52 protein-coding genes (1 of these 52 only partly in view) are annotated in these 55734 nt (G+C 69.5%); 23 read left to right on the forward strand and 29 right to left on the reverse strand.

The annotated features are described in order from the left end of the window. Positions 1-204: 204 nt before the first annotated feature. The 7 genes from E3D03_RS10870 to E3D03_RS10900 form a co-directional block, all read right to left on the reverse strand. Positions 205-597 carry a DUF4186 domain-containing protein gene (locus tag E3D03_RS10870; RefSeq protein WP_263566979.1) on the reverse strand — a complete coding sequence of 131 codons (393 nt, stop codon included), beginning with the start codon at positions 595-597 and terminating at the stop codon, positions 205-207. Positions 598-638: 41 nt separating this feature from the next. Continuing rightward, on the reverse strand, positions 639-2288 hold the full coding sequence (locus E3D03_RS10875; RefSeq protein ID WP_263566980.1) for a glycerol-3-phosphate dehydrogenase/oxidase: 1650 nt from the start codon (positions 2286-2288) through the stop codon (positions 639-641). Then, a complete protein-coding gene (locus tag E3D03_RS10880; RefSeq protein ID WP_263566981.1) occupies positions 2285-3808 on the reverse strand; it encodes an FGGY-family carbohydrate kinase in 1524 nt (507 codons plus the stop codon). Before E3D03_RS10880 ends, E3D03_RS10875 begins: the two co-directional genes overlap by 4 nt. 97 nt (positions 3809-3905) lie before the next feature. Further along, positions 3906-4853: a D-ribose ABC transporter substrate-binding protein gene (locus tag E3D03_RS10885; RefSeq protein ID WP_062562477.1), complete on the reverse strand. Its 948-nt coding sequence runs from the start codon at positions 4851-4853 to the stop codon at positions 3906-3908. An 87-nt stretch (positions 4854-4940) separates the two neighbouring features. After that, positions 4941-5981: an ABC transporter permease gene (locus E3D03_RS10890; protein WP_263566982.1), complete on the reverse strand. Its 1041-nt coding sequence runs from the start codon at positions 5979-5981 to the stop codon at positions 4941-4943. Positions 5982-6006: 25 nt separating this feature from the next. Continuing rightward, positions 6007-7530, reverse strand: coding sequence for a sugar ABC transporter ATP-binding protein (locus E3D03_RS10895; protein ID WP_263566983.1), 1524 nt, complete (start codon positions 7528-7530; stop codon positions 6007-6009). Continuing rightward, on the reverse strand, positions 7527-8192 hold the full coding sequence (locus E3D03_RS10900; RefSeq protein WP_263566984.1) for a DUF2291 domain-containing protein: 666 nt from the start codon (positions 8190-8192) through the stop codon (positions 7527-7529). The genes E3D03_RS10895 and E3D03_RS10900 overlap by 4 nt, the downstream gene beginning before the upstream one ends. Before the next feature lie 386 nt (positions 8193-8578). Here E3D03_RS10900 and E3D03_RS10905 point away from each other — a divergent pair, with 386 nt between their 5' ends. From E3D03_RS10905 to E3D03_RS10920, 4 genes are read left to right on the forward strand one after another with little or no spacing between them, the layout of a single operon-like run. After that, the gene (locus E3D03_RS10905; protein WP_263566985.1) at positions 8579-10141 is read left to right on the forward strand and encodes an FGGY-family carbohydrate kinase; all 1563 of its coding nucleotides are present in this window, start codon (positions 8579-8581) and stop codon (positions 10139-10141) included. 1 nt (position 10142) lies between these two features. Beyond that, positions 10143-11660: a glycerol-3-phosphate dehydrogenase gene (locus tag E3D03_RS10910; protein WP_263566986.1), complete on the forward strand. Its 1518-nt coding sequence runs from the start codon at positions 10143-10145 to the stop codon at positions 11658-11660. Positions 11661-11667: 7 nt separating this feature from the next. Next, positions 11668-12600 (forward strand): sugar phosphate isomerase/epimerase family protein, encoded by a 933-nt coding sequence (locus E3D03_RS10915; RefSeq protein ID WP_263566987.1) that lies wholly within the window; start codon positions 11668-11670, stop codon positions 12598-12600. Between the two features lie 60 nt (positions 12601-12660). Next, on the forward strand, positions 12661-13611 hold the full coding sequence (locus E3D03_RS10920) for a sugar-binding transcriptional regulator (RefSeq protein WP_263566988.1): 951 nt from the start codon (positions 12661-12663) through the stop codon (positions 13609-13611). Positions 13612-13705: 94 nt separating this feature from the next. On the opposite strand, the gene fba is transcribed toward E3D03_RS10920, so the two are convergent. The 5 genes from fba to E3D03_RS10945 are packed head-to-tail and all read right to left on the reverse strand — an operon-like array spanning position 13706 to position 17775. Beyond that, on the reverse strand, positions 13706-14746 hold the full coding sequence (gene fba, locus E3D03_RS10925) for a class II fructose-bisphosphate aldolase (protein WP_263566989.1): 1041 nt from the start codon (positions 14744-14746) through the stop codon (positions 13706-13708). A gap of 6 nt (positions 14747-14752) precedes the next feature. Beyond that, on the reverse strand, positions 14753-15730 hold the full coding sequence (locus E3D03_RS10930) for a class 1 fructose-bisphosphatase (protein ID WP_263566990.1): 978 nt from the start codon (positions 15728-15730) through the stop codon (positions 14753-14755). Positions 15731-15757: 27 nt separating this feature from the next. Continuing rightward, positions 15758-16222 carry an RpiB/LacA/LacB family sugar-phosphate isomerase gene (locus E3D03_RS10935; RefSeq protein WP_263566991.1) on the reverse strand — a complete coding sequence of 155 codons (465 nt, stop codon included), beginning with the start codon at positions 16220-16222 and terminating at the stop codon, positions 15758-15760. Beyond that, positions 16219-16992: a triose-phosphate isomerase gene (locus E3D03_RS10940; protein ID WP_263566992.1), complete on the reverse strand. Its 774-nt coding sequence runs from the start codon at positions 16990-16992 to the stop codon at positions 16219-16221. Before E3D03_RS10940 ends, E3D03_RS10935 begins: the two co-directional genes overlap by 4 nt. A 9-nt stretch (positions 16993-17001) precedes the next feature. Beyond that, the gene (locus E3D03_RS10945; protein WP_263566993.1) at positions 17002-17775 is read right to left on the reverse strand and encodes a DeoR/GlpR family DNA-binding transcription regulator; all 774 of its coding nucleotides are present in this window, start codon (positions 17773-17775) and stop codon (positions 17002-17004) included. A 149-nt stretch (positions 17776-17924) separates the two neighbouring features. On the opposite strand from E3D03_RS10945, the gene tkt reads away from it, so the two are divergent. Then, the gene (tkt, locus tag E3D03_RS10950) at positions 17925-19955 is read left to right on the forward strand and encodes a transketolase (protein WP_263566994.1); all 2031 of its coding nucleotides are present in this window, start codon (positions 17925-17927) and stop codon (positions 19953-19955) included. A 34-nt stretch (positions 19956-19989) separates the two neighbouring features. Here tkt and E3D03_RS10955 read toward each other — a convergent pair whose 3' ends face one another. After that, positions 19990-20895, reverse strand: a complete 906-nt coding sequence (locus E3D03_RS10955) for a LysR family transcriptional regulator (RefSeq protein ID WP_263566995.1) — start codon at positions 20893-20895, stop codon at positions 19990-19992. Between the two features lie 89 nt (positions 20896-20984). Here E3D03_RS10955 and E3D03_RS10960 point away from each other — a divergent pair, with 89 nt between their 5' ends. Continuing rightward, entirely contained in the window at positions 20985-21428 is a 444-nt protein-coding gene (locus tag E3D03_RS10960; protein WP_263566996.1) for a PACE efflux transporter, read from the forward strand. On the opposite strand, the gene E3D03_RS10965 is transcribed toward E3D03_RS10960, so the two are convergent. Both E3D03_RS10965 and E3D03_RS10970 read right to left on the reverse strand, forming a co-directional pair. Further along, on the reverse strand, positions 21425-21718 hold the full coding sequence (locus E3D03_RS10965; protein WP_263566997.1) for a LysR substrate-binding domain-containing protein: 294 nt from the start codon (positions 21716-21718) through the stop codon (positions 21425-21427). The genes E3D03_RS10960 and E3D03_RS10965 overlap by 4 nt on opposite strands. Then, positions 21664-22308 carry a LysR family transcriptional regulator gene (locus tag E3D03_RS10970; protein ID WP_263566998.1) on the reverse strand — a complete coding sequence of 215 codons (645 nt, stop codon included), beginning with the start codon at positions 22306-22308 and terminating at the stop codon, positions 21664-21666. Before E3D03_RS10970 ends, E3D03_RS10965 begins: the two co-directional genes overlap by 55 nt. A 103-nt stretch (positions 22309-22411) precedes the next feature. Between E3D03_RS10970 and E3D03_RS10975 the strand changes: the two genes are divergently transcribed. Then, a complete protein-coding gene (locus E3D03_RS10975; protein WP_263566999.1) occupies positions 22412-22666 on the forward strand; it encodes a hypothetical protein in 255 nt (84 codons plus the stop codon). A 3-nt stretch (positions 22667-22669) separates the two neighbouring features. Here E3D03_RS10975 and E3D03_RS10980 read toward each other — a convergent pair whose 3' ends face one another. After that, positions 22670-23677: a glycosyltransferase gene (locus tag E3D03_RS10980; protein ID WP_062562462.1), complete on the reverse strand. Its 1008-nt coding sequence runs from the start codon at positions 23675-23677 to the stop codon at positions 22670-22672. A 219-nt stretch (positions 23678-23896) separates the two neighbouring features. Here E3D03_RS10980 and E3D03_RS10985 point away from each other — a divergent pair, with 219 nt between their 5' ends. The 3 genes from E3D03_RS10985 to E3D03_RS10995 all read left to right on the forward strand — a co-directional run bounded on the left by E3D03_RS10985 (position 23897) and on the right by E3D03_RS10995 (position 26635). After that, positions 23897-24988, forward strand: a complete 1092-nt coding sequence (locus E3D03_RS10985) for a DUF475 domain-containing protein (protein ID WP_411969817.1) — start codon at positions 23897-23899, stop codon at positions 24986-24988. 98 nt (positions 24989-25086) lie between these two features. Continuing rightward, positions 25087-26025 (forward strand): hypothetical protein, encoded by a 939-nt coding sequence (locus E3D03_RS10990; RefSeq protein ID WP_263567000.1) that lies wholly within the window; start codon positions 25087-25089, stop codon positions 26023-26025. 97 nt (positions 26026-26122) lie between these two features. After that, positions 26123-26635: an AmiS/UreI family transporter gene (locus E3D03_RS10995; RefSeq protein ID WP_263567001.1), complete on the forward strand. Its 513-nt coding sequence runs from the start codon at positions 26123-26125 to the stop codon at positions 26633-26635. Here the strand turns inward: E3D03_RS10995 and E3D03_RS11000 are convergent, their stop codons facing one another. The 3 genes from E3D03_RS11000 to E3D03_RS11010 form a co-directional block, all read right to left on the reverse strand. Next, on the reverse strand, positions 26636-28720 hold the full coding sequence (locus tag E3D03_RS11000; RefSeq protein WP_263567002.1) for a Gfo/Idh/MocA family oxidoreductase: 2085 nt from the start codon (positions 28718-28720) through the stop codon (positions 26636-26638). A 9-nt stretch (positions 28721-28729) separates the two neighbouring features. After that, positions 28730-29692, reverse strand: coding sequence for a glycosyltransferase (locus E3D03_RS11005; protein WP_263567003.1), 963 nt, complete (start codon positions 29690-29692; stop codon positions 28730-28732). A gap of 90 nt (positions 29693-29782) precedes the next feature. Further along, on the reverse strand, positions 29783-30964 hold the full coding sequence (locus E3D03_RS11010) for an HPP family protein (protein ID WP_263567004.1): 1182 nt from the start codon (positions 30962-30964) through the stop codon (positions 29783-29785). 170 nt (positions 30965-31134) lie between these two features. Here E3D03_RS11010 and E3D03_RS11015 point away from each other — a divergent pair, with 170 nt between their 5' ends. The 4 genes from E3D03_RS11015 to E3D03_RS11030 are packed head-to-tail and all read left to right on the forward strand — an operon-like array spanning position 31135 to position 36015. Further along, positions 31135-31908, forward strand: coding sequence for a LamB/YcsF family protein (locus E3D03_RS11015; protein WP_411969818.1), 774 nt, complete (start codon positions 31135-31137; stop codon positions 31906-31908). Then, positions 31905-32690 (forward strand): putative hydro-lyase, encoded by a 786-nt coding sequence (locus tag E3D03_RS11020; RefSeq protein WP_263567006.1) that lies wholly within the window; start codon positions 31905-31907, stop codon positions 32688-32690. Before E3D03_RS11015 ends, E3D03_RS11020 begins: the two co-directional genes overlap by 4 nt. A gap of 2 nt (positions 32691-32692) precedes the next feature. Next, a complete protein-coding gene (locus E3D03_RS11025; protein ID WP_263567007.1) occupies positions 32693-34246 on the forward strand; it encodes an urea amidolyase family protein in 1554 nt (517 codons plus the stop codon). Then, positions 34243-36015 (forward strand): acetyl/propionyl/methylcrotonyl-CoA carboxylase subunit alpha, encoded by a 1773-nt coding sequence (locus E3D03_RS11030; protein ID WP_263567008.1) that lies wholly within the window; start codon positions 34243-34245, stop codon positions 36013-36015. Before E3D03_RS11025 ends, E3D03_RS11030 begins: the two co-directional genes overlap by 4 nt. On the opposite strand, the gene E3D03_RS11035 is transcribed toward E3D03_RS11030, so the two are convergent. Next, positions 36012-37913 (reverse strand): potassium transporter Kup, encoded by a 1902-nt coding sequence (locus E3D03_RS11035; RefSeq protein WP_263567009.1) that lies wholly within the window; start codon positions 37911-37913, stop codon positions 36012-36014. The genes E3D03_RS11030 and E3D03_RS11035 overlap by 4 nt on opposite strands. Before the next feature lie 150 nt (positions 37914-38063). Between E3D03_RS11035 and E3D03_RS11040 the strand changes: the two genes are divergently transcribed. The 7 genes from E3D03_RS11040 to E3D03_RS11070 all read left to right on the forward strand — a co-directional run bounded on the left by E3D03_RS11040 (position 38064) and on the right by E3D03_RS11070 (position 45199). After that, the gene (locus E3D03_RS11040) at positions 38064-39578 is read left to right on the forward strand and encodes a DUF4118 domain-containing protein (RefSeq protein WP_263567010.1); all 1515 of its coding nucleotides are present in this window, start codon (positions 38064-38066) and stop codon (positions 39576-39578) included. Positions 39579-39586: 8 nt separating this feature from the next. Next, positions 39587-40303 carry a response regulator gene (locus E3D03_RS11045; protein WP_263567011.1) on the forward strand — a complete coding sequence of 239 codons (717 nt, stop codon included), beginning with the start codon at positions 39587-39589 and terminating at the stop codon, positions 40301-40303. Continuing rightward, on the forward strand, positions 40300-40869 hold the full coding sequence (locus E3D03_RS11050; protein ID WP_263567012.1) for a HutD family protein: 570 nt from the start codon (positions 40300-40302) through the stop codon (positions 40867-40869). The genes E3D03_RS11045 and E3D03_RS11050 overlap by 4 nt, the downstream gene beginning before the upstream one ends. A 108-nt stretch (positions 40870-40977) precedes the next feature. After that, positions 40978-42762: an alkaline phosphatase gene (locus E3D03_RS11055; protein ID WP_263567013.1), complete on the forward strand. Its 1785-nt coding sequence runs from the start codon at positions 40978-40980 to the stop codon at positions 42760-42762. Positions 42763-42819: 57 nt separating this feature from the next. After that, positions 42820-43266 carry a hypothetical protein gene (locus tag E3D03_RS11060; protein WP_263567014.1) on the forward strand — a complete coding sequence of 149 codons (447 nt, stop codon included), beginning with the start codon at positions 42820-42822 and terminating at the stop codon, positions 43264-43266. Then, the gene (locus tag E3D03_RS11065; protein ID WP_263567015.1) at positions 43263-43952 is read left to right on the forward strand and encodes an ABC transporter ATP-binding protein; all 690 of its coding nucleotides are present in this window, start codon (positions 43263-43265) and stop codon (positions 43950-43952) included. Before E3D03_RS11060 ends, E3D03_RS11065 begins: the two co-directional genes overlap by 4 nt. Beyond that, positions 43952-45199, forward strand: coding sequence for an ABC transporter permease (locus E3D03_RS11070; RefSeq protein WP_263567016.1), 1248 nt, complete (start codon positions 43952-43954; stop codon positions 45197-45199). The genes E3D03_RS11065 and E3D03_RS11070 overlap by 1 nt, the downstream gene beginning before the upstream one ends. Here the strand turns inward: E3D03_RS11070 and E3D03_RS11075 are convergent. From E3D03_RS11075 to E3D03_RS11090, 4 genes are all read right to left on the reverse strand, one after another. Continuing rightward, positions 45196-45882, reverse strand: a complete 687-nt coding sequence (locus E3D03_RS11075) for an NAD-binding protein (protein WP_263567017.1) — start codon at positions 45880-45882, stop codon at positions 45196-45198. The two genes, E3D03_RS11070 and E3D03_RS11075, sit on opposite strands and share 4 nt — an antisense overlap. Then, a complete protein-coding gene (locus E3D03_RS11080; protein ID WP_263567018.1) occupies positions 45840-46961 on the reverse strand; it encodes a monovalent cation:proton antiporter-2 (CPA2) family protein in 1122 nt (373 codons plus the stop codon). The genes E3D03_RS11075 and E3D03_RS11080 overlap by 43 nt, the downstream gene beginning before the upstream one ends. A 72-nt stretch (positions 46962-47033) precedes the next feature. Further along, positions 47034-48053: an LLM class flavin-dependent oxidoreductase gene (locus E3D03_RS11085; RefSeq protein WP_263567019.1), complete on the reverse strand. Its 1020-nt coding sequence runs from the start codon at positions 48051-48053 to the stop codon at positions 47034-47036. Further along, on the reverse strand, positions 48050-48979 hold the full coding sequence (locus E3D03_RS11090) for a LysR family transcriptional regulator (protein WP_263567034.1): 930 nt from the start codon (positions 48977-48979) through the stop codon (positions 48050-48052). The genes E3D03_RS11085 and E3D03_RS11090 overlap by 4 nt, the downstream gene beginning before the upstream one ends. A gap of 136 nt (positions 48980-49115) precedes the next feature. On the opposite strand from E3D03_RS11090, the gene E3D03_RS11095 reads away from it, so the two are divergent. Continuing rightward, positions 49116-50060, forward strand: a complete 945-nt coding sequence (locus E3D03_RS11095; protein WP_263567020.1) for a ring-cleaving dioxygenase — start codon at positions 49116-49118, stop codon at positions 50058-50060. Positions 50061-50117: 57 nt separating this feature from the next. On the opposite strand, the gene E3D03_RS11100 is transcribed toward E3D03_RS11095, so the two are convergent. The 5 genes from E3D03_RS11100 to trpA all read right to left on the reverse strand — a co-directional run bounded on the left by E3D03_RS11100 (position 50118) and on the right by trpA (position 55319). Continuing rightward, positions 50118-51242, reverse strand: a complete 1125-nt coding sequence (locus E3D03_RS11100) for a Hint domain-containing protein (RefSeq protein ID WP_263567021.1) — start codon at positions 51240-51242, stop codon at positions 50118-50120. A gap of 276 nt (positions 51243-51518) precedes the next feature. Further along, positions 51519-52109: an NADPH-dependent FMN reductase gene (locus E3D03_RS11105; RefSeq protein ID WP_263567022.1), complete on the reverse strand. Its 591-nt coding sequence runs from the start codon at positions 52107-52109 to the stop codon at positions 51519-51521. Positions 52110-52261: 152 nt separating this feature from the next. Then, complete coding sequence (locus tag E3D03_RS11110) at positions 52262-53791, reverse strand: VOC family protein (RefSeq protein WP_263567023.1); 1530 nt, start codon at positions 53789-53791, stop codon at positions 52262-52264. 10 nt (positions 53792-53801) lie between these two features. After that, complete coding sequence (locus tag E3D03_RS11115) at positions 53802-54419, reverse strand: glutathione S-transferase family protein (RefSeq protein ID WP_263567024.1); 618 nt, start codon at positions 54417-54419, stop codon at positions 53802-53804. A 102-nt stretch (positions 54420-54521) separates the two neighbouring features. Next, entirely contained in the window at positions 54522-55319 is a 798-nt protein-coding gene (trpA, locus tag E3D03_RS11120; RefSeq protein WP_263567025.1) for a tryptophan synthase subunit alpha, read from the reverse strand. Positions 55320-55443: 124 nt separating this feature from the next. On the opposite strand from trpA, the gene ychF reads away from it, so the two are divergent. Beyond that, positions 55444-55734 carry the beginning of a redox-regulated ATPase YchF gene (ychF, locus tag E3D03_RS11125; RefSeq protein ID WP_263567026.1) on the forward strand. Its footprint extends 807 nt past the window's final position, so only the first 291 of its 1098 coding nucleotides appear in the window; the start codon lies at positions 55444-55446; its stop codon lies off the right edge, out of view.

Consider the following 55734-nt stretch of genomic DNA (forward strand, 5'->3'; position numbering starts at 1 on the left):
CACGTCAGGCCGCATTCCTCGCTCGGCAACCAGGGTTGTGTTTCCTGTATCTGCGGGACGTCAAGGGGCATGTCTGGAACCGCAAGCGGGTCCAGATCATCGCCGGCTGTGGGCGCCGAGAATTTCGGGCGGCCAGGAAAAGTTGGCCGTGGTCTATCATTGCTGCCCAAGCGGCGGCTTTTCTCCAACAGGAAAGGATTACGGTCAGGCCGGATCGCCACCATGCCTGGCTTGGTGCGGCGCATAGCCCATCTCGCGGTCGATCCAGCGCATCAGCAGCGTGACCAGCCGCACCTGTTCGGTGGGGGTCAGCGCGCGTCCGGGCGGCAGGCTGTGCCATTTCGCCAGGCACGACCGACAGCAGCAAGCGGTGGCGTGCTGGGCCAGGAAGACCGGATGACCGCGCATCGGCGTCTGCCGGCCGTCATTGCGCGGTTCGGCCGGTGCCAGCCGCGTGGCGATGAAATCGCCGGCATGGCGGGCGATGGTGTCGCGGCCCTTGCTGTCGGCATAGGCGCGCTCGGCCGTGCCCAAGTGAAAGCGGGCGCGAAACCGCGACCGGGCAAGCCGCTGCAGGAGGGCGTCGAATTCGTCCATCCCTGGCAGATAGGGTCGCGGAGGCCGCGGGAAAACCCCGCTCAGTCCAGGCGCAGCCGATGACGCGCGGTCAGCACCTGCCGGGTCGCGGCCAGCTCCGCTGCCCGGCGTGCCTCGTCCCAGCCAAGCGCCTGGGCGCAAAGCGTGGCGATGCTGTCTAGATCGCGGCCCGAGAGCCGGCCGGCGACGGCGATGGCACTGCGGCGCATCACCACATCGGCTAGGCTGCGGACCTGCTCGTGCCGGATCATCCAGTCGAATTCCGCCAGGCTGTAGCCCGGCGCATCGGCCAGCCGCCTAGGCCGCGCGCCCTCGGCCGCGAGGATCGGCAGGGCGGTGCTGCCGTAGCGGTCCAGGAGTTCTGCCGCCCGTGCCCGCTCGGCGCCGGTCTCGGCGCAGGCGCGGGCGATCCAGTCCTGGCGCGCCGTCGCATCGCCCGGCAGGTCGCGGCCGCCGCCGATGGGCAAGCCCTGGGTCGAGACCCGGCGTGCCCGGCCCAGCCGCGCGAGAAGGCTATCCGCGACCTCCTCGGCAAAGCCGCGGAAGGTGGTCCACTTGCCGCCCACCAGCGAGACCACGGGCCAGCGCCGGCCTCCGTCGGGCTCGGCCACCGGGGCCGAATGGTCGCGGCTGATCAGCCCCGGCGCCACGCCCTCGGAATTCGGCAGCGGCCGGATGCCGGCATAGGCATAGACGATCTGGCTGCGGTCGAACCGCAACCCCGGCAGCAGGCCGCCGAGCGCGGCAAGGAAATAGTCGATCTCGGGCTCCGTGCAGGTCACGCTGTCGGGATCCTCGGCGCGGATGTCGGTCGAGCCGACCAGCGCCCGGCCGAGATAGTCGAAGACCAGGCAGATGCGGCCGTCGTCGGCTTCGAAATAGATCATGCGGCCGTTCAGTGCCGCCAGAAGCTCCGGATGATCCAGCAGGATATGCGAGCCCTTGGTGCCGCCGATCAGTGACGAGGGCACGCCGAGCTGGGCATTGATCCGGTCGATCCAGGGGCCGCCGGCATTGACGACGATGCGCGGGCGCAGGGCCAGCGGGCCTTGGGGCGTGTCCAGCGTCACGCTGTCGCCGTCCGTGCCGGCGATGGCCGTGTGGTTCAGCGCGCGGGCCTGCCGGTTGGCGCGCAGCCCGTCGGCGACCAGTTCCCAGACCAGCCGCTCGGGCTGCGTCACGGTGGCATCGTAATATTGCCCGGCGGCGACGATGCGCGGGGTCAGGGGCGGGATCTCGCGCAACGCCCGCGCCCGCGACCACAGCTGGTGGCGCGGCATCATCCGGTGGCGGCGGCCGTAGAAATCATACATGGCCAGGCCCAGCTTCATCAGCACCGCACCCCGGCTGCGCGGCGCCGTGGTCGAGCCCATCAGCGTGCGCAGCGCCGCCGGGATGCCCTTGAGCCAGGAAAAGATCGGAATCACCGTGGGCAGCGGCCGCACCAGATGCGGGGCGTTCTTCAGCAGCAGGTTGCGCTCCAGCGTCGATTGCGCGACCAGGCCCAGCTCGCCGGTTTCCAGGTATTTGATGCCGCCATGGATCAGCCGCGAGGGCGCCGCCGAGGTGCCGCCGCCGAAATCGCCCTTGTCCGAGATCACGCAGATCACGCCCTGTTCGCAAAGGTCGCGAAACAGGCCCGCGCCGTTGATGCCGGCGCCGAGGATCAGCACGTCGATGTCTTCCGTCATGGGTCTTCCTTTGCCAGCGCCTCGATCCTGGGCCAGATCGGCGCCAGCGCCTGGGTCAGTTCGGTAAAGAGCGCAAAGCGTTCGGCCAGCGCCGCGCTGCGGGCGGGGTCGAGGGCGTAATGGCGGGTCAGCGCCGCCATGTCGCGCGGATCGTGGCGCGGGCTTGGGTAAAGCCCGACCGCCGCACCCGCGCAAAGCGCCGCACCCCAAGCCGCGGCCTCATCGGTGTCGCTGACCGAGACCGGCATTCCCAGCGCGTCGGCAAAAAGCTGAGCAAACAAGGGGCTGCGCGATATTCCTCCGGTCAGTCGAGCCTTGGTGGGCCGGAAACCCTCGCGCAGGGCATCGACATGGATGCGGTGGTTGAAGGCGATGCCCTCGACCACCGCGCGCAGCATGTCGCCGCGGTCCTGCCAGCCGCGCAGCCCGAAGAAGCCGGCGCTGGCCGTGGGCCCCAGCGGCGAGCCGAACAGGAACGGGTGGAAGATCGCGGTCGAGGGGCGGGCCATGGCGGCCTCGATCTCGGGGATGATCTCGGCGTGGAAGGCGCGGCCCTGCGCCTCGGCCTCGCGGCGCTCGGCCCCGCAGAGCGTGTCGAGGAACCAGTCGTAATTCGCTGCCGATGCGGGGGAAATCGACATGGCATTCCACGCGCCAGGCTCCAGCCCGTTGCGGCAGAACCAGCGCGGATCGACCTTTGGGGCGTCCGAGACGGTCTCGTTGATGGAATAGGTGCCGGCGACGATGGCGACCGTGCCGGGCGCATGGCCGCCCGCGCCAAGCGCCGAGGCGGTCACGTCATGCAAACCGGCCGCGACCGGCGTGCCTGCGACAAGGCCGGTCAGGGCGGCGGCCTCGGGCGTGACATGGCCGGCGCCGGCGCCGGGCAGCAGGATCGACGGCAGTGTCCCGGCCAGCGCCTGAAGCCCGAACAGCGGCAGGATGTCGGGCGCATAGCGCTGGGTCGCGACATCGGTGAAGGAGGTGCTGGCCTCGGTCAGGTCGGTGGCGATGCGGCCGGTCAGGCAGAGGCGCAGCCAGTCCTTGCAGGCCAGCACATGGGCGATGCGGGCAAAGCGTTCGGGGTCGTGGTCGCGCATCCAGGCCAGCAAGGCCGAGGGCGCCGAGGCATGCGGCATCTGCCCGGTGCGGGCCAGCGCGCGTCCGGCGGTGCCGTCCGCCTGCCAGCCGGCGACAACCGCGCCGGCGCGGCTGTCCAGCGACAGGATGCCATGGCCCAGCGGGCGGGCGTCGCGGTCCAGCACATAGACGCCGTCGCCATGCGCGGTGGCGGCCACGGCGGCGATCTCGCCGGCCGGGCGGCCGCAGGCGGCGACGGCCTCGGCGATGGCGGCGGCGGTCTGGGCCCAGAGCACGTCCATGTCACGCTCGACATGGCGCGGGCGCGGCATGATCTGCGGCACGCGGCGGCGCGCGGTGGCCAGCACCCGGCCGGTCTGATCGAAGATCACCGCCTTGGTCACGGTCAGGCCGTTGTCGATGCCAAGCAGCAGGGGCATGGGAACCTCGTCGGGCACAACTGCGCCCCGCACCGCGAAAAGGGGCGCGGGGCGTGCAGGGCCGGGGGCGGAGCGGCGCCGCACCCGGCAGCGGCGGTTATTGTTCCAGCACGAAGGGTGCCGTGTATTTGTCGGCGTTCGACTGGTCGATCAGCAGGCAGTCGAACAGCTGCTTTTCGGTGTCCACGCCGGTCTTGCCGGTCTTGATCACCGAATCCGCCTGCTTGACCGCCTCGGCCGAGAAGATGGCGACGGGTTGCAGCACGGTATATTGCAGCTCGCCGGCCTTGACCGCCGCCACCGCGTCGGGCGAGCCGTCGAAGCCGCCGACCTTGACCGCGTCCAGCTTGCCGGCCTCTTTCAGCGCGGCAATCGCCCCCAGCGCCATCTCGTCATTGCCCGAGATCACGCCGTTGATGTCCGGGTTCGCCTGCAGCAGCGACTGCATCTTCTGGTAGCCCTGGGTGCGGTCCCAGTTCGCGACCTCCTGGCCGGCCTTTTCCAGGTCCGGATACTGGCTCAGCACGGTTTCATAGCCGTTCGAGCGGGTCTGGGCGTTGTTGTCCGAGGGCGCGCCGAACAGCTCGACATATTTGCCCTTGTCGCCCACGGCCTCGACCCATGCCTGGGCCCCCAGCGCCGCGCCTTGCGCGTTGTTCGACACCAGCTGCGCCTTGGCCAGGCCTTCCTGATTGATCTCGGCATTGACCAGGATCACCGGGATGCCGGCATCGACCGCCTTCTGCACCGCGCCGACCGAGCCGTCCGCGTTGGCGGGGTCGAGGATGATCGCCACCGACTTGTTGGTGATCGCGGTGTCGATCAGCGTGCTTTCGGTGTTGGTGTCGCCGCGATGGGCGCCGACATTGGCGGTATAGCCCATTTCCTCGGCGGTCTTCTTGGCGACCTCGCCCTCGGTGAACCAATAGGGGTTCGCCGGGTCGTTGACGATGATCGAGATCAGGCCCTCGGCCGAGGCGGCCGCTGCCATCAGGGGCAGCGAAGCAGCGGCGGCCAGCAGCGCGCGACGGGTCAGTTTGAACATTCTTCTCACTCCCTTGGGGTTGGTTTCCTGCCTTGCGGCAGGCTTTCGCCGGGCGGGTGTTCCGCCCGGCGGGAAGGTCCGGCGGGGTCAGCCCTTGCGGGTGCCGCGCCCGTATTGGATCGAGTTCATCAGCACGGCCAGAACGATCACCGCTCCGGTGAAGACGGTCTGCCAGTAGGAGCTGACGCCGATGATGACGAGGCCCGCCGACAGGAAGCCGATGACGAAGGCGCCCAGCATGGTGCCGCGCACCGTGCCGCGCCCGCCGGTCAGTGCAGCACCCCCGATCACCACCGCCGCGATGGCGGTCAGCTCGTAGGTGGTCCCGGCGGTCGGCCCGGCCGAGGTCAGCTGCGACGACAGCACCAGCCCGGCGATGGCGGCCAGCGCGCCCGAGATGGTATAGACGGTGATCTTGACCCGGCGCGTCGGCACGCCCGAAAGCTCGGCCGCGCGTTCGTTGCCGCCCGAGGCGTAAAGCCAGCGCCCGAAGGCCGAGCGCGACAGCATCAGCCCGGCCAGCACCGCCACCGTCGCCAGCACGATGACCGAGATCGGGATGCCGGCGATGCGGTTGAAGCCCAGCCAGTTGAAGCCGGTGTTGCCCAACTCGGCCGAGCCGCGCAGGTTGTTGTAGGTCAGCCCGTTGGTCATCAAGAGCGCGACGCCGCGGGCGACATACATCACCCCCAGCGTGGCGACGAAGGGCGGCACCTTGAAGATCGAGATCAGCACCCCGTTCAGCGCCCCGACGCCTGCGCCGACGGCGATGGTCAGGATGACGACGGCCCAGACCGGCGGGTAAAGGATCACCCCGGCCCAGTCGAGTTCGACCCCCTGCATCATCGCGCCGGCGACCACGCCGCACAGCGCCAGGATCGAGCCCACGGACAGGTCGATGCCGCCGTTCAGGATCACCAGCAGCATGCCGATGGACAGGATGCCGTAGATCGCCACCTGCGAGGACATGATCAGAAAGTTCGACAGGGTGAAATAGTTCGGCGACAGGAACGAAAAGACGGCGATGATCGCGATCAGCGCGAAGAACGCCCGTCCTTCCAGCAGGAAGCGGCCGATGCTGAACTCGGGTTTCCTGGATGCGGCGGCGGGTGCGGTCGTGGCAGACATTGGGTTTCCTCCCTCCCGAGATCCGTCAGGCAGCCACGGACTCGCCCGAGGCGGCCATGATCTTTTCCTTGGTGACGGTGGAATCGAATTCGGCCGAGATGCGGCCCTTGTGCATGACGATGATGCGATGCGCGATGGACAGGCATTCGCTGACCTCGGAGGTGGTATAGACCACCGCAAGCCCCTGTTCGGCGCCCTGGGCCAGCAGCTTGAACACCTCGGCCTTGGCGCCGATGTCGATGCCGCGCGAGGGCTCGTCCAGCAGGATGACGCGGGGCCTGGTGGCCAGCATCTTGCCGATCACCACCTTCTGCTGGTTGCCGCCCGAGAGCGAGCCGATGGCGGCGCCGCCGCCCGAAGTCTTGACGGTGACATTGCGAATGCTGTCGCCGATCAGCTTCTTCTCGGCGCTGCGGCTGGTGAACAGCCCGCGGGTAAAGCTGGCGATCGAGGCCAGGGACAGGTTCTCGCCCACGGTCATGGTCTGCACCAGCCCGTCGCGCTGCCGGTCCTCGGGCACCAGCGCGAGGCCGCGCGCGATGCGCTCGGCGATGGACAGGTGCGAGATCTCGCGCCCCTCCAGCACGATCTCGCCGCCCGAGGCGGTCAGCCGGCCGGCGCAGGTCTCCAGCAGCTCGGTGCGGCCGGCGCCCATGAGGCCATAGATGCAGACGATCTCGCCCGCGCGTACGTCCAGGGACAGCTTGTCCACCAGGTTGAAGCCGGCCGGGTCAGGCACCGAAAGATTGCGGATCGACAGCGCCACCTCGCCGAAGCGGGTCGCGGGCGGTGTGCCCAGGTCGTAATTGTCGCCGACCATGTTGCGCACGATCCATTCCAGGTCGATCTCGGCGCGCGGCGCATAGGCCGTCATGGTGCCGTCGCGCAGCACGACCGCATGGTCGGTGATGGTCAGCGCCTCTTCCAGGTGATGCGAGATATAGACGATGCTGACGCCCTTGGCGGTCAGGTCGCGGATGACCTTGAACAGCACCTCGACCTCGCTGGCGGAAAGCGCGCTGGTCGGCTCGTCCATGATCAGGATGCGGCTGTCCACCGACAGCGCGCGGGCGATCTCGACGATCTGCTGCTGGCCCAGGCGCAATTCCTCGACCGGGGTCAGCGGGTCGATGTTTTCCTCCAACTCCTCCATCAGGCGGCGGACCTGGCGTTCCTCTTCGGCGAAATCGACGCCGGTCGGGCCCATGATCTCGCGGCCCATGAAGATATTGTCGCGCACCGACAGGTTCGGGGCCAGGCTCAGCTCCTGGTGGATGATCGAGATGCCGCGGTCGCGCGCCTCGTTGGCGCTGGCAAAGGTCACGGGCTGGCCGTCCAGGATGATCTCGCCGGTGGTGGGCTGGATGACGCCCGACAGGATCTTCATCAGCGTGGACTTGCCGGCGCCGTTCTCGCCGAACAAGGTCGTCACCTGGCCGCGATGGATGTCGAAATTCACGCCTTTCAGCGCATGGACGCTGCCATAGGACTTGGCGACGTTGCGGGCGGCCAGCACGACCTCGCCGGTATGGCTTGCGGCGCGGGTCATTTCACCACCACCTCGACCGGGGTGATCAGCCAGTTCTTGGGGTTGATCAGGCGAAAGGCGCCCACGACCTCGACGGTCTTGCCGGTCAGGGCCGCGGCGTCGATCTTGTCCAGGACCTCGGCCTTCATGGCGCGGTTGATGCCGGCGCCGGCGTTCTGATACTCGATCTGGTTCTTGAACTTGCCGAAGGCGATGTCGCCGGGGGCGTCGCGCAGGTCGGTGCCGTTGATCGCCGGGCCGGTCTGCACCCGGACGGCGACGCCTTCGGGCAGGCCCTCGACCGCCAGCGGATAGATCCCGGCCTTGGGCTCGCCCGCCGTGCCGGTCACGCGCACCGCCATGATGGCGCCGGTCGAGGCCGGGGTGCCGTATTGCGCGATGGCGGCGTCCTTGTCGGCGGCGATGGCGGCGGCGACTTCGGCAGCATTGCCGGCCTTGCCCTTGACGAATTCGGCGATGCGCGGGAATTCCGTCTGGCCATAGCCGTCGGGCGAGAAGGCCTGCTGGCGCACGTCGGCCTCCGAGCCGATATGCACGACCTTGGTGTCAAGCGCGATGCCGGCCAGCACGACGGCCGCCGCGGCGATGCTGAGGAAAAGCCCGCGCCGCGATGCCGCGGGGGCCTTGGGGGCTTGGCCGGTCGGGGCAGTGCTCTGGACCATGTTCGTGCCTCGGATCTGGTGAATGTTGCGCGGGCGGGGCGGATGCGGATCAGGCGGCCGGAGGGCGCGCGCGGCGGGCATCCCGCGAGGAATGTCTGGGATTTCCTTGCATTGTCCGGCCCCTCCTCTGGCTGGTCATGCCTGGCAGTCTCCTCCTGCCGGCAGGTGCGGGGCATCGCCCGAATCCCGCCGTCTTCGAAACAGTAACTGAAATTTTTTGCTGTGTCCGTAAAAAAATGCATTCCCGCGGCGGGAAATCTGCGGTATGAAAATGACCGAGGAGTTCGCCACGCCCGTCCGGGCTGGCTTGCCGCCGCGGCCCACGGTCCGGGCGGAGGAGGGCACCATGCATCACCACCCCACCGACCCCCGCAGGACGGCGCGCCATGGCCGGGGCTGACATCCTGATCGGCATCGACGCCGGCACCTCGGTCATCAAGGCGGTGGCCTTCGATCTACGCGGGGCGCAGCTGGCCGCGGCCTCGGTGCCGAATTGCTATCAGGCCGGCGGCGACGGCTCGGCCACGCAACCCCTGGCCCAGACCTGGGACGACTGCGCCGCCGCGCTGCGGGGCCTGGGCGACAAGGTGCCGGACCTGGCCCGCCGCACCGCCGCGCTCTCGGTCACGGCGCAGGGCGACGGCACTTGGCTGGTTGGGCGCGACGGGCCGGTCGGCGACGCCTGGCTGTGGCTCGACGCCCGCGCGGCGCCGACGGTGGCGCGGCTGGCCGCCGGCCCGGCGAACCGCGCCCGGTTCGAGGCGACCGGCACCGGGCTCAACACCTGCCAGCAGGGCAGCCAGATGGCGCATATGGATGCGCATTGCCCGGAACTTCTGGACCGGGCCGAGGTCGCGCTGCATTGCAAGGACTGGCTCTATCTGAACCTGACCGCGGTGCGGGCGACCGATCCGTCCGAGGCCAGCTTCACCTTCGGCAATTTCCGCGACCGGCGCTATGACGACACGGTGATCGCCGCGCTGGGGCTGGAGCATCGCCGCACCCTGCTGCCCGAGATCGTCGATGGCGCGCAGATCACTCATCCGCTGACGCCCGAGGCCGCCGCCGCCACCGGGCTGCGCGCCGGCACGCCGGTCAGCCTTGGCTATGTCGACATGGTGATGACGGCGCTGGGTGCCGGGGTCTATGGCGGGGCGGGCGACGTCGCCTGCTCGACCGTGGGCTCGACCGGGGTGCATCTGCGGGCGGTGCGGGCGCAGGACGTGCATCTGAACGCGCAAGGCACCGGCTATGTCATCTGCCTGCCGATCCCCGGCATCGTGACCCAGGTGCAGACCAATATGGCAGCGACCCTGAACCTGGACTGGATCCTGGGCGTCGCGGCGGGCATCCTTTCGGACGTCGGCCAGCCGGTCACGCATCGCGACCTGGTGGCGCATATCGAGGGCTGGCTGGCGCAGTCGAAGCCCGGCCAGATCGTCTATCACCCCTATATTTCCGAGGCGGGCGAGCGTGGCCCCTTCGTCAATGCCGATGCCCGCGCCGGCTTCGTCGGCCTGTCGGCCGGGCATCGCTATCCCGACCTGATCCGCGCCGTGGCCGAGGGGCTGGGCATGGCGATGCGCGACTGCTACGCCGCCATGGGCCCGCTGCCGGCCGAGCTGCGGCTGACCGGCGGCGCCGCGCGCTCGCGCGGCTTGCGCGGCATCCTGTCGGCGGCGCTGGACGCGCCGGTGCGGGTGTCCGAGCGCGACGAGGCCGGCGCGGCCGGCGCCGCGATGATGGCGGCCGTCGCCATCGGCGCCTATCCCGACATGGAATCCTGCATCGCCGAATGGGTCACGCCGCTTCTGGGCGCGGCCGAAGCGCCCGATCCCGATCTCGTGGCCGCCTATGCGCGGCTCTTCCCGGCATTTTCCGCCGCGCGGCAGGCCCTGCCGCCGGCATGGGACGCCCTGGCCCTGGCCCGCGCCCCGAAAGGAGATTGAAATGAGCCAAGACCAAGACATGATCGACCTTTTCGTCATCGGCGGCGGCATCAACGGCGCCGGCGTCGCCCGCGACGCCGCCGGCCGGGGCCTGAAGGTGGTGCTTTGCGAAAAGGACGACTTGGCGCAGGGCACCTCGTCGCGCTCGGGCAAGCTGGTGCATGGCGGGCTGCGCTACCTGGAATATTACGAGTTCCGCCTGGTGCGCGAGGCGCTGATCGAGCGCGAGGTGCTGATGGCCGCCGCCCCGCATATCATCTGGCCGATGCGCTTCGTGCTGCCGCATTCGCCGCAGGACCGGCCGGCCTGGCTGGTGCGGCTGGGGCTGTTCCTCTACGACCACCTGGGCGGGCGGCAGAAGCTGCCCGGCACCCGCACGCTAGACCTGCGCCGCGACCCCGAGGGCGCGCCGCTGCTGGATCGCTACGTCAAGGGCTTCGAATATTCCGATTGCTGGGTGGACGACGCCCGCCTCGTGGTGCTGAACGCCGTCGATGCCGCCGAGCGCGGCGCCGAGGTGCTGACCCGCAGCCCCTGCATTTCGGCCCGGCGCGAGGACGGCGCCTGGACCGTCGAGACCCGCAGCGAGATCACCGGCGCGCTGCGGCGCTTCCGCGCCCGCTGCGTGGTGAACTGCGCCGGCCCCTGGGTGTCGGAGGTGATCGGCCGGGTGGCGGGCTCGCAGTCCAGCCGCAACGTGCGGCTGGTCAAGGGCAGCCATATCATCGTGCCGAAATGGTGGGCGGGCGCCAATGCCTATCTGGTGCAGAACCACGACAAGCGGGTGATCTTCATCAACCCCTACGAGGGCGACAAGGCGCTGATCGGCACCACCGACATCGCCTATGAAGGCCGGGCCGAGGACGTCACGGCGGACGAATCCGAGATCGAATACCTGATCGCTGCCGTGAACCGCTATTTCAAGCAGAAGCTGCGGCGCGACGATGTGCTGCACAGCTTCTCGGGCGTGCGGCCGCTGTTCGACGACGGCAAGGGCAACCCCTCGGCGGTGACGCGGGACTATGTCTTCGACCTGGACGATACCGGCGGCGCGCCGCTGCTGAACGTGTTCGGCGGCAAGATCACCACCTTCCGCGAGCTGGCCGAGCGCGGCATGCATCGCCTGCGCGAGGTGTTTCCGGCCATGGGCCCGGACTGGACCGAAAGCGCGCCCTTGCCCGGCGGCGACATGGCCAACGCGGATTACGAAAGCTATGCGGAACTGCTGCGCGAGCTGAACCCCTGGATGCCGCGCCGGCTGCTGCATCACTATGGCCGGCTTTACGGCACCCGGACCCGCGACGTGGTGGCGGGGGCGCTGTCGCTTTCCGACCTGGGCCGGCATTTCGGCGGCACGCTCTACGAGGCCGAGGTGCGCTATCTCGTCGCTCGGGAATGGGCGCAAACGCCCGAGGACATCCTCTATCGCCGCACCAAGCATTACCTGCACCTGACCGAGGACCAGCGCCGCGCCTTTGCCGACTGGTTCGCGGGCTCGGACCTGGCCCAAGCCGCCTGAGGACACCATGGCCCTGACGCTGTCGCTGAACACCAATCCGCTGGTCAACCGCTTTGCCGAACCGGACGACCTGATCGACACCGTGGCGCGCGACCTGCGGATCCGCGACCTGCAACTGACGCATGAGTTCATCAACCCGAGCTGGCCCGCCCCGGTGATCCGGCGCCTGACCCGCACCATGGGCGCGGCGCTGGCCCGCACCGGCGTGCGCGTCACCAGCGGCATGACCGGGCCCTATGGGCGGCTGAACCACTTCGGCCATCCCGACCGCGAGGTGCGGCGCTATTACATCGACTGGTTCAAGACCTTCGCCGACATCATCGGCGACCTGGGCGGGCATTCGGTCGGCACACAATTCGCCATCTTCACCTATCGCGACTATGACGACCCGGCCCGGCGCGAGGACCTGATCCGCATCGCCATTGACGCCTGGGCCGAGGTGGCCGAGCACGCCAGGGCGGCGGGTCTGGATTACGTGTTCTGGGAGCCGATGAGCATCGGGCGCGAGTTCGGGGAAACCATCGACGCTTGCATGGCCTTGCAGGACCGGCTGACGGCGGCGAACATGGCGGTGCCGATGTGGATGATGGCCGACATCGACCATGGCGACGTGACCAGCCCCAATCCCGACGACACCGACCCCTATGCCTGGGCGCGGGCGGTGCCGGGGGTCAGCCCCATCATCCACATCAAGCAGTCGATGATGGACAAGTCCGGCCACCGACCCTTTACCGCCGAATATAATGCCAAGGGCGCGATCCAGCCCGCGCCGCTGCTGGCGGCCCTGGCCGAGGGCGGGGCCGTCGACAACGAGATCTGCCTGGAGCTCAGCTTCAAGGAACGCGAGCCGAACGACCGCCAGGTGATCGCGCAGATCGCCGAAAGCGTCGCCTTCTGGGCGCCGCATATCGACAGCGGCGCGGATAAGTTGAATATCTAGAACCGGATAGCAAAGGACGCCCGCGATGAGACGCCAGCCCCCCGCCTATCGGATCGCGTGATGGCCTCGCGCGGTGCGATGGACCCCGAACAAAGCCTCGCCATCCGCGCGGCCTGGCTGCATTATGCCGGCGGCCTGACCCAGGCGGCGGTGGCCAAGCGCCTGGGCGTGCCCTCGGTCAAGGCGCACCGGCTGATCGCGCGGGCGGTGGCCGAGGGCGTGGTCAAGGTCTCGATCGACGGCGAGATCGTCGAATGCGCCGCGCTTGAGGACAAGCTTTGCGCCCGCTACGCGCTGGATTACTGCGAGGTGGCGCCGGACCTGGGCGAGGAGGGATTGCCCTTGCGCGCCCTGGGCCTGGCCGGCGCCGGCTTCCTGCGCCGCGAGATCGAGCGCGGCGAGGATGCGGTGATGGGCCTCGGCCATGGCCGCACGCTGGCGGCGGCGGTGCAGCAATTGCCGCGTTTCGACGCGCATGGCGTGCGCTTCGTGTCGCTGCTGGGCGGCTTTACCCGGCATTACGCCACCAACCCGCATGACGTGATGTATGCCCTGGCGCAGAAGACCGGGGCGCAGGGCTATGTCCTGCCGGTGCCGTTCTTTGCCAATTCCGAGGCGGACCTGGCGGTGCTGCTGGCCCAGCCCGGCGTGCGCGAGCTGTTCGACCTGTCGAACGGCGCCGGCCTGAAGGTGGTGGGGATCGGCACGGCGGATGCCGGGGCGCAGCTTGTCGCCTCGGGCATGATCGAGCCGCATGAGATCGCCGAGATCAACGCCGCCGGCGCGCAGGGCGAGATGCTGGGGCATTTCTTCGATGCGCAGGGCCGGGTGCTGGAAACCACGCTGAGCGCGCGCACGCTGTCGGTCAGCCTGGACGGCCCGGAAGGCAGCCGCATCGTGGCCATTGCCGGCGGCGCCGAGAAGGCCGGCGCGGTGCAGGCGGTGCTGCGAAGCGGCCGGCTTTCGGGGCTGATCACCGACGAGGCGACGGCGCGGCTGCTGGCGGCGTGAGACCTGCCCGAAAACGAGGGCGGGGCGAGCAGAGCTCGCCCCGGACGCTGCCGCTGGGCCGGGGGTGGCGCGGCTGGCGCCGCGCGCGCCCGGATCAGGCGGCGTAGCGTTTCGCCATCGCCGCCAGCGGCAGCGGGCGGATCTTCGAAGCGTTGCCGGCAGTGCCGAAGGCCTCGAAGCGGGCCTTGCAGACCTCGGACATCATCGCCATGGCGGGCTTCAGATAGCCGCGCGGGTCGAACTCGGCCGGCTCTTCGCTGAGCTTCTTGCGGATCGCGGCGGTCATCGCCAGCCGGTTGTCGGTGTCGATGTTGACCTTGCGCACGCCCGACTTGATGCCGCGCTGGATCTCTTCGACCGGCACGCCCCAGGTCGGCTTGATGTCGCCGCCATAGGCATTGATGACCTGCTGCAGGTCCTCGGGCACCGAGCTGGAGCCATGCATGACCAGATGGGTGTTCGGCAGGCGGCGGTGGATCTCCTCGATCACATGCATGGCGAGGATGGCGCCGTCGGGCTTGCGGGTGAACTTGTAGGCGCCGTGGCTGGTGCCCATGGCAATGGCCAGGGCATCGACCCCCGTCTCGCCCACGAAGCGCACCGCCTCGTCGGGGTCGGTCAGCAGCTGGTCTTCGGACAGCCGGCCCTCGGCGCCGTGCCCGTCCTCCTGGTCGCCCATGCCGGTTTCCAGGCTGCCGAGCACGCCCAGCTCGCCCTCGACCGAGACGCCGCAGGCATGGGCCATCTCGACCACGCGGGCGGTGATGTCGCGGTTATAGGCGTAATCGGCGGGCGTCTTGCCGTCGGCCTGCAGCGAGCCGTCCATCATCACGCTGGTGAAGCCGTTCTGGATCGCCGTGGCGCAGGTCGCAAGCCCGTTGCCGTGGTCCAGGTGCATGCACAGCGGAATGTCCGGGAAGGCGCGCGACAGGCCCTGGATCAGCCCGGCCAGCACGGCGTCGTTGGCATAGGCGCGCGCGCCGCGGCTGGCTTGCAGGATCACCGGGCTGTCGGTCGCCGCGGCGGCGTTCATCACCGCCAGCCCCTGCTCCATGTTGTTGATGTTGAAGGCGGGAACGGCATAGCCGTTCTCGGCCGCATGGTCGAGAAGCTGGCGCAGCGTGATCATGGCCATGGGCTGTTATCCTTTGCTGATGGCGAGATGGGACAGGATGGTTTCGACTTCCTCGCGGGCGCCGAAGAACAGCGGCACCATCTCGTGCAGCCCCTGCGGTTGGCGATCGAGGATCGGCTGGCACCCGTCCGAGGCGATGCCGCCGGCCTGCTCGACCAGGAAGGCGATGGGGCAGCATTCGTAGATCAGCCGCAGCCGGCCGTTCTCATAGCCGGGCCGGCGGTCGGCGGGATAGAGGAAGGCGCCGCCCTTCAGCAGGATGCGGTGCAATTCGCCGACGGCGGCGGCGAGCCAGCGCATGTTGAAGTCGCGCCCGCGCGGGCCGTCCTTGCCCTGGCGCAGGTCCTGCACCCAGGCTTGCAGGCCCGGCGACCAGTGGCGTTCGTTCGAAGCGTTATAGGCGATGGTCGAGGCGGTGGGTTTCAGCTGCACGCGCTCGCGGGTCAGGCGGAACAGGCCCGCCTCGGCGTCGAAGCCGGCGACATGGGTGCCGTCGCCCAGCGACCAGCCGAAATCCAGCGAATGGCCGAAACTGGCGTAGCCGGCGCCGACCACGGCCCGGCCCTTGCGCAGGAAGCCCTCGGCCGCGGCGGGCAGGATGGAATAGAGCATGCCCAGCGGCGCGCCGATGCCGATGCTGCCCGAGCCGTCGATCGGGTCCATCGCCACGTCCCAGGCGCCGCCCGGGTTCAGGGTGACGACCTCCTCGGCCTCCTCGGAGAGCACCCGGCCGACGCCGGCGGCGGCCAGCGCGTCCAGCATGTGGTGATGGGCGGCGACATCCAGTGCCTTCTGCTTGTCGCCGCTGTCATTGGTGCCGACCACGGCCTCGGGGTCGCCATGCAGCCGGCCGGCGGCCAGCCGCGCGGCCAGCGCCGGCTGGGCCTGGGCAATCGCCAGAGTGATGGCGGCGGGGCCGTCGCCCGCCAGCACGTCGGAAAGCGGGCGGCCGGTGGCGGGGCCGTCGTTCGGCAGTTTCAGCATGGCGGGCCTTTGGCTTTGCGGGCAGACTCAGCCGGCCTTGTTGTATTTCGCGTCCACTTCGTCAATGGCGCAGACATTGCCGGCCGAGCGGCCGTTCGGGTCGAAGTTCATCGTCTCGGCCAGCCAAGCGTCGGCGATGGCCTTGGCGAGCTCGGTGCCGATGACGCGGGCGCCCATGGTGATGATCTGGGCGTTGTTCGACAGCGCGGCGCGTGTCGCCGAATAGGTGTCATGGGTCAGGGCAGCACGGATGCCCGGCACCTTGTTCGCGGCGATGCAGACGCCGATGCCGGTGCCGCAGACCAGGATGGCGCGGTCATAGGTGCCGACCGCGACCTCGCTCGCCACCCGGTCCGAAAGGTTGGCATAGAACGCATCCGCGCCCGCGTCGGTGCGCGAGATTTCCGAGATCTCGTGTCTGTCCTTCAGGTGGTCGGCCAGCAGTTTGGCCAGACCTTCGCCCGCGCTGTCGCCTGCGATTGCCAGTTTCATTTCACGTCTCCGATGGTTGCGGCGCAGCGCGCCAGGATGTCCAGATAGCCCTCGACGTTCCAGGCCGAGCGGCCGATGAAGAGCCCGTCGATATGCGGGCAGGCGATCAGCTCGGCGCAATTGCCGGGGTTGACCGAGCCGCCGTAGAGGCAGGGGATGCGGCGCGACAGCACGTCCTGCGCCACCGCGATGATCTCGGCCTGGCGCGCGTCGGCATAGTCCGAGGTCGCGGGGATGCCGTTCACGCCGATGGCCCAGACCGGCTCATAGGCCAACAGGATCGGTGCCGATTTCTGCTCGGCCGAGAGCTTGGCCAGCGCGCCGCGCACCTGGGTCTCCAGCACATCGCGGGCGCGGCCGGATTCGCGTTCGGCCAGGGTCTCGCCGATGCAGATCAGCGGGATCAGGCCGTGGCGCACCGCGGCCTCGGTCTTGAGGCCCACGGTCTCGTCCGTCTCGCCGAAATGCTCGCGGCGCTCGCTGTGCCCCAGTTCGACGATGTCGAGATTGCAGTCGCGCAGCATCAGGGGCGAGATCTCGCCGGTCCAGGCGCCGGCGTCGGCCCAATGCATGTTCTGTGCGCCGACCTTGACCGAGGTGTCGGCCAGCAGCGCCTTGACCTCGCGCACGGCGGTGAAGGGCGGGATCACGAAGCGCTGGATGCGCGGGTCGCGGGCGGCATCGGCGGCGGCCAGCCCCTCGGCAAAACCGCGGGCCTCGGCCAGGGTCTTGTTCATCTTCCAGCTGGTGCCGATCCAGAATTCGGTCATGTCGTAGTCCTAACGGTCAGAATGCTTGGCAATGGTCAGAGGGATGCCGGCGCGGTCCAGCGCGGCGCGATCCTCGGGCGCGGGGGCGGCATCGGTGATGATGGCGTCGAATTCCGCCAGGTCGGCCAGGCTGTGCAGCGCGGTCTGGCCGAAGCGGCGGTGGTTGACCAGCAGCACGCTGCGCTCGGCCGCGGCCATCATGGCGCGCTTGGCCCGGATCACCGCATCGTCCATGTGAAAGGCCTGCAAGCCGCTGACCGCCGGGGCCGAGATGAAGGCCAGGTCGGCCCGCAGCCGCGCCAGGGCGTTCTCGGTCAGCTGGCCGAAATAGGCGTTGAACTTGGCGCTGAACACGCCGCCAAGCGCGATCAGCGTGATGCGCGAGACCTCCTTCAGCGGCTCGATCACCGCCGCGTTGTTGGTGATGACGGTCAGCGGCGCCTTCTCGACCAGCTGCGCGCCCAAAAGCGCCGCCATCGAGCCGTCGTTGACCATGACGCTCATCCCCGGCTCGACCAGCTCCAGCGCGGTGCGGGCCATGCGGGCCTTGGCCTCGTTGTCCTGCAATTCGCGGATGCGGAAATCGCTTTCGAACTGCTTGCCGGCCTCGATGGTGGCGCCGCCGCGCACCTTGCGGAGCAGCCCCGCCTGTTCCAGGTCGTCGAGGTCGCGGTGGATGGTCATCTTCGAGACCGCGAAACGCTCGGCCAGATCGTCCAGCTCGACGGCACGCGCCGCGACCAGCAGATCCATGATGGCTTGCCTGCGTTCCTCGCGCTTCACGACATCCCTCCTTGGGCGGGAATCGCCCGGCCCGATAGCTTTCTAACAATCCGCTGTGCAATTTCAACATGAATTTTGTGATGTTGTGATTTGACGTTGTTATTTTTGCGCCGCGCGTGTATGGGATTGCGTCAAAAGGAGGACCGATCATGCCTTTAGATTCGCCCAAGGACCCCGCGATCGCGGCGAAGGCCGCGCTTGATCCGCAGAACTTCGCTTTGGCGAACTGCATCCGCGCGCTCAGCATCGACGCGGTGAACGCGGCCAATTCCGGCCATCCCGGCGCGCCGATGGGCATGGCCGATGCCGCCGCGGTGCTGTTCGGCAAGCACCTGAAATTCGACGCGAGAAACCCCGACTGGCCGGATCGCGACCGCTTCGTGCTGTCGAACGGCCATGCCTCGATGCTGCTCTACAGCCTGCTGCACCTGACCGGCTACGAGGACATGACCATCGAGCAGATCCGCAACTTCCGGCAATGGGGCGCGATCACGGCGGGCCATCCGGAATACGGCCATGCCAAGGGAATCGAGACCACCACCGGCCCGCTGGGGCAGGGGCTGGCCACCGCCGTCGGCATGGCGCTCGCCGAGCGCCGGCTGGCCGCCGAGTTCGGCGCCGACCTGGTCGATCATCGCACCTATGTCATGCTGGGCGACGGCTGCCTGCAAGAGGGCATCGGGCAAGAGGCCGCCAGCCTGGCCGGCCACCTGGGCCTGGGCAAGCTGGTCGTGCTTTACGACGACAACAGCATCACCATCGACGGGCCGACCTCGGTCAGCTTCTCGGAAGACATCCCGGCGCGGTTCGAGGCGATGGGCTGGCATGTGCAGTCCTGCGACGGCCATGACGGCCGCGCGCTCGACGCCGCCATCACCGCCGCCAAGGCCGAAACCGCCAGGCCCTCGCTGATCGCCATGAAGACGGTGATCGGCTTCGGCTCGCCCAACAAGGCCGGCAGCTACGCGGTCCACGGCTCGCCCCTGGGCAAGGACGAGGCGGCGCTGACCAAGGAGGCCATCGGCTGGTCGGCCGAACCCTTCACCATCCCCGAGGCCCTGGCCGCTGAATGGCGCGCCATCGGCACGCGCGGCGCGCAGGCCCGCGCCGACTGGCAGGCCCGCCTGGCCGCGAAGCCGGCCGAGACCCGGGCCGAGTTCGACCGCCGCCAGGCCGGCACCTTGCCCGGCGATTACGAGCCGACCTTGCAGGACGCCCGCGCCCGGCTTTTCGCCGCGCCGAAGAAGGCTGCGACCCGCAAGGCCAGCCAGATGGCGCTGGAGGCGCTGGCCCCGGCGCTGCCCGAGATGATCGGGGGTTCCGCCGACCTGACCGGCTCGAACCTGACCCGGGTGCCGGCGGTGGACAGCCAGTATTCGCGCGAGGCGGCGGGCCGCTACATCGGCTATGGCGTGCGCGAATTCGGCATGGCCGCAGCGATGAACGGCATCAACCTGCACGGCGGCTTCATCGCCTATGGCGGGACGTTCCTGGTGTTCTCGGACTATGCCCGCAACGCCATCCGGCTGTCGGCGCTGATGGGGGTGGGCACGATCTATGTCATGACCCATGACAGCATCGGGCTGGGCGAGGACGGCCCGACGCACCAGCCGGTCGAGCACCTGGCGTCCTTGCGCGCCATCCCGAACCTGACCGTGCTGCGCCCGGCCGACACGGTCGAGACGCTGGAGGCCTGGGACATCGCCATCCGCAACCGCCACGTGCCCTCGCTCTTGGCGCTGTCGCGCCAGGACGTGCCGCAGCTGCGGCTGGAGGCGGGGAGCGAGAACCTGACTGCCAGGGGCGCCTATGTGCTGCGCCAGTTCGGGGAAGGCCGCGACGTGACGCTGATCGCCACCGGCACCGAGGTGGCGCTGGCCGTCGAGGCGGCCGAGGCGCTGCACGCGGAGGGGCTGTCGGTCGCCGTGGTCTCGATGCCTTCGTGGGAGCTGTTCGACGCCCAGCCCGAGGCTTACCGCAATGCGACGCTGGGCGACGCGCCCCGCATCGCCGTCGAGGCGGCGGGCAAGTTCGGCTGGACCCGCTATGTCGCCTCCGAGGATGACGTGATCGGCATGACCGGCTTCGGCGCCTCGGCTCCGATCGACCGGCTCTATCAGGAGTTCGGCATCACGAAAGACGCTATCGTCGCACGGGCGAAAACGCTCGCCGGCAAGTGACACGCGGTCGCGCCCGGAGCCGATCCGGGCGCGGTCACCCGCCGATGGGGTCGGGCCAGTCGCTGATCCGCCGGGCGGTGAAGCGTTCGCGCAGCCAGCGCGCCGCCGGGCCGCTGGGGCGCTGCTTGTGCCAGACCAGCTCCAGCGCCACCGGCCAGTCGGCGCCGTCGAAGCGCAGCGGCGGAATCGCCAGATCCTCGCGCACCGTCGATTCGCGGATGATGTGGTCGGGCACCAGCGCCCAGCCGATGCCGCGGCGCACCAGCTGCAGGATCACCCAGTGGCTTTCGACCCACCAGACCTCGGCGGCGGTGCGCAGCCGCTGCTTTTCCGGCCCCTCGCTGCGCACGGCGACCATCAGCTGGCGGTGGCGCTTCAGATCCTCCCATTCGACCACGCCCTCGGCCAGCGGATGATCCTTGCCGCAGACCAGCTGCAAGGGCACCCAGCCCAGGGTGTGAAAGCCGATCTCGGGCGGCAGAACCTCTTGCCGCCACATCACGCCGATGTCGGCCTTGCCGTCCATGACCAGGCGGCTGACGTCCTCCATCATCGGAAACAGCAGCTCCAGCTCGACATGCGGGAAATGCGCGGCGAATTCGGCCAGAAGCTCGGCCTGCACCGCCTCGGGGTAGAGCTCGTCGATGGCGACGACCAGGCGGCTCTCGACATGGGCCTCGAAACTGGCGGCGACGCCGATCAGATGCGCGCGCCGGTCCAGCACCACCCGCGCCTCGCGCAGCAGCCGGTCGCCGGCGGGCGTCAGCACCGGATGCCGGCCCTCGCGGCGGAAGAGCATCACGCCAAGATCGGTTTCCAGGTTCGCGACCTGGGTGCTGACCGCCGACTGCGCCTTGCGCAAGGCCCGGCCGGCGGCCGAGAACGAGCCATGCTCGGCGCTCGCGACAAAGGCTTCCAGCTGTTCCAGCGATACCGTCATCGGCCTATCTGATTTTCAGATGGATGCTAACTTTCGCTCCGGCAGAATCAAGATAGAAAGCGGGCAACGACGGATAAAGGAAGCCGGAAATGACCATGCGCACATTCCCCGACCGGGTGCGGCACGCGCTGATGTTCGAAACCATCGGCCTCGCGATCATCACGCCGGCGGCAGCCTGGCTTTACGACAAGCCGATGCTCGACATGGGCGTGGTGGGCGTCGGCGCCGCCACGCTGGCGACGGTCTGGACCTTCGTCTTCAACCTGGGCTTCGACCATGCGCTGCGCTGGCTGAAGGGCGATGCGAGCAAGGCGCTGCGCCACCGGCTGCTGCATACGGTGCTGTTCGAATTCGGCCTGCTGGTGATGCTGCTGCCGCCGATGGCCTGGTATCTGGGCATGACGCTGTGGCAGACCTTCCTGCTGGACCTGTTCATCGTCGCCTTCTACCTGGTCTATAATTTCCTGTTCAACATCGCCTATGACCGGCTGTTCCCGCTGCCGGCGGCGCGGCCGCGGACCGCCGCGGCCTAGCCGGGGTCGGCGGCGATCTCGTCCAGCAGGAAGGCGCGGAACTTGCGGATCGCCGGGCGGTTGCGGCGACCCTTGGGATAGACCAGCCAGAACTTGCGCCCGCTGCGCGACAGCAGCGGAAACGGCTGGATCAGGCTGCCGGTCGCCAGTTCGAAGCGGAAGAAGCGCGGCGTCAGCAGCGCCACGCCATAGCCCTCCAGCGCCGCCCGCGCCTCGTGCAGGTCGGTCGACAGCGTCAGCCCGGGGCGCGGCGCGTTTCCCAGAAATCCACGCCCGCCGTGCGCATCCACAGCGCCCAGTTCGGATCGACCCGGTCCAGCAGCGGCAGCTTCAGCAGGTCCGCGGGGCTGTTCAGCGCATGCTTGCGCGCCAAGGCCGGCGACAGCATCGGCGTGTATTCGATCGGCATCAGCTCATGCGCTTCCAGGCCCGGCCAGTCGCCATCCCCGGCCCGGATGGCGACGGTGATGTCCTCGCGCCCGAAATCGACCAGGTTGTCGCTGGTCTCCAGCCGCACGGCCAGGTTCGGGTGGTTCATCTGGAACTTGCCCAGCCGCGGCGAGAGCCAGGCCCCGGCAAAGGTCGGCACGGTCGAGATCGACAGCGTCGAGACCCCATCCGCCGAAGGGTCGGCATAGGTCTCGCGCAGCATGTCGAAGGCGTCGATGGTGGGTCGGGCGAACAGCGCCCCGGTCTCGGTCAGCACGATGCCGCGCGGCTTGCGCAGGAACAGCGGCGTGCCCAGCCGTTCCTCGAGCAGCCGGATCTGATAGCTGACCGCGGCCTGGGTCATGCCCAGATCCTCGGCCGCGCGGGTGAAGCTCAGATGCCGCGCCACGGCCTCGAAGGCGCGCAGGGCGGCGAGCGGGGGCAGTGCCATAAGTCCACCTTATGCGGGCTTGCCGAGGCTTTGTTGGTCATTCGCGGCGCAGGGTAGCATTGTCGTTGCGTGGATCAAGCACGAGCATCGCAAGGAGGCTGAAATGTCCCACGATCTTGCAAACTCCCGCCCGCAAGGCTGGCTGGGCCGGCGCCTGTTCCGGCTGTTCGGCCTGGAGCCCCGGGATAAGCAGGGCCTATCGCTGTGCCGTGATCGCATGGCGGCGCTGGACGATCCCCGGACCCGGCGCGCCATCGCCGACCTGCCGTCGCATCTGCTGCGCGACATCGGCGTGGTCGAATTGCGTCCCGGCGATACCGCCGTCGAGGGCGAGGCGCTGCGCCGCCACCTATGGTAGGGGTCAGTCCCCCGGCTCGGCCAGCGCCACGACCTCGGCATGGCTCAGCCCCAGCCGGCGGCGCAACCCGTCGCGAAAGGCGCGGCGCATGATGCGCCGGTAATGCGCCGCGTCCGGGCCGTAATGCCGGGCGCGGCGGTGCCATTTCAGCGCCAGCAGCGGCAGCAGCGGCCAGAACCACGGCCCCGCCGCCACCCGATAGGCCAGGAGCGTATTGCGGTGGATGTAATAGACCTTCCACAGCGGCCGCAGCACCATATGCCCGCCGGTATGCACCGCGCCGGTGTCATGTTCGAAGCGCAGCTCGGGCAGGAAACCGATGCGCAGGCCCTTGCGCCGCATCTCCAGCGTATAGAGCTGGTCGTCGCCATAGATGAACAGCCGCTCGTCCGGATAGCCGACCTGCGAGAAGCAGCCGCGCGACAGGAACAGGCCGACGAAGGAACTCATGTCGATCTCGACCGGCTCGGCCTCGGCGCCATAGCTGCTGTCGTCGATGTAGAAGCCGCCGCGCCCGCCGGTCAGGGTGCGCAGGAACTCGGGCAGGCGCCAGAACGGGTTGCGATAGGGGCGGTTCATCTCGCAGACCTGACCCCCGGGCGTCAGCACGGCGGCGCCGAGCGCGTCCCAGCCGTCCAGCGGCAGGGCCCGGAACTGCGCGATGGTGCCGGGAAACGGCCGGCCGTCGTCGTCCATCACCACGATCCAGTCCGGGTCGAGCCCGTCCACCAGATGGCGCATGCCGCGCGCGAAACCGCCGGCGCCGCCGAGATTGTCCATGCTGCGCATATGCGTAAGCCGGTCATCCTCGATGGTTTCGAGGTAATCCGAGGTGCCGTCCGTCGAGGCATTGTCGAAGACCAGCACATGGTCCAGATCCTCGGCCAGCAGCCGGCCGACCGTCACCCGCAGCTTGTCCAGCCGGTTGTGCGTCACCACCAGCGCGGCGATGCGCTGGCGACGGCTCTCCGGCTGGTCTGGGATCGGGCGCATCGGCGGGTCAATCGTCATGGGGCGCCGCCTGCCTAGCGGATCGCGGCCCCTGCGACAAGCGCCGGGCCGCCGGGCGTGCGCAAGGATTTTCTTGCAATCGGACGCGATTTCCGCCATTGCTGAGGCGTTCACGCGAAAACGTGAACGCAGTTTGATGTCCGGGCCCCTCTGGCGGACGTGGCGGCACGTTCGTGATGTCGGCATCGATCAGTGACCAGCCGCCTGGAATTTTTCAAAATGACGCAGGGAAGCAATCCTCTTTCGGGGAGCGGCATCGGTGACGGGGCGCGTCGCCCGACCGTGCAATATTTCACGTGGGCCTTCATCGTCACCGTGCTGGGACTGGCGCTTGGCGCCTTCCTGGGCTGGCAGACCACCGGCACGGTCGGCGGCACGCTGTCGGTGTTCTTCATCTGCGCCGTGCTTGCGGTGCTGGAGATCTCGCTGTCCTTCGACAACGCCATCGTCAACGCCAACAAGCTCAAGGACATGACGCCGGTCTGGCAGCGCCGCTTCCTGACCTGGGGCATCGTCATCGCCGTCTTCGGCATGCGTATCGTCTTCCCGCTGCTGATCGTGGTGATCGCGGCCAAGATCGGGCCTTGGCAAGCCATGGTGCTGGCCGCCAGCCAGCCGGACGAATATTCGCGCATCATGCATGACGCGCATCTGCCCATCGCGGCCTTCGGCGGCACCTTCCTGATGATGGTGGGCCTGTCGTTCTTCTTCGACCATGAAAAGGACGTGCACTGGGTCAAGTGGCTCGAGGACCGCATGTCGCGCTATGCCACCATCCGCGGCATCGAGGTCGCCATCGTCCTAGTGACGGTGCTGATCTTCTCGCGCTTCCTGAAAGGGGCGGAATCGCAGGTCTTCTTCAGCTCGGCGATCTGGGGCCTGCTGACCTTCCTGCTGGTCGAGGTGCTGGGCGGGCTTCTGGACAGCAGCCAGCAGACCTTGCAGGCCGGCGCCAAGGGCGGGCTGGGCGCGTTCCTCTATCTCGAGGTGCTCGACGCCTCCTTCAGCTTCGACGGGGTGATCGGCGCCTTTGCGCTGACGCATAACCTCTTCGTTATCGCCATCGGCCTGGGCATCGGCGCCATGTATGTGCGCTCGATGACCATCATGCTGGTCGAGCGCGGCACGCTGGCCGAATACCGCTTCCTGGAGCATGGCGCCTTCTATGCCATCATCGCGCTGTCGGTCATCATGTTCGTGCAGCCGCTGGTGCATATCCCCGAGGTCATCACCGGCCTGGGCGGTGCGACGCTGATCGGCATCTCGCTCTGGTCCTCGATCCGCTGGAACCGTCACAACCACGAGGCGTAAGCCCTTTGCCATGACGGAGGGCCGCTGCCCGCAGGGGCGGCGGCCTTTTTGCTGCGCGGGATTCCTGCTAGGATCGCCGGGAAAAGAAAGGTCGTTCCTTGCGTTATCTCGTTGCCGTCGTTGTCGCCGCCGTCCTGCTTGCGCTGATCTGGCTCGCCGCCGCTTGGTGGCGGGCGAAAACCCCCGATAGCGGCGCCGATGTGCAGGCGCTGTATCAGGCGCCCCGCGCGCTGCCGCAGGGACCGCTGCGGGTCTATCACCTGGGCCACAGCCTGGTCGGGCGCGACATGCCGGCGATGCTGGCGCAGATGGCCGGGCACGACTATGCGCTGCAACTGGGCTGGGGCGCGGCGCTGAGCGAGCATTGGCGCGGTCCCGACGCGGTCAACGGCTATGCCCAGGAAAACGCCACGCCCCGCCACCGCGAGGCGCATGAGGCGCTGAAAAGCGGCCGCTACGACGCTTTCGTCATGACCGAGATGGTGCGGCTGAAGGATGCCATCGCCTACAAGGACAGCCGCAAGGCGGTGGCGGATTGGGCGGCCGAGGCGACGGCCGGCAACCCGCAGGGCCAGATCTTTCTGTACGAAAGCTGGCACGCGCTGGACGACCCCGAGGATTGGCTGGCCCGCCTGCCGCGGGATCTGGAGACCCTGTGGCAGCCCGACCTGCTGTGGCCCGCCGCCCGCGCCGCCGGCAAGCCGGTCTGGCTGATCCCGGTCGGGCAGGTGCTGCATGCCGTGGTGGCCGAGGCCGAGGCGCAGGGCATCGCCGAGCTGACCGCGCGCGAGCAGCTGTTTGCCCGCAATCCCGACGGCTCGCTCGACACGATCCATCCGAACGACCTTGGCCTTTATATCGTCGCGCTGGCGCATTACGCGGTGCTCTACGGCCGCAGCCCGGTCGGCCTGCCCAACCAGCTGAACAAGGCGGACGGCACGCCGGCCGCGGCGCCCTCGCCGGAACTGGCGCGGCGCCTGCAAGAGATCGTCTGGCAGGTGGTGCGGGACCAGCCGCTGACCGGCATTCCGCGCTAGATCAGAAGACTGAATTCCCGATTTCTTGAAAACATTGCCGTTGCACTCGCCGGCGATTTTGCCTCTTTGGCGGGCAGTTGCCAGATCGGAGTGCATCATGCTGACCGGATTCGTGCTGTTCTATGTCGGGGCGGTGCTGTTTCTGAACGGCCTCTGGCTGATGGGCCGCATCGCCGACCGCGAGATCGTGGTCATCAACGTGATCGCCGCCACGGTCTCGGGCGCATCGGTGCTGCACGACGCCTTCGGCGCCGGCGCGGGTGCCGCCAGCATCCGCAACGGCGCGCTGAGCCTGCTGTTCTGCACCACCTATCTGTGGGTCGCCTATAACCGCTTCTCGGGCGCGGACGGGCGGGGCCTGGGCTGGTTCAGCCTGTTCGTCGCCGTCACCGCCATCCCCGTGACCCTGCGCGCCTTCGCCGAGGCGGCCAGCGGCACCGAGCTTTGGCTGGCCGCGAACTGGGCGGTCTGGGGCATCCTGTGGTTCCTGTATTTCCTGCTGCTGGCGCTGGGGCGCCCGATCCAGCGGCAGACCGCCTGGGTCACGCTGCTGGCCGGGATCTTTACCGGCTGGCTGCCCGGCTTCCTGCTGCTGGACGGGCTGATCTGATCACCAGAACAGATGCGCCTCGTCGATGGCGCGGCGCCAGAAGGCATCGCGGTCGGCCTCGGGCGCCCAGCCCAGCAGCCGCTTGGGCTTGCCGTTGTCAAAGGGCGACAGGTGCCCGCGCGATTTCCAGTCGGCAAGCGAGGCAGGCGCCGCACCCTTCTTGCGCAGCGCGTGGCGTTTCAGCCCCTGCTTCATCGCATCCGACAGCCACAGCGCCGTCAGGTTCGAGCCGCTGACCTTCAGCCGCGCGCCGGTGCGGGCATGGATGGCGTCGAAGTAATCGCGGCCCGAGAACATCGGATCCCCGATCAGGTTGAAGCTTTCCCCCAGCGCCGCGTCGCTCTCCATCATGGCGATCAGCCCGTCCGAGACATCGTCGGCCAGCACGAAGGGCAGGATGTTGCGGCCATTGCCCCACAGCCGCACCGCACCGGCGCCGTGCCAGCGGCCGATGCCCCAATGCTGCAAGGGCCCGCCGTCGCCCAGCACGATGCCGGGCCGGGCGATGACCAGCCGCAGCCCCTGCGCCTGCATGGCCAGCAGGCGCTTCTCGCCCTCGGCTTTCGAGCGGGCATAGATGTTGCGGGTCTCCATCGCGCCGAAATCACTGGCCTCGGTGATGGTCCGGCCGGGGTCCGCCATGTCGTAAGAGGCGATGGTGCCGGTATGGATCAGCCGGCCGACGCCGGCGGCGATGGCGGCGCGGCCGATGCGCTCGGTCGTCGCCACGTCGTTTTCCAACGCCGCCTGCCAGCTCTTGTCGGTGGATTTCGCCAGATTGAAGACCACGTCCATGCCGGTCATGGCCTGAACCAGCCCGGCCTCGTCGCGCATCGAGACGCCATGGGTCTCGACCCGGTCGGCAAGGTCGGGGAAGGGGCCGTTCCGCCCGCGCGAGACCACGCGCACGTCATGCCCGCGCTCGACCAGCCGGCGGGTCAGGTTGCGGCCGATGAAGCCGGTGCCGCCGATCACCATGACGCGCGGCTGCGGCGTGCCGATGGGCCGGGCCGGGACCGGCGGCAGGGCGGACAGGCGGTCCAGCGCGGCCCCGATCCCGGCCATGACCGCCTGCGCCGCCTCGGGGGCGAAGCGCGGGTCGGGTTGGCCCTTGCGGATGCCGTCGTAAAAGGCCGCGACCGTCGCCCGGAAGCTGAGCCCATAGGGGCTTTTCTGGTTCAGCGACGCCGCCTGCCGCACCGCGTTCCGCACGCCCTCGCGCAGATGCGCGGCCGAGGCGCCCAGTTCCTTCAGCAGCGGGTTCAGCACCAGGTCGGCGGTATTGTCGCGCCTGACCACCAGCGTATCGGCGGCGAAATCCATCCGCGCCATGCCCGATGAGCCGCGCAGGCTGACCGAACGGTCGTCGAAGGTCTCGACCAGCGACAGGGCGATGGTCACGTCCACCGGACCGGCGCGGCCGATGATGCGCCAGCTTTGCGGCCGCTGCTCGCCGCCGGGCAGGGTGATCCACTGGCCCAGGCTGACATGCTCGACCTCCAGCGGCCCCAGCAGGTCGGTGGCGAGCGAGAAGGGATGCGGGCCAAGCTCCAAGAGCAGGTTCCGCGTCTCGCGCAGCATCCACAGGCTGTAGGGGCCCGACCGCAGCGGCACCAGCGGCAGCGCCCAGTTGATCTGCGCGCTGCTGACCAGGCCCAGATCGCCGGCCTGCTTCGCCGCCTTCAGCCGCTCATAGGACGGCAGGGCCAGGAAATTGTGGCAGGTGCCGAAGTGCCGGCCGGCGGCGCGGGCGGCCTCGGCCATGTCCTGGACCTCGGCGACCGACAGGGCGACCGGCTTTTCGACCAGCACATGCAGCCCGGCCTGCAGGCATTTCACCGCCAGGTCGCGGTGCAGGTTCGGCGGCGTCAGGATATGGACCACGTCGCAAACCCCGGCCGCGATCATCTGGTCGAGATCGCTGAAAGCCGCGATGCCATAGCCTGATGCCAGCGCCTCGGCCGCCTCGCGGGCCGGGTCGCAGACCGCGACCAGCCGCGCGCCGGGCGTCGCGCGCACCGCGTCCGCGTGCCACGAGGCGATGTAGCCGGCGCCGATAATGCCGACGCGCAGGTCCGAACTCATGAAAAACTCCTATTTATACTCGATAATCCGCATGGCGTCGCCTTTGCGGCGGCGGCGGTGATAAGTCCACATCCCGAAAAGGTTAGGCAGTTTCGCCAGCGTCAGCAAAGCCGCCTGCTGCAGCGCCATCGGCTTGTCGGAAAGCCCGCGCCAGGTCTTCCAGAAGGACAGCGCGTAAAGCGCCAGCACCGCCGCCGAGAGCCAGGGGCTGGTGAAAAGCCCCAGCAGGAACAGCAGCGGCAGCGCCAGGCCATAGATCCAGACCCGCAGCTTTTCGCGCTTGAAATAAGGCGGGTGCATGGCGCCGACCTGGGCAAAGCCGTGGCCGTTGCGGATGGTGCGCTGCCACCACTGGCCGAACCGGGTCATGGCGGCGTCGTGCCAGGTCATCTGCACCGGCAGCCGCTCCAGCGTCCAGCCGGCCTTGCCGATGCGCAGGCAGAATTCGTCGTCCTCGGCCGCGATCACCGTGGGGTCGAAGCCGCCGACCTGCCGGAAGGCCGCGACGCGGACCATCATGTCGCCGCCACAGGCCACGATGGGCCCGGCGGGGCGGCGCCAATCGACCTCGCACATCTGGTTGTAGACGGTGGCGGTGGGGTGGATCTCGCCGCGCCAGCCGGTGACGATGCCCAGTTGCGGGTCGGCCTGCATGGCGGCGACGCCGGCCTCCAGCCAGCCGGCCTCGACCCGGCAGTCGCCATCGACGAATTGCACCAGGTCCAGCGCGCCCCCGGCCAGCAGCGCCTCGGCCCCGGCATTGCGGGCACGGGCGGCGGTGAAGGGGGTCGTGGTGTCCAGTTCGACCACCGCGACGCCGAGCGAGCGGGCGAAGGCCACGGAATCGTCGCGCGAGCCGCTGTCGACATAGACCACGCGGTCGCATAGCGGCACCAGCGAGCGCAGGCAGGCCTTCAGCCTGTCCCCTTCGTTGCGGCCGATGGCCACCGCACCCAGCGTCGGACGGTGCATGATTCCCCCGGATTGACGCAACCGCCGGCAGATTAGCCGCGAGGCGGCCGTTTCTGCAATGCGGCGGGGCCTGTCGTTATGGGCAAGTGGTCAATGCGCCGCGCGCTCGCGGCGCAGGCTTTGCCGGGCCAGGGCCGAGATCAGGTCGGTCTGGGTGACGATGCCGACGATGCGCGCGCCGTCCAGCACCGGCACGGCATGGCAGTCGCCCGAGGCGAGCATCGGCAGCAGCGTCGCGATGGGGCTGTCCGGGCCGACATGCGGCGGATCGGTCTGCATGATCTGCCCGGCCCGCGCCGCCGGCCCCGAGCGGCCCAGCAGGTCCGCCATGGCCGAAAGCAGCCGGCGGTTGCGGCGAAAGGCGTCCTCGCGCGCGCGGCGGATCAGGTGGATCTGGAAGATCACGCCGCGGAACTGGTCGCCGTTCTCGACCACCGGGATGGAGGTGAAGTTGTGCTCGCGGAAGATGTCGGCGACCACCGACAGGCGGGTCTGCGGCCCGACGGTCACCAGGTCGCGCGACATGACCTCGGCCACGGACAGCGGTCCGGCCTGGTGGCTGGCGGCCTGCAACTCGGCGGCACCGATCAGCCGGGCCAGGTCCTCGACGCCCAGGTTCAGCGACTGGCGATAGCGCTGCAGGATCTCGGTCAGCTCGGCCTCGGACAGGCCCAGCCGCTCCATGGCCGGGTGGTCGGCGGTGCCATGCGGTCCGGGGTCCTCGAAATGCCGGAACGGATAGCGCCGGCCGGTCGCCCCGGCGTAGAGCATGGCGATCACCACCAGCGCCAGGGTGCCGGCCATGACCGGCGCCAGCACGAAGCGGAAGCCCAGCTCGCGCACCGCCTCGGGGTTCATGGCGGCGGTCATCGCCACGGCGCCCGCCGGCGGATGCACCGCGCGCAGCGGCACCATGGCGGCGATGGTCGCGCCGACCGCCAGCGCGATGCGCCAGCCCGGGTCGGGCACCAGCAGGCAGGCTAGGACGCCGATGGCCGCCGCGGCGCCATTGCCGACCACCGCCGACCAGGGCTGCGCCAGCGGGCTGTTCGGCACCGCAAAGACCAGCACCGAGGTCGCCCCGAAGGGCGCGATCATGTAGAGCCCCAGCCGCAGGTCGGCCGAGGGCGACAGCAGGAGCAGCCCCGAGATCCCCAGCCCGACCAGCGCGCCGATTCCCGCCCGCAGCGCCTCGCGCGGCGAGCCGGGGGCGATCGCCGGCCCCAGCGCCAGGGCGATCCGGTGCAGCATGGTCCCGGCCGGTTTCGTCATCGCGCCCCTTTTCCGATCTGCCCTGCAAATGGGCAGCTGATGCGCGTAATTGTCGCATCGACGACCCGGTGACAAGCCCGCGCGGTCCGGCAAGCGCAGATTTTGCCATGGGAATCATCTGCGAATTGATCGACAACCACAGGGATCGCAAAGCGGCCGCAGTCGGAGGAATCGGGATGAAGATCGACCTGAACAGCGACTTGGGCGAAGGCTATGGCGCCTGGAGCATGGGCGACGATGCCGCGATGCTGGGCATCGTCAGCTCGGCCAATCTCGCCTGCGGCTTTCACGCCGGCGACCCGCTGACCATGCTGGCCACGGTGCGCGAGGCGGCGGCGCGCGGCGTCGCCATCGGCGCGCATGTCTCCTATCCCGACCGGGTGGGCTTCGGCCGCCGGCCGATGGAGGTGAGCCATGCCGAACTGGTCGCGGACGTGATCTATCAGATCGGCGCGCTGCAGGGCATCTGCGCCAGCGCCGGCACCCGCGTCTCCTACGTCAAGCCGCATGGCGCGCTCTACAACACCATCGCCGTGGACCCGAAGCAGGGCGCGGCGGTGATCGAGGGCATCCGCGCCGTCGATCCCGCGCTCGCGCTGATGGGCCTGGCCGGGTCGCAGATCCTGGCCCAGGCGGCCGAGGCCGGCCTGCCCACCATCGCCGAGGCCTTCGCCGACCGCGGCTATCGTCCCGACGGCCAGCTGGTCTCGCGCCGCGATCCGGGCGCGCTGCTGCACGATCCCGAGGCCATCGCCGCCCGCATGCTGCGCCTGGCGACCGAGGGCGAGATCGAGGCGGCGGACGGCTCGGTGCTGCGTCTGCGGGCCGACAGCATCTGCGTACATGGCGACAGCCCCGGCGCCGTCGCCATGGCCGCCCGCATCCGCGCGGTGCTGCTGGCGGGCGGCGTGACCATTGCTGCTTTCGCGGGGGCGGCCGCATGATCCCCGACATCGCCACGGCCCGCGCCGCCCGGCTGGCCTGCCGCAACGGCGCCCCGCGCCCCACGGCGGGGCTGGCGCCAGGGTTCACGCAATGCAACCTGATCGCGCTGCCCCGGGACTGGGCCTGGGACTTCCTGCTTTTCGCGCAGCGCAACCCCAAGCCCTGCCCGGTGCTGGACGTAACCGACCCCGGCAGTCCCCGCACCGCGCTGGCGCCGGAGGCCGACCTGAGGACCGACATTCCGCTATATCGCATCTGGCGCGACGGCGTGCTGGCCGAGGAGACCCCTGATGCCACCGCCGCCTGGGCCGAGCATCCCGACCTGGTGAGTTTCCTGATCGGCTGCTCGTTTACCTTCGAGGCGCCCCTGCAGCAGGCCGGGATCGAGATGCGGCACATTGCCCAAGGCTGCAACGTGCCGATGTTCCTGACCGCCCGCGATTGCCGGCCGGCGGGGCGGCTGCATGGCAAGCTGGTCGTCTCGATGCGGCCGATCCCGGCGGGACGGGTGGCCGAGGCGGTGACGATCTCGGGCCGCACGCCGGCGGTCCACGGCGCCCCGGTGCATGTCGGCGCGCCCGAGGCCCTGGGCATCGCCGACCTCATGCGCCCCGATTTCGGCGATCCGGTGCCGATCCGGCCGGGCGAGGTGCCGGTGTTCTGGGCCTGCGGCGTGACCCCGCAGGCGGTGCTGATGACGTCGAGGCCGCCCTTCGCCATCACCCATGCGCCGGGGCATATGTTCATCACCGACGTGCCCGACACGCATTGGCAGGCGTGACCATGCGCTTCCTGCCCATCGGCCCCCGCACCCTGCTGGCGGAACTGGACGACCTCGACCAGACGCTGGCGCTGTTCGATGCGCTGCTGGCCGATCCGGTGCCGGGCGTCTCCGAGATCGTCCCGGCCGCCCGCACGCTGATGATCCGCACCGCGCCCGGCACCGCCGCCGATGGCCGGCTGGCCGGCGCGGTCCTGGCCCGCCAGCCGGCGCCCGGCACGCCGCCCAAGGCGCGTGCCGGCGAAACCGTCGAACTGCCCGTGACCTATGACGGCGAGGATCTGGCCGATGTCGCCGCCCATATGGGCCAGACCGAGGCCGAGGTGGTCGCCGCCCACCAGGCGGCCACCTGGCAGGTGGCCTTTTGCGGCTTCGCGCCGGGCTTTGCCTATATGACCTGCGACGATCCGCGCTTCGACCTGCCGCGCCGCCCGGCGCCGCGCACCCGCATCCCGGCCGGCTCGGTGGCGCTGGCCGGGCGCTTCTGCGGCGTCTATCCGCAGGAGACGCCGGGCGGCTGGCAGCTGATCGGCCGCACCGCGGTGCCGATGTGGGACCTGTCCCGCGACCCGCCGGCGCTGCTGCGCCCCGGCCTGCGCTGCCGTTTCGTCGCGCGCAGGGCCAAGGTCCACGCCTCGGCCGCCATCCCGCAGCCGCAGCCTCGGCACGGCCTGCGCGTGCTGTCCACCGCCTTTCCCATCGTCTTTCAGGACGAGGGGCGGCCGGGGCAGGGCGGGCAGGGGGTCTCGGCCTCGGGCGCGCTGGACATGGGGGCGCTGCGCCGGGCCAATCGCGCCGTCGGCAACCCCTCGGACGCGCCGGTGCTGGAGATCACCCTGGGCCCCGTCCGCCTGCAAGCCGACCAACCGATGACGCTGGCGCTGACCGGCGCGGCGCAGGCCAGCGTCGCCGGTCACCTCATCCCGCGCGGTGCGGCTTTCGCCGTGGATGCGGGCGACGAGATCGCCATCGACCCGCCCGGCGCGGGCATGCGCAGCTATCTCGCCCTGCGCGGCGGCTTCCGGGTCGCGCCGGTCCTGGGCTCGGCCGCGACCGACACGCTGGCCCATGTCGGGCCCGAGCCGATTACGGCGGGCGTCGTGGTTGCCGGTGCGAACCGTCCCGCCGTCGCCGTCGCCGCGCCCGAGCCCGAACCGCCGCTGCCGAAACCCGGCGAGCTGGTCGAGCTGCCGGTGACTCTCGGCCCGCGCACGGATTGGTTCACGCCCGAGATGGTCCGGCATTTCCTGGCGCAGAAATGGCTGGTGACGCCGCAAAGCTCGCGCGTGGGCATCCGCCTGCACGGCGCGCCGGTGACGCGCGAGGACGCGACCGAACTGCCCTCGGAAGGCACCGAGACCGGCGCCGTCCAGATCCCGCATTCCGGCCAGCCGGTGCTGTTCCTGGCCGATCATCCGCTGACCGGCGGCTATCCGGTCATCGCCACGCTGCGCCCCGAGGCGCTGGACCTCGCCGGCCAGATCCCGCCCGGCGCCCGCATCCGCTTCACCGCCGCCCACGACTTCGCCCCGATCACGCCACGGAGGCCCGCATGACGCTTTTTGCCACCGGCCCGACCCGGCCAATCAACCGCCTGCTGATCGCCAATCGCGGCGAGATCGCCGTGCGCGTGATCCGCGCCTGCCGCGACGAGGGCATCGAAAGCGTCGCCGTCTATGCCGATGCCGACCGTGACGCGATCTTCGTCCGCATGGCCGACCAGGCGCATGCGTTGGGGGGCGAGAAGCCCTCGGACACCTATCTCGACGCCGGCAAGATCATCGCCATCGCCCGCAAGGCGGGCGCCGATGCCATCCATCCCGGCTATGGCTTCCTGTCGGAACGCGCCGAATTCGCGCAGGCCGTGCAGGATGCCGGGCTGATCTGGATCGGCCCCGACCCGAAGGTGATCGAGGCGCTCGGCGACAAGATCGAGGCTCGCCGCATTGCCGAAACCGTCGGCGCGCCGCTGGTCGCCGGCACCCCGGGCCCGGTCGGAACCCCGGCCGAGGCGCTGGCTTTCGCCAAGCAGCACGGCCTGCCCATCGCCATCAAGGCCGCTTTCGGCGGCGGCGGCCGCGGCATGAAGGTCGCCTGGCGCCTGGAAGAGGTCGAGGAGCTGTTCCAATCCGCCACCCGCGAGGCGCGGACCGCCTTCGGCCGCGGCGAATGCTTCATCGAGCAATTCCTTGACCGCCCGCGCCATGTCGAGGCGCAGGTGCTGGCCGACAAGCACGGCACCGTCAAGGTCATCGGCACCCGCGACTGTTCCCTGCAACGCCGCAACCAGAAGCTGGTCGAGGAGGCGCCGGCGCCCTTCCTCAGCGACGAGCAGCGCGCCCGTATCCACGCCTCGGCCCGCGCCATCTGCGCCCGTGCCGGCTATTCGGGGGCGGGGACGGTGGAATACCTGCTCTCGGCCAATGGCACGATCTCGTTTCTGGAGGTGAACACCCGGCTGCAGGTCGAGCATCCGGTGACCGAGCAGACCACCGGCATCGACCTGGTGCGCGGCATGATCCGCGTAGCGCAAGGCGCAAGGCTGGCCGACGAGACGGTGCCCGAGCCGCGCGGCCATGCCATCGAGTTCCGCATCAATGCCGAGGACCCCGCGCGCGGCTTCCTGCCCACGCCCGGACCGGTCGAGGTCTTTGACGCGCCCTCGGGGCCGGGCATCCGGCTGGACAGCGGCGTGGCCCAAGGCTCGGTGGTGCCGGGCAGCTTCGATTCGCTGATGGCAAAGCTGATCGTCACCGGCGCCACCCGCACCGAGGCCCTGCAACGCGCCGCGCGCGCCTTGCGCGAATTCCGCATCGAGGGCGTCGCCTCGGTGCTGCCCTTCCATCGCACGGTGGTCGCGGCGCCGGATTTCCGCGCCGAGAACGGCGATTTCCGCGTCCATACCCGCTGGATCGAGACCGATTTCGCCGCGGCGCTGGCCGAGACGGTCGCGCCCCATGCCCGCGTCGCGCCGGCGCCCGCTGCGCCGCTGCTGCGCGTCGCCATCGAGATCGACGGCAAGCGGCATGAGCTGGGCCTGCCCGGCAACCTGCTGGCGCAGATGCCGCAGGGCACGGCGGCCCCGCAAGCCGCGCCCGAGGCGGACGAGGCCCTGCTGACCGCCCCGGTCCCCGGCACCCTGACGCTGTGGCAGGTCGAGGACGGCGCCGCGGTGGAACCTGGCCAGGTCGTCGCCGTCATCGAGGCGATGAAGATGGAGATCCGCGTCGAGGCGCATCGTGCCGGCAGGCTCAAGCGGCTGGCCGAGGAGGGCGCCTCCCTGGCCTTCGGCGCGGCCCTGGCCCGGATAGAGGCCGCGCCCTAGATGTTCATCTGCGCCCCGATCTCGACCACCCGGCCCGCCGGGATGCGGAAATAGTCCGAAGCGGCGGCGGCATTGCGCGACAGCGCGATATAGAGCTTGCCCTGCCAGCTCGGCATGCGCGAGCGGGTCGAGATCCGCAGCCGCCGCCGCGACAGGATGAACGAGGTCGCCATGATGTCGAACTTCCAGCCCTGCTTGCGGCATTGCACCAGCGCCTGCGGCACGTCCGGCTCTTCGGCATAGCCGTAGATGAGCCAGACGCGGCGGAAGCGGTCGTTGATGTCCTCGATCCGCACCCGCTCGGCCGGGTCCACGCGCGGCACCTCGGCGGTGGTGATGGTCAGGATCACGTTCTGCTCGTGCAGCGACTTGAAGTGCTTGAGGCTGTGCAGCAGGGCCGAGGGCGCCAGATCCGGCGTCGAGGTCAGGAACACCGCCGTCCCGGGCACCGGGGCGATGCGGTCGGATTTCTCGATCTGCGCCAGCAGCGCGCCCAGCGGCAGCTCGGCCTCGCGATCCTTGGCCAGCACGATGGCGGTGCCGCGCATCCAGCTGGCCATGGTCAGCAGCATGGCGCCGGCGATGCCCAAGGGGACATAGCCGCCCTCGTGCAGCTTCATCAGGTTGGCGCCCAGGAAGGTCAGGTCCAGCACCAGGAAGGGCAGCATGATCGCCACGGCCAGCCACAGGGGCAGCTTCCAATGCTTCCAGATCACGATCATCGCCAGCAGCGCGGTCACGACCATGGTCCCAGTCACGCTGATGCCATAGGCCGAAGCGAGGCTCGAGGACGAGCCGAAGATCATCACCAGCGCCAGCACCGCCAGCATCAGCCAGCGGTTGACGCCGGGCATGTAGATCTGGCCCTGGTGCTCGTCCGAGGTGTGGCGGATCTTCATGCGCGGCAGCATGCGCAGCTGCACCGCCTGCTGGGTCAGCGAATAGGCGCCGGTGATGACGGCCTGGCTGGCGATGATCGTGGCCATGGTGGCCAGGATCACGACCGGCAGCAGCGCCCAGTCGGGGAACATCAGGAAGAACGGGTTCTCCATCGCCTCGGGCCGCGACAGCAGCAGCGCGCCCTGGCCGAAATAGGTCAGCAGCAGCGCCGGGAAGGCCACGAACAGCCAGGCCATCTGGATCGGCTTGCGGCCGAAATGGCCCATGTCGGCATAAAGCGCCTCGGCCCCGGTCACCGCCAGGAAGACCGCGCCCAGGACGACAAGGCCGAGCCGGCCGTTTTCCAGCAGGAAGCGCAGGGCATGGATCGGGTTTAGTGCCGCCAGCACCTCGGGGTCTTGCAGGGTCCAGTGGATGCCGCCCGCCGCCATGACCATGAACCAGATCAGCGTGATCGGGCCGAAGAAGCGGGCAACCGCCTCGGTGCCGCGGTTCTGGACCAGGAACAGGGCGATGATGATGGCGATGGCGATGGGCTCGATATAGGGATCGACCTGCGGGGTGACGAGCTTCATCCCCTCGATGGCCGACAGGACCGAGATCGCCGGGGTGATCGCCGCGTCGCCGTAAAACAGCGCCGCCCCGATCATGCCCAGGACCAGCACCACCCGGTTCGGGCGCCCCATGGCGCGCTGCGCCAAGGCCAGCAGCGACAGCGTGCCGCCCTCGCCCTGGTTGTCGGCGCGCAAGAGGATCAGGACGTATTTCACCGTCACGATCAGCACCAGCGCCCAGACGATCAGCGACAGCACCCCCAGCACGTCCTCGCGCAGCACCTGGCCATGGGTAGCGCCGGCGGCATGCATCGCCTCGCGGAAGGCGTAAAGCGGCGAGGTGCCGATGTCGCCATAGACGACCCCGATCGCGGCCAGGGACAGCGACAGCAGTCCCGCGCGGCGCGGCTGGGTGTCGGACATATGGGTATCCAGACTTGCCATGTATTCATTCCCCTGCGCCGGAATCGCGCCGGCCCGAGCGGGCAGATTGCGCCGGGCGCGCATAAGGGATCGACAGGGATTCCGTTAACGGGTGTAAGGAAATCGTAAAGACCATGGACAAGGCCGGCGCCATCGCGCCAGATCCGGGATATGGACCGTTTCGAACCCTCGCGCCTGCCGCCCGACGACCGCCGCTGGAGCACCATGCCCCGCTTCGGAGGCTTCCTGGGCGCGGCGCTGCTGCTGGCGCTGGTGACGCTGGCGGCGGATCGGCTGCACGAGCTTCTGCCCGAGAATGTCTCGATCCTGCTGTTCCTGACCGCGGTGCTGATCAGCGCGGCGGCCTTCGGCTTCTGGGTCGGGATCGCCAGCGCGGTGGGGGCCATCGCCGCCTTCAACTTCCTGTTCGTCGAGCCGCATTTCACCCTGCATATCGCCCAGCCGCAGGATCTGATCACGCTGGCGGTGTTCCTGCTGGCCGCCAGCCTGACCGGGCTTCTGGCCGGGCGCTTGCGCGAGCAGGTCGATGCCGCCAAGGGCCGGGCCGCCGCGCTGGAGGTGGTGTCGCGGGTCAGCGGCGACCTGGCCGGCGCCGCCAGCGCCGAGGACGTGGCCCGCATCGCGCTGCGCCACCTGCACGAGCTGGCGCAGGGCCCCGCGGTGGCGCTGGTGCCCGAGCAGGACGGGCTGCGCCTGCTTGCGGCGCTGCCGCAGGGCTATGCGCCGGTGGCAAGCGATCTGGACGCCGCCGACATCGCCTTTCGCCGCCGCCGCGCCGAATTCGCCGCCGCGCGGGGCTGGGCTGGCTCGCGGCTGAGCTTCTATCCCCTGCATGCCGATGGCGGCGGCACGGTGCTGGGCCATGCCCGGCTGGACCCCGACCGCCGCGACCGCGAGTGGCGCGAGACGGGGATCGAGGTCGTGCTGCGCCAGTCCGAACAGGCGTTGCAGCGGCTGGCCCTGGCCGAGGCCGCCGAGGCCGAGCGCCGCCGCGCCGTCTCCGAGGAGACCCGCGCCGCGCTGCTTGCCTCGCTGTCGCATGACCTGCGGACGCCGCTGGCGACCATCCTCGGCGCGGTGACGACGCTGCGCGAACTGGGCGCGACCCTGCCGCCGGCGGCGCAGGCCGACCTGCTGGCCGCCATCGAGGAAGAGACCGGCCGCCTGGCGCGCTATGTCGAAAAGCTGCTGCAACTGACCCGGCTGCAAGCCGGCATCGCCGCGCAGATGGCCTGGGTCGATGCCGGCGACGCCATGCAGGCGGCGGTGGCGCGGGCCCGGCGCAGCTGGCCCAAGGCGCGGATCGCGACCGAGGCCGCCGCCCTGCCGATGATCCGCGCCGAGGCCGGGCTGCTGGAGCAGGCGATCTTCAACCTGGTCGAGAATGCGGTGAAATATTCGCAGGGCCCGATCCGCGTCACCGGCGCGGTCGAGGGGCAGGAGCTGGTGCTGACCGTGCTGGACAGCGGCCGCGGCCTGCCGCCGGCCATCGCGGAATGGCTGGCCTCGGACGAGGCGGTGGGCGCGCCGCCCGGCGCCGGACTGGGCCTGCCGATCTGCAAGGGCATCACCCGGGCGCTTGGCGGGCGGATGACGGCGCAGCGCGGCAGTTCCGGCGGGGCGGCGCTGGCGATCCGCCTGCCGATCCCGAAGCCCCGCGCCTGAGGCCGGCCATGGGGGACCGCCGCCTGATCCTGATCGTCGACGATGAGCCGCAGATCCAGCGCTTCCTGGGCCATGCCCTGGTCGCGGCCGGTTACGACACCTGCCTGGCCGGCAATGGCGCCGAGGCGCTGGCCCAGGCCGTGGCGCAGGAGCCCGACCTGATGATCCTGGACCTGGGCCTGCCCGACATGAACGGCAAGGAGGTGATCGAGCGGCTGCGCCTGCGCTCGGACATGCCGGTGATCGTGCTTTCGGCCCATGACCAGGAGATGGAAAAGATCATGGCGCTGGACCTCGGCGCCGACGATTTCGTGGCCAAGCCCTTCGGCATCGGCGAGCTTCTGGCCCGGCTGCGCGCCAGCCTGCGCCCGCGCCGCGCCGCCCGCAGCGAGCAGGTGCGCCAGGGCGGGCTGGTCATCGACCTGGCCGCGCATCAGGTCAGCCGCGACGGCGAGGTGCTGCGGCTGACGCCCAAGGAATTCGACCTGCTGGCGGCGCTGGTCGGCAATGCCGGTCGGGTGATGACGCATCACAAGCTGTTGCAGCTGGTCTGGGGCCCGGCGCATGTCGACGACGTGCCCTATCTGCGGGTCTTCATCGGCCAGCTGCGCCAGAAGCTGGAACGCGACCCGGCGCGGCCGGAACTGATCCTGACCGAGCCCGGCGTCGGCTATCGCTGGGCCGCAACCGAAGGAGGCCCGGCCGAGCCGGGGAAACAGCCATGAGCCATCGCATCCTGCGCACCCCCGACCACCGCCGCATGCCCTGGAAGAACGGCCGCGGCGAAACCGTCGAGGTCGCCGTCCACCCCGAGGGCGCCGGCCTTGCCGATTTCGGCTGGCGCGTCAGCATGGCCGGCGTGACCGAGGACGGCGACTTCTCGCTGTTTCCCGGCATCGACCGGACGCTTGCCGTGCTGACCGGCGCGGGCATCGCGCTGCAGGTGCAAGGGGAGGGGCTGCACCGGCTGACGCCGCGGTCCGAGCCCTTGGCCTTTCCCGCCGACGTGCCAAGCGCGGCGCGGCTGATCGACGGGCCGATCACCGACCTGAACGTGATGACCCGGCGCGGCGCCTTCCGGCATCGGCTGGTGGCGCTGGACGCATCCCCGGCCCCAAGCCCGGTGCCCGACTGGCGGCTGTGGCTTGCGACCGACCATGCCACGCTGGAATTCGCCGGCGAGACGCTGGCGCTGGCGCCGCACGACGCGGTGCTTTGCGACGGGCCCGAGGCGGCGCTGCCGCTGACCCCCGCGCCGGACCTGTGGCTGATCGAGATCTTTCGCGCCTGAGCAATCGTCACACAGCCGTCACCGTCCCGCCGTATCCTCGTCACCTGAACCGCCTAAGGCAGCCCGCGTGGGGCTTTGAAGCCCGACCCAATTCAGAACGAGGCATCCATGCGCAAACTCTCTGCCGCCCTTGCGGCCAGCACCATGCTGACCGGCTTCGCCCTGTCGGCCACGGCTGCGGAAATCTATCCGCTGGACCGGGCGACGATCCTGGCCGGCTCGCCCTTCGACTTCAAGGTCGAGCTGGAGGGCGTCGCGCCCCAGGATGCGGTCTCGGTGCTGGTCAATGGCAAGCCCTATGCGGAAGCCTTCGGCAAGCCGGCCGAATATGTCGCCGAGGAAAAGGACGAGGACGGCGCCGTCATGGGCTCGGCCCTGATCCTGCGCGGCGTCACCCTGGCCGAGCCGGGCCGCTATACCGTCGAGGTCAAGGCCGGCGACCAGAGCCGCAGCGCCACCTGGGAGGTCTATGGCACCGCGACCGCGCCCAAGGCCAGGAACGTGATCTTCATCGTCGGCGACGGGCTTTCGGTCGCGCATCGCACCGCGGCGCGGATCATGTCCAAGGGCATGACCGGCGGCAAGGCCAATGGCCGGCTGGCGATGGACGACCTGGACCACATGGCCTTCATCGGCACCTCGTCGACCCATTCCATCGCCACCGACTCGGCCAATACCATGTCGGCCTATATGACCGGTCACAAGGCCCGCGTGAACGCGCTTGGCGTCTATGCCGACCGCACGCCCGACAGCCAGGACGACCCGCGCGTCGAGACCATCGCCGAGGCGCTGCGCCGCACCACGGACAAGTCCATCGGCATCGTCTCGACCGCCGAGCTGGAGGACGCGACCCCGGCCGCCCTTGTCGCCCATACCCGCAAGCGCGGCGACAAGGAGGATATCGTCGGCATGATCCACGACGTGCAGCCCGAGGTGATCCTGGGCGGCGGCTCGGCCTATTTCCTGAAATCCGACGTGCCGGGCTCCAAGCGCAAGGACGACAAGGATTACGTCCAGATGTTCCGCGACGCCGGCTATGCCGTGGCCTCGACCGGCGCCGAGCTGAAGGCCGCCGCCGGCAGCAACAGCGGCAAGATCCTGGGCCTGTTCCACACCGGCAACATGGACACCTGGCTGGACCGCAACCAGCTGAAGAAGGGCACGGTCGAGAAGTTCCCCGACCAGCCGGGCCTGGTCGACATGACCCAGGCGGCGCTGGACCAGCTGTCGAAGAACCCCGAGGGCTTCTTCCTGATGGTCGAGGGCGCCAGCATCGACAAGATGTCGCATCCGCTGGACTGGGACCGCGCCGTGGTCGAAACCATCGAGCTGGACCAGGCCGTGGCGCTGGCCCGCGACTTTGCCGCCAAGAACCCGGACACGCTGGTCGTGGTGACGGGCGACCATACCCATGGCGTGTCGCTGATCGGCACCTTCGACCGCTCGACTGCGCCCGACGCCGACATGCGCGAGCGGGTCAAGGTCTATGACGACGCGGGCTTCCCCGACTATGCCGACGCCGACCGGGACGGCTATCCGGACAGCGTTGACGTCAAGCACCCGCTGGCGATCTTCGCCTCGAACTACCCGGATTACTACGAGACCTTCGGGCCCAAGCTCGACAACCCGTTCACGCCGGCGATCCAGGCGCAGGACGGCGTCTATGTCGCGAACGAGGCCTACAAGGACGTGCCCGGCGCCGTGCTGCGCCAGGGCAACCTGCCGCGCGAGAACGACACCGCGGTCCATGCCGTCGACGACATCGTGCTGCAGGCGACCGGCCCGGGCGCCGAGGCCTTCAAGGGCTACATGGAGCAATCCGACGTCTACAAGGTCCTGGCCGACGCCTTTGCCCTGGGCACGGTGCAAAAGCAGCAGGCGGCGCAGAACTGACGCCTTTCGGCCTGTCCCCGCGGGGGCAGGCCAGCCACCAATGAGAAGGGGTCACGCATGACCTATCCGCTTTCCCGCAGGGCCTGCCTCGCCGGCGGCCTGTCGCTGTCGCTCTTGCGGCCCGCCCATGCCGCGCCCGCCACGCTGAGCTTCGATGAGCTTTACGCCTCGTTCAGCGCGCTGGGGCTGGTCTATTCCGACAAGGTCAAGGCGCTGACCGGGCAGCCCATCCGCATGCAGGGCTTCATGGCGCCGCCGCTGAAGGCCGAGGCGCAATTCTTCGTCCTGACCGAGATCCCGATGGCGCTGTGCCCGTTCTGCTCGACCGACGCGGATTGGCCGGACAATATCCTGGTGGTCTATCTGGACCGCAAGCGCACTTTCACGCCGCCGAACCAGCGGATCGAGGCGCGGGGCGTGCTGGAGCGCGGCTCCTGGACCGATCCCGAGACCGGATTCGTCAGCCAGCTGCGGCTGCGCGGCGCGCGCTTCGACGTCGCATGACCGCGCCCGCCTTGCACATGTCGGGGGTCGAGGTGCGGTTTCCCGGCCTCGGCAGCCCGGCGCTGGCGGTGCCGGATCTGCGCATCGCCGCCGGCGCCATGGTCGCGGTGGCCGGGCCGTCGGGTTCGGGGAAATCGACGCTGGTCAATGTCCTGACCGGGCTGGAACGGCCCGCGCGCGGCACCGTGCGCTGGGGCGGGACCGACATCGCCGCCCTGTCCGAAGGCGCGCGCGACCGCTGGCGCGGCGCGCATGTCGGGCTGGTGATGCAGGATTTCCACCTGTTCCCGGGCCTTTCGGCGCTGGACAACGTGCTTCTGCCGGCGCGCATGGCGCGGGCCGCCGACCGGGCGCTGGTCGCACGCGCCGCCGAATTGCTGGCCGGCATGGGGCTGGACCGGCCGCGCCAGCGCATCGAGACCCTGTCGCGCGGCGAGATGCAGCGCGTGGCCATCGCGCGCGCCCTGCTGCGCCGCCCGGGCATCATCGTCGCGGATGAGCCGACCGCCAGCCTCGACGCCGCCACCGGCGAACTCATCGCCGGGCTGCTGATCGGCTTGGCGCGCGACAGCGGCGCGACGCTGATCGTCGTCACCCACGACCCGGCGCTGATCCAGCGCCTGCCGCGCCGCATCGCGCTGGCGCGGGGCAGCGTCGTGGCCGCCGACCTGGCCGAGGCCGCGTGATGGGCCGCTTCATCTGGGCCGACCTGCGGCGGATCTGGCCGGGCGCGCTGGTCATGGTGGCGCTGGTGGCGCTGGCCGTGGCCCTGGGCACCGGCGTCACCCTGCAGGAACGCGCCCTGCGGCTGGGCAGCGCCCGGGCCGCCTCGGCCTTCGATCTGGTGATCGGCGCGCCGGGCAGCGAGACGCAGCTGGCGCTGTCCACCGTCTTCCTGCAAGCGGCGGCGCTGCCCTTGATGCCGGGCGAGGTGTTGGCCGAACTGGAAGCCGACCCGCGCGTGGCCTGGGCGGCTCCGGTGGGTTTCGGCGACTATTACGGCGATATTCCCCTGGTCGGCACCACCACCCGGCTGGTCGAGGAAATGGTGCCCGCCTTTGCCGGCGGCCGCATGTTCGTGAACCAGGGCGAGGCCGTGGTCGGCGCCCGCGTGCCCTTGCAGATCGGCGCCCGCATCACCCCCTCGCATGGTGCCGTCTCGCATGGCGGCGCGGCGCATGAGGATGTCGCCTATCGCGTCGTCGGCCGCTTGCAGCCCACCGGCACGGCCTGGGACCGCGCCATCCTGGTGCCGATCCGCGCGGTCTGGGCGGTGCATGGCATGGCCGGCGGGCATGGGCACGACCACGACGCGCAGCCCGGCCACGACGACCACGACCATGCGCATGCCGATCCCTCGGCGCCGCTGGACGAGAGCTGGCATGGGGCCGAGACGCCGGGGCTGCCGGCGGTGCTGGTCAAGCCCGCCAGCATCGCCGACGCCTACAAGCTGCGCCAGGAATACCGCGCCCGCCCGGATACGCTGGCGGTGTTCCCGGCCGAGGTGCTGACCGGGCTTTACGGGCTGATGGGCGACGCGCGGCAGGTGCTGGCGGCGGTGGCCATCGGCGCGCAGGCGCTGGTCGCGGTGGCGCTGGTCATGGTGACGGTGATCCATGTCGGCCAGCGCCGGCGCCAGGTCGCGGCGCTGCGCGCCTTTGGCGCCCCGCGCGGCGCGATCTTCGTGCTGGTCTGGTCGCAGATGCTGGTGCTGCTGGCGGCGGGCATCCTGCTGGGCCATGCCGCCGGCTGGCTGGCGGCGGTGCAGCTGTCGCGCCTGGTCGCGGCCCGGCAGGGGTTCGACCTGCCGGTGGAATGGGCGGCCGGCGACGCGGGGGCCTTCGCGCTGCTGCTGGGCGTCGGCGCGGTGCTGGCGGCGCTGCCGGCCTTTATCGCCTATCGCCAGCCGGCGGTCGCCAGCCTGCGCGGCTAGCGGTTGCTCAGCAGCAGGTCGCGGCCGGCGAAAAGCCCGCCCGCGACCTCCATGGCAAAGCGTTGGGCGTCGCGCTCGCGGATCTCGGCCATCAGCTCCTCGGCCGCTTCCTCGCTGTCGCCAAGCTGCATCAGCGCCTCGCGGCCGATGGCGAAGCCGCTTTCCAGCGTCTCGCGCAGCTGGAAATCGGCGCCGGCATGCACCAGTTCCATCGCATGCTCGCGGTCGAAGGCGCGGGCGATCACCGGCACCAAGGGGAATTCCTGCTTCACCAGCTCGACGATGCGGGTGGTGGCGTGCCGGTCGCCGGGCAGGGCGAGGATCAGGCTGGCCTCGCCCGCGCCGGCGGCATGCAGCACGTCCAGCCGCGCGCCGTCGCCATACCAGATCTTGAAGCCGAATTCGTCGGCGTCGCGGATGGTCTGCGGGTCGCTTTCGATGATCGAGATCGAATGGCCGCGCGCGATCAGCGGCTGGCTGACGATCTGGCCCATGCGGCCGAAACCGATCATCAGCACCCGCGCATTCAGCCCGTCCGCCGCCTCGACCCCGTAGAGCGAGGGCACGGGCTTCGGCATCAGCCGGTCGTGCAGGATGATCATCAGGGGCGTCAGCACCATCGAGACGATGACGATGGCGGTCAGCGTGGCGTTTTCCTGGCCGTCGATGATGCCGAACTGCATGGCGGTGGCATAGAGCACGAAGGCGAACTCGCCGCCTGCGCCATCAGCACGGCGCGTTCCAGCGCCTCGGCATGGCCGGTGCGAAACAGCCGCGCCACGGCATAGATCACCAGCATCTTCAGGACCATATAGGCCGGCACGCAGATCGCGATCAGCGCCCAGTTGCGCGCGATCACGTCAAGGTCCAGCGCCATGCCGACACCCAGGAAGAACAGGCCCAGCAGCAAGCCGCGGAAGGGCTCGATATCGGCTTCGAGCTGGTGGCGAAAGCTGGATTCGGACAGCAGCACCCCGGCCAGGAAGGCCCCCATCGCCATCGACAGCCCGCCCCATTGCATCAGCAGCGCCGCGCCCAGCACGACCAGCAGCGCGGCGGCGGTCATGATCTCGCGCCCGCCGAAGCGCGCGAGCAAGCCGAACATCGGGTTCAGCAGATAGCGCCCGGCCAGCACCAGCGCGGCGATGCACGCGAGCCCGATGCCGATGCCGGTGATCCGCTGCGCCAGCGTCACCGTCTCGGCCCCGGGGGCCAGAAAAGCGACCAGCGCCAGCAGCGGCACGATGGCGAGGTCTTCCAACAGCAGGATCGAGACGATGCGCCGGCCCTTGGGCAGCGCCATCTGGTTTCGCTCGCCGAGCATCTGCATGACGATGGCGGTCGAGGTCAGCACGAAGCCGGTGCCGGAAACGAAGCTGGCCGCGACCGGGAAACCCAGTGCCAGCCCGACGCAGGTCAGCAGCGCGATGGCCAGCGCCACCTGTGCCAGGCCCAGCCCGAAGATCTCGCCCCGCATCGCCCACAGGCGCGAGGGCTGCATTTCCAGCCCTATGATGAACAAAAACAACACCACGCCCAGTTCGGCGACGGCGATGATGCTGCCGGGGTCGTGAAAGAAGCCAAGGCCGAAGGGGCCGACCGCCAGCCCCGCCGCCAGATAGCCCAGCACCGAGCCCAGGCCCGCCTTGCGAAAGATCGGCACCGCGATCACGGCGGCCGCCAGCAGCACCACCACCGGGCCGATATCGGCACCATGCGCGCCGTGCTGGACGGCCTCGGCTGCGACTTCTGTAACGGCCATCGCTGTCTCCTGTTCGCGCAGGGCCAGCTTAGCGTGCGCCGCCGGGCTGTGAAGCCCCGGCGGCGCCTCGCGTCAGCGCCAGCCGAGCGCCGGGGCGACGTGCTTGAGGATATTCTCGATCACATGGGCATTGTATTCGACGCCCAGCGTGTTCGGCACGGTCAGAAGCAGCGTGTCGGCCTCGGCGATGCCTTCGTCCTTGCGCAGCTCCTCGATCAGCCGCTCCGGCTCTCCGGTATAGCCGCGGCCGAAGATCGAGCGGGTCTGCTCGATGAAGCCGATCTGGTCGGCCTCTTTCCCGCCGCGGCCGAAATACATCCAGTCGCGTTCGTCGGTCAGCGCAAAGATCGAGCGGCTGACCGAGACGCGCGGCGTGCCTTCGTGCCCCGCCTCCTTCCAAGCCTCGCGATAGATGCGGATCTGTTCGGCCTGCTGGACGTGGAAGGGCTTGCCGTTCTCGTCGTCCTTCAGCGTCGAGCTTTGCAGGTTCATGCCAAGCTGCGCCGCCCATTTCGCCGTCGCGTTCGAGGCCGCGCCCCACCAGATGCGGCTGCGCAGGTCCGGGCTGTGCGGTTCCAGCCGCAGAAGGCCCGGCGGGTTCGGAAACATCGGGCGCGGGTTCGGCTGGGCGAAACCCTTGCCTCCGAGCAGGTTCAGGAACACCTCGGCATGGCGCCGCGCCATGTCGGCGTCGCTCTCGCCCTCGGCGGGCTGGTAGCCGAAATATTTCCAGCCGTCGATCACCTGCTCGGGCGAGCCGCGCGAGATGCCCAGTTGCAGCCGCCCCTGCGCAATCAGGTCGGCGGCACCGGCATCCTCGGCCATATACAGCGGGTTTTCATAGCGCATGTCGATGACGGCGGTGCCGATCTCGATGCTTTTCGTGCGCGCGCCGACCGCCGCCAGCAGCGGGAAGGGCGAGGCGAGCTGGCGCGCGAAATGATGCACGCGGAAATAGGCGCCATCCGCGCCCAGCTCCTCGGCCGCGACGGCAAGGTCGATGGATTGCAGCAGCGTGTCCTGGGCGCTGCGGGTGGCGGCGGCCGGTTCGTCCGACCAATGGCCAAAGGACAGGAATCCGATCTCCTTCATGGTGTTTCCTTGATTTCCGCCTGCCAGGGCGGGGTTTTCAGCGCGGCGGCCAGATGGTCGACGAACCGCCGCAGCTTGGCCGGCATGGGCGAGACGGGGGGCCAGACGGCGACGATGGGCAGCCGGCGGGTGGGGTAATCGGGCAGCACGCGCTCCAGCGTGCCATCGGCCAGCGCCGGGGCGACGATGAAGCCGGGCAGGATGGCCAGGCCCAGGCCCTGGATCGCCATGCAGCGGATCGCCTCACCATTGTTCAGCGAGATCCGCCCGCCGATCATGGGCGAGACGAAGCGGTCGCGCTCCTGGAACTGCCAGAGCTGGCTGTTCGGGACATGGCTGTAGCCGATGCCCTGGTGGTCGCGCAGATCGGCCAGCGTTCGCGGCCGGCCCATCCGGTCCAGATAGGCCGGGGCGGCGACGGCGATGCTTTCGTCCTCGCAGAGCTTGCGCTGCATCAGCGCCTTGTCGCGCATCTTGCCGACGCGGATGCCGATGTCGAAACCCTCGCGCGCCAGGTCGCGGGTGCGGTCGTCGTAATCGACGCTGATCTCCAGCTCGGGGTTCGCCTCGGCGAAGCTGGCGATGATCGGGCCCAGGTGCAATACGCCAAAGCTCATCGGCGCGGCGATGGACAGGCTGCCACGCAGCGGCGCCACGCCGTCCATGTCCCAGGCGGTGCTTTCCGCCGCCGCGACCAGTTCCGACAGCGCCGGGCGCAGCCGTTCGGCCAGGCGCGACGCGGCCTCGGTCGGGATGATGCGGCCGGCGTTGCGGCGAAACAGCGCCGCGCCCAGCGTCGCCTCCAGGTCGGTGATCCGCTTGCTGACCACGGATTTCGACAGGTTCAGCCGCGCGGCGGCGGCGGTCACCGTGCCAAGCTCCATCACGGTCAGGAAGGTCTCGAGGTCGTTCAGGTCATAGCGCATGGCATGAAGATAGGGCGCGGGCCGGCTGGCGGAAAGCCCCAACCGTTCGATCCGGTCGAACGCGAGGTTCGCGACCCGTCCGGTGGCGGAAACGCGCGCCAGGGCCGATATTGGCTGCAACGAAAGGAGGAGCACCATGCAGCTCACCGGAATACACCACCTGACGGCGATCACCGCCGACGCGCCCGGCAACCGGCGCTTCTATACCGACACGCTGGGCCTGCGCCTGGTCAAGAAGACCGTGAACCAAGACGACACCAGCGCCTATCACCTGTTCTACGCCGACGGGCTGGCGCAGCCCGGCACCGACCTGACCTTCTTCGACTGGCCGGCGGCGCGGGAACGGCGCGGCACCCATTCGATCAGCCGCACCGGCTTGCGCATCGCGCGGGACAGTTTCGACTTCTGGGCCGGGCGGCTTGCCGATGCCGGGTTGACGCGGGCCGAGATCGCGACGCTGGACGGCCGCGCCAGCCTCGATTTCGAGGACCCCGAGGGCCAGCGCTTCCGCCTGACCGAGGATGCGCCCGGCATCGCCGCCGCGCCCTGGGCGAAAAGCCCGGTTCCGGCGCAGCACCAGATCCACGGGCTGGGGCCGATCACCATCTCGGTGCCGGACCTGGCGCCGACCGACATGGTGCTGACCCATGTGATGGCCATGCGCAAGACGCGCGACTATGCCAGCCCGGACGGGCAGGGCACGGTGCATGTCTATGAGATGGGCGAGGGCGGCCCCGCGGCCGAGCTTCACGTCGCGGTCCAGCCCGGCCTGCCGGTGGCGCGCCAGGGCGCGGGCGGCGTGCATCACGTCGCCTTCCGGGTGCCGGACAAGCCCACGATCCACGCATGGGCCGAGCGGCTGAACCAGATGCGCGTGCCGAGTTCGGGCGAGGTCGAGCGCTATTATTTCCGCTCGCTCTATTTCCGCGAGCCGGGCGGCAACCTGTTCGAGATCGCCACCGACGAGCCCGGCTTCGCCGTGGACGAGCCGCTGGAGACCCTGGGCGAAAGCCTGTCGCTGCCGCCCTTCCTGGAAGGGCGCCGGGCGCAGATCGAAGCCGGGCTGCGGCCGCTGGACTAGAGCGCCGCCAGAAGGTAACAAGGCCGCCGGAGCGATCCGGCGGCCTTTTCCATGCGCTCAGCTCAGCAGCGCCATGCCGTTGCGGGCGTGCCGGTCGGCCATGCGCCGGCCGGGTGCGCCGCCGACCAGCAGCCGGGCCGGGGCGGGCGCGTCCTGCGCCGCAAGCGCGGGAAAGATCTCCAGGATCTCGGCCCGCGCCGCGGGGCCGACGCTTTCCAGCGCCTGCGGGCCGGTGAACAGCGACTCGGTCTGCGCGCCGTTCGACCAGACCACCTGATGGCGGTCGAACAGGAAATGCACATAGGTCACGCTATCCAGATCGCTCGCCAGCGCGATACCCGGAAGCGACAGCAGTTGCTTGGCGGCGACCAGCACCTCGGCCGCGCCGAACATACGCTGCGCGATCTTCGAGCGGACCAGCACCCGGTGCTGGGGCGAGACCAGCAGATCCGTCAGCGGCAAGCCGTCGCCAAGCGCGCCCTTGGCGATGCGCACCGGGCGCAGATGCGGGTTCTGCGTCAGGTCGATCACGGCCCGGCCGACCCAGCGGATCGGCTGCGCGCCATGGTCGGCGGTCAGCACCAGCGCCCCCGGCGCCAGCGTCTCGACCGCGACCTCGCCCTCGGGGGTGCGGATCAGCGTGCCGGCGGCGAAGCAGACGAAATCCACCTGCGGCCGGTCGGTCAGCAGGCCGGCGGATTCGCTGCCGCTGGCCACCAGCGAGTTCAGCCGGATCGCGGTGATGGGCGCGCCGGACAGCACCGCATTGGTCGCCGCATTTTGCGAGGGCGCCAGGAACAGCTCGCCCGTCGTGCTCTGGAACAGGTTCACCGCCACGCTGCGGGTCGAGCCGTCGTCGAAGGTGATGGTGGCGTTATAGGTCGCGACGGCGTCGAAATCATAGGTCTCGGGCGTGCCGTCGCCGTCCAGGTCGGTGCGGAACTGGTCGGTGCCCAGGCGATTGTTCTGGTTCAGCACCGGCTGGCCGCGGCCGTCGTTGGGGCCGTAGCGGTCCACCGTCTCGACCGACTGGATGTGAGCGTAAAGCGGATCGGTGCTGCTGCCGAAGGTGCGGCCGACATAGGAGGACGATCCGGCGTTCTCGGCATTGTTGTCGCCTTCGTGCGGATCCATCGCGGTGGCCATGCGGCCCAGATACAGCGCGTTCCAGGTGGTCGGCATTTCATCCTCATCCATGGGGTAAATTCGACCGCAGCATGGGTGCAGATGTGCCGGACGCGCAAGAAAAACCATGCAAATTGGACAAAATTAATATGCGATTGTGCCAAGTTGAAACATAATTATTTGATAAATCGCGGCAATATTTCGGCAAGGCCGTATCGGTATGCGCAATTTTAAGATTTATTGATCGATAATTCGCTTTTCGTTCATGCGGCGCCGCGGACATGCAAAGGGGCGGCACGGCGGCCGCCCCTGCAAGAATCATGGCTTCGGGAATCAGGCGGTCTTGGCGCGCTGCGCCATGGTCGCCTCGGCCCACCAGTGCAGCTCGTCCAGCATGGCGTCGAGCGCGGGCTTCAGGTTGCCCTCGACCTCGGACATCGGGCCATTGGCGCCCAGCGGCGAGACCTTGAAGAAATCGCCGCCGCCCAGATGCACGGCGTTGCGCAGCGGCACCATCTGCAGCTCGACGGCGATGCCGCGCAGGTGCTCGATGGCGCGGGCGGCGCCGACGCCGCCATAGCCCATGGCCGCGGCCGGCTTGCGGTTCCATTCCTTGTAGGCCTGGTCCAGCGCATTCTTCAGCGAGCCGGTGACCGAGTGGTTGTATTCGGCGGTCAGGAAGATATAGCCGTCGAACTCGGCCAGCTTCTGCTGCCATTTCACCGCGCGCGGGTCCGAGGACGGCATCCACAGGTTCGAGGCAGCCTCGTTGAACAGCGGCAGGTCATAGTCGCGCAGGTCCACCAGTTCGAAGCGCATGTCCTCGCGCTTTTGCGCGTTTTCCAGCAGCCAGGCGGCCGGCTTGTCGGCAAAGCGCGTCTCGCGGGTCGAGCCGACGATGATGGCGATATTCGGTTTGGTCATCTGATCTGTCCTTGCTTTCATGGTGCCCGAGCGCGGGCGCAAATCCTTGTTCCCGCAATCTGGCGGTGGCGACGCTTTCCGGCAAGCCGGACATATGGAAAAGCCGCGTTCGGATTTTGGAAACACTCGGGACGGATCCCCGCGCCGGCCGGTCAGTCCTGCGCCAGCCAGCCCTGGGCCGCCGCCAGGTCCAGCGGCGACAGCTCGTGCCCGGCGGCAAGCGTCTCGGCCTGCAGATCGGCGCCGGCGGCGCGCAGCGCCTGCTCCAGCGCCGGCGCCATGCGGCCGAAGGGGTCGTGCGCGCCGTGAAGCAGCAGCGCCCGGCTGCCGGTCAGCGCATCGGGCGCCAGCGCCGGCGGGTCCTCCAGCACCTGGATGCCGCGCAGCAGCACCGCCCGGCGGATCAGCCCGGGATGCAGTTGCAGCATCGCCCCCAGCAGGTTGGCGCCGTTCGAATAGCCCAGATAGGTCAGCGCCTGCGGGTCCAGCGCGTAAACCCGCGCCGCCTCGGCGATGAAGCCGGCAAAGGCCTCGGATTCGGCGCGGATGTCGGCCTGGTCGTAGGTCACGGCGTCGAAGCGGCGAAACCAGCGGTTGATGCCTTCCTCGGTCGAGCGGCCGCGCACGCCCAGCAGCGTGGCATTCGGGGCGATCCGATGCGCCAGCGGCATCAGGTCGGTCTCATTGCCGCCGGTGCCGTGCAGCAGGACGATGGTGCTGCCATCGGGGTTCTCCGGCCGGTGGAAGCGGTGGATGAAATGCAGCTTGCGCATCGGGCTCCTTTCCTCGCCCGGCAGAGCGAATTGCGGCAGGATCACGCGCAGGTCTTCGGCGCGCGCCGCGTCATGGGGGGGCACGAACAGCGTCCGGCCCAACTCCTCCGGCGCCTCGTCCACGGTGAAGCCGGGGGCGTCGGTGGCATATTCCAGCAGCGTGCCCGCCGGTTCGCGGACATAGAGCGACAGGAAATACTTGCGGTCGTGCACATGGGTCACATCGGTGCCTTGCATCGCCTGCCGCATCGCCCGCACCGCATCGGCGTCGCCTGCGCGGAAGGCGACGTGATCGAGGATGCCGGTGCCGGGGATGCCGGGAAAGAAGCCGGTGGCGTCGCGGATGTCGATCGCGTCCCGGTCCGAGACCAGCCGCCGCACCGCGCCCTCGGCCGGGCCGGGGCGATAGCCGAAGCGGGCGACGAAATCCGCGGTCTCGGTCGGCTTTTCGGTCAGCAGCGTCACCGACCGCAGCCGGGTCGGGGCGATGGGATCGGGCAGGGGCGCGGCGGCCGGCAGGTCCAGGCCCACCAGCTTGACGATGATCCCGTCCGGGTCCTTCAGCCGCAGCACTGTCTCGCCATGTTCGCGCACCGGGCCCTCGACGGGGATGCGCGCGGTCATGGCGCGGGTCAGCCATTCGCCGATGCTGTAGGGCGGCACGGCCAGGGCAATCTCCGCGACCTGGCCGTGGCCCACCCGGCCCGGCGCGCCGTCTTCCCACACCAGGAAGGTGACGAGCGAGCCGGGCGAGCCGAGCGCATCGCCATAGAACAGGTGCAACTGCTCGGCATCCTCGAAACCGCCCGTGCGCTTGACCAGTCGCAGGCCCAGGAAGTCGGCATAGAAATCGACATTGGCCTGCACCCGGCGGGTGATGCCGGTGACGTGATGGATGCCGGTGGGCATGATGCTCTCCTTATTCGCCCGCCTCGCGGGCCAGGACACGTTGCACGGCGGGGTCCGCCGCGATGCGGTCGTGCAGGGCCTGGACATTGGCCCAAGGTCCGGTGCCTTCGGGCAGCAGCTTCGCGGCCCAGCGGATCATCGGGAAGGCATAGGCGTCGATGATCGAGCGGCTGTCGAGAATCCAGTCGCGCCCGGCCAGGTGGTCGTCCAGCAGCTTGAGCTTCCGGCGCACCAGCTTGCGGCCCGCTTCCTGCGCCGCCTCGCGGTCGGCGGGCGCGGCGCCGGTGGTATAGCGCTGCGGCATAAAGATCGGGAAGAAGGCCGGATGCAGGTCGCCGGTCAGGAAGCTGGACCAGCGCTCCAGTTCGGCCTGGCCGCGGATGTCCGGCGCGCCGCCCAGCCCGGCCTCGGGGTGCTTGCGCGCCAGGTAATGCAGGATTGCGCCGCATTGCGTCAGGATCCAGCCGTCATCCTCGATCAGCGCCGGCACCGCGCCCGAGGGGTTGGCGGCCAGAAGCTCGGCCGAGCCGAACTCGACGTTCTGTTCCTCATAGGGCGCGCCGATCCATTCCAGCGCGACATGCGGGGCCAGCGAGCAGGCGCCGGTATGGTAAAGCAGCTTGGGCATGGTTCCTCCGTTCGTTCCGGGACCAACATAGCCCGGCCGCGCCGGTTCCCAACCGCAAGCGGCCGGAACGCGGCGTTTGGCATGGACGAACAGAGAGGCGGGTCAGCCGCGATGGGCGCCCGCGGCGAGGCTGGCCACGAAGTCGAGGATCTCGGGCACCGGACGACCCTCGCCGATCTGCTTGACGATGGCGCTGCCGACGACGCAGCCGTCGGCCACGCCCGCCACCGCCTGCGCCGCCTCGGGGGTCGAGATGCCGAAGCCCACGACGACGGGCAGCCCGGCTGCGGCGCGGATGCGGGCGACCTCGGGCGCGACCTCGGCGGCATTGGCGGCCGGGCCGCCGGTGATGCCGGTGACGCTGACGTAATAGACGAAGCCGCTGGTGTTCTGCACCACGGCGGGCAGGCGGCGGTCGTCGGTGGTCGGGGTCGCCAGGCGGATGAAGCTGATGCCCTTGGCCCGGGCGGGCAGGCACAGCTCGGCATCCTCCTCGGGCGGCAGATCGACGACGATCAGCCCGTCGACGCCGGCCTCGGCGGCCTCGGTCAGGAAGCGATCGACGCCGCCCGCGCGCGCGTAGATCGGGTTGTAATAGCCCATCAGCACGATCGGCGTGGCGTCATCCCCGGCCCGGAAGGCACGCACCATCTCCAGCACCCGGCTGACGCTGCCGCCGGCGGCCAGGGCGCGCTGGCCGGCGGCCTGGATGGTCGGGCCGTCCGCCATCGGGTCGGTGAAGGGCATGCCCAGTTCGATAATGTCGACCCCGGCGCCGGGCAGGCCGCGCATGATCGCCAGCGACTGGTCGTAATCCGGGTCGCAGCCCATCATATAGGCGACGAAAGCCTTGCCGCCGGTCTCGGCCGCCTTGGCGAACGTATCGTCAATTCTGCTCATGCGCCGGATCTCCCCTGTTCGGCCAAGCCCTAGCCCGCGGCGTGGGCAAGATCAACGCCCCGCCACTGGACTTGCGCGTCACCGCCCCATAATAAGCGCGGAAATCCGGGGAAAGGGATAGATCATGGGCTTTCGCATGGGGATCGTCGGCCTGCCGAACGTCGGCAAATCGACGCTGTTCAACGCGCTGACGAAAACCGCCGCCGCGCAGGCCGCGAACTTTCCCTTCTGCACCATCGAGCCCAACGTGGGCGAGGTCGCCGTGCCCGACCCGCGGCTGGACACGCTGGCCGCGATCGCGGGCAGCAAGCAGATCATCCCGACCCGCATCACCTTCGTCGACATCGCGGGCCTGGTGAAGGGCGCGAGCAAGGGCGAGGGGCTGGGCAACCAGTTCCTGGCCAATATCCGCGAG

The sequence above is a fragment of the Paracoccus sp. DMF genome (assembly GCF_004407025.1).
Taxonomy (GTDB): Bacteria; Pseudomonadota; Alphaproteobacteria; order Rhodobacterales; family Rhodobacteraceae; genus Paracoccus; species Paracoccus aminovorans_B.

Bases quoted from the DNA above. Each gene is read 5' to 3' on its own strand.
- E3D03_RS10870 (WP_263566979.1), bottom strand. From the start codon at position 597: ATGGACGAATTCGACGCCCTCCTGCAGCGGCTTGCCCGGTCGCGGTTT.
- E3D03_RS10875 (WP_263566980.1), bottom strand. From the start codon at position 2,288: ATGACGGAAGACATCGACGTGCTGATCCTCGGCGCCGGCATCAACGGC.
- E3D03_RS10880 (WP_263566981.1), bottom strand. From the start codon at position 3,808: ATGCCCCTGCTGCTTGGCATCGACAACGGCCTGACCGTGACCAAGGCG.
- E3D03_RS10885 (WP_062562477.1), bottom strand. From the start codon at position 4,853: ATGTTCAAACTGACCCGTCGCGCGCTGCTGGCCGCCGCTGCTTCGCTG.
- E3D03_RS10890 (WP_263566982.1), bottom strand. From the start codon at position 5,981: ATGTCTGCCACGACCGCACCCGCCGCCGCATCCAGGAAACCCGAGTTC.
- E3D03_RS10895 (WP_263566983.1), bottom strand. From the start codon at position 7,530: ATGACCCGCGCCGCAAGCCATACCGGCGAGGTCGTGCTGGCCGCCCGC.
- E3D03_RS10900 (WP_263566984.1), bottom strand. From the start codon at position 8,192: ATGGTCCAGAGCACTGCCCCGACCGGCCAAGCCCCCAAGGCCCCCGCG.
- E3D03_RS10905 (WP_263566985.1), top strand. From the start codon at position 8,579: ATGGCCGGGGCTGACATCCTGATCGGCATCGACGCCGGCACCTCGGTC.
- E3D03_RS10910 (WP_263566986.1), top strand. From the start codon at position 10,143: ATGAGCCAAGACCAAGACATGATCGACCTTTTCGTCATCGGCGGCGGC.
- E3D03_RS10915 (WP_263566987.1), top strand. From the start codon at position 11,668: ATGGCCCTGACGCTGTCGCTGAACACCAATCCGCTGGTCAACCGCTTT.
- E3D03_RS10920 (WP_263566988.1), top strand. From the start codon at position 12,661: ATGGCCTCGCGCGGTGCGATGGACCCCGAACAAAGCCTCGCCATCCGC.
- fba (WP_263566989.1), bottom strand. From the start codon at position 14,746: ATGGCCATGATCACGCTGCGCCAGCTTCTCGACCATGCGGCCGAGAAC.
- E3D03_RS10930 (WP_263566990.1), bottom strand. From the start codon at position 15,730: ATGCTGAAACTGCCGAACGACGGCCCCGCCACCGGCCGCCCGCTTTCC.
- E3D03_RS10935 (WP_263566991.1), bottom strand. From the start codon at position 16,222: ATGAAACTGGCAATCGCAGGCGACAGCGCGGGCGAAGGTCTGGCCAAA.
- E3D03_RS10940 (WP_263566992.1), bottom strand. From the start codon at position 16,992: ATGACCGAATTCTGGATCGGCACCAGCTGGAAGATGAACAAGACCCTG.
- tkt (WP_263566994.1), top strand. From the start codon at position 17,925: ATGCCTTTAGATTCGCCCAAGGACCCCGCGATCGCGGCGAAGGCCGCG.
- E3D03_RS10955 (WP_263566995.1), bottom strand. From the start codon at position 20,895: ATGACGGTATCGCTGGAACAGCTGGAAGCCTTTGTCGCGAGCGCCGAG.
- E3D03_RS10960 (WP_263566996.1), top strand. From the start codon at position 20,985: ATGACCATGCGCACATTCCCCGACCGGGTGCGGCACGCGCTGATGTTC.
- E3D03_RS10970 (WP_263566998.1), bottom strand. From the start codon at position 22,308: ATGGCACTGCCCCCGCTCGCCGCCCTGCGCGCCTTCGAGGCCGTGGCG.
- E3D03_RS10975 (WP_263566999.1), top strand. From the start codon at position 22,412: ATGTCCCACGATCTTGCAAACTCCCGCCCGCAAGGCTGGCTGGGCCGG.
- E3D03_RS10980 (WP_062562462.1), bottom strand. From the start codon at position 23,677: ATGACGATTGACCCGCCGATGCGCCCGATCCCAGACCAGCCGGAGAGC.
- E3D03_RS10985 (WP_411969817.1), top strand. From the start codon at position 23,897: ATGACGCAGGGAAGCAATCCTCTTTCGGGGAGCGGCATCGGTGACGGG.
- E3D03_RS10995 (WP_263567001.1), top strand. From the start codon at position 26,123: ATGCTGACCGGATTCGTGCTGTTCTATGTCGGGGCGGTGCTGTTTCTG.
- E3D03_RS11000 (WP_263567002.1), bottom strand. From the start codon at position 28,720: ATGAGTTCGGACCTGCGCGTCGGCATTATCGGCGCCGGCTACATCGCC.
- E3D03_RS11005 (WP_263567003.1), bottom strand. From the start codon at position 29,692: ATGCACCGTCCGACGCTGGGTGCGGTGGCCATCGGCCGCAACGAAGGG.
- E3D03_RS11010 (WP_263567004.1), bottom strand. From the start codon at position 30,964: ATGACGAAACCGGCCGGGACCATGCTGCACCGGATCGCCCTGGCGCTG.
- E3D03_RS11020 (WP_263567006.1), top strand. From the start codon at position 31,905: ATGATCCCCGACATCGCCACGGCCCGCGCCGCCCGGCTGGCCTGCCGC.
- E3D03_RS11025 (WP_263567007.1), top strand. From the start codon at position 32,693: ATGCGCTTCCTGCCCATCGGCCCCCGCACCCTGCTGGCGGAACTGGAC.
- E3D03_RS11030 (WP_263567008.1), top strand. From the start codon at position 34,243: ATGACGCTTTTTGCCACCGGCCCGACCCGGCCAATCAACCGCCTGCTG.
- E3D03_RS11035 (WP_263567009.1), bottom strand. From the start codon at position 37,913: ATGGCAAGTCTGGATACCCATATGTCCGACACCCAGCCGCGCCGCGCG.
- E3D03_RS11040 (WP_263567010.1), top strand. From the start codon at position 38,064: ATGGACCGTTTCGAACCCTCGCGCCTGCCGCCCGACGACCGCCGCTGG.
- E3D03_RS11045 (WP_263567011.1), top strand. From the start codon at position 39,587: ATGGGGGACCGCCGCCTGATCCTGATCGTCGACGATGAGCCGCAGATC.
- E3D03_RS11050 (WP_263567012.1), top strand. From the start codon at position 40,300: ATGAGCCATCGCATCCTGCGCACCCCCGACCACCGCCGCATGCCCTGG.
- E3D03_RS11055 (WP_263567013.1), top strand. From the start codon at position 40,978: ATGCGCAAACTCTCTGCCGCCCTTGCGGCCAGCACCATGCTGACCGGC.
- E3D03_RS11060 (WP_263567014.1), top strand. From the start codon at position 42,820: ATGACCTATCCGCTTTCCCGCAGGGCCTGCCTCGCCGGCGGCCTGTCG.
- E3D03_RS11065 (WP_263567015.1), top strand. From the start codon at position 43,263: ATGACCGCGCCCGCCTTGCACATGTCGGGGGTCGAGGTGCGGTTTCCC.
- E3D03_RS11070 (WP_263567016.1), top strand. From the start codon at position 43,952: ATGGGCCGCTTCATCTGGGCCGACCTGCGGCGGATCTGGCCGGGCGCG.
- E3D03_RS11075 (WP_263567017.1), bottom strand. From the start codon at position 45,882: ATGCAGTTCGGCATCATCGACGGCCAGGAAAACGCCACGCTGACCGCC.
- E3D03_RS11080 (WP_263567018.1), bottom strand. From the start codon at position 46,961: ATGGCCGTTACAGAAGTCGCAGCCGAGGCCGTCCAGCACGGCGCGCAT.
- E3D03_RS11085 (WP_263567019.1), bottom strand. From the start codon at position 48,053: ATGAAGGAGATCGGATTCCTGTCCTTTGGCCATTGGTCGGACGAACCG.
- E3D03_RS11090 (WP_263567034.1), bottom strand. From the start codon at position 48,979: ATGCGCTATGACCTGAACGACCTCGAGACCTTCCTGACCGTGATGGAG.
- E3D03_RS11095 (WP_263567020.1), top strand. From the start codon at position 49,116: ATGCAGCTCACCGGAATACACCACCTGACGGCGATCACCGCCGACGCG.
- E3D03_RS11100 (WP_263567021.1), bottom strand. From the start codon at position 51,242: ATGCCGACCACCTGGAACGCGCTGTATCTGGGCCGCATGGCCACCGCG.
- E3D03_RS11105 (WP_263567022.1), bottom strand. From the start codon at position 52,109: ATGACCAAACCGAATATCGCCATCATCGTCGGCTCGACCCGCGAGACG.
- E3D03_RS11110 (WP_263567023.1), bottom strand. From the start codon at position 53,791: ATGCCCACCGGCATCCATCACGTCACCGGCATCACCCGCCGGGTGCAG.
- E3D03_RS11115 (WP_263567024.1), bottom strand. From the start codon at position 54,419: ATGCCCAAGCTGCTTTACCATACCGGCGCCTGCTCGCTGGCCCCGCAT.
- trpA (WP_263567025.1), bottom strand. From the start codon at position 55,319: ATGAGCAGAATTGACGATACGTTCGCCAAGGCGGCCGAGACCGGCGGC.